This window comes from Burkholderia sp. RF2-non_BP3 (genome assembly GCF_001522185.1).
In the GTDB taxonomy this organism is placed as follows: Bacteria; Pseudomonadota; Gammaproteobacteria; order Burkholderiales; family Burkholderiaceae; genus Burkholderia; species Burkholderia diffusa.
In genome coordinates this window covers 113,881-171,551 of the sequence record NZ_LOSU01000024.1, presented here as the reverse complement: position 1 = coordinate 171,551, position 57,671 = coordinate 113,881, and the positions used below count along the sequence as shown (strand labels likewise).

Annotated in this window: 46 protein-coding genes, 1 tRNA gene and 2 riboswitches (2 of these 49 only partly in view); of the genes, 23 read left to right on the top strand and 24 right to left on the bottom strand. The window is 68.9% G+C overall.

Translation table 11 applies throughout. The features are described from left to right. Nucleotides 1–636 carry the 3' portion of a glycosyltransferase family 4 protein gene (locus WS45_RS10085; RefSeq protein ID WP_059533497.1) on the top strand. It extends 429 nt beyond the left edge of the window, so only the last 636 of its 1,065 coding nucleotides appear in the window; its start codon lies off the left edge, out of view; the stop codon is at nt 634–636. A 110-nt stretch (nt 637–746) separates the two neighbouring features. On the opposite strand, the gene WS45_RS10080 is transcribed toward WS45_RS10085, so the two are convergent. Beyond that, entirely contained in the window at nt 747–1,043 is a 297-nt protein-coding gene (locus WS45_RS10080) for an H-NS histone family protein (RefSeq protein ID WP_059533499.1), read from the bottom strand. Nucleotides 1,044–1,340: 297 nt separating this feature from the next. On the opposite strand from WS45_RS10080, the gene aqpZ reads away from it, so the two are divergent. Further along, nucleotides 1,341–2,081 carry an aquaporin Z gene (gene aqpZ, locus WS45_RS10075; RefSeq protein WP_059699646.1) on the top strand — a complete coding sequence of 247 codons (741 nt, stop codon included), beginning with the start codon at nt 1,341–1,343 and terminating at the stop codon, nt 2,079–2,081. A gap of 105 nt (nt 2,082–2,186) precedes the next feature. Here the strand turns inward: aqpZ and WS45_RS10070 are convergent, their stop codons facing one another. Next, a complete protein-coding gene (locus tag WS45_RS10070; protein WP_059699644.1) occupies nt 2,187–3,020 on the bottom strand; it encodes a Cof-type HAD-IIB family hydrolase in 834 nt (277 codons plus the stop codon). A gap of 153 nt (nt 3,021–3,173) precedes the next feature. Then, nucleotides 3,174–4,055, bottom strand: coding sequence for a BadF/BadG/BcrA/BcrD ATPase family protein (locus WS45_RS10065; protein ID WP_059699642.1), 882 nt, complete (start codon nt 4,053–4,055; stop codon nt 3,174–3,176). Nucleotides 4,056–4,196: 141 nt separating this feature from the next. Here WS45_RS10065 and WS45_RS10060 point away from each other — a divergent pair, with 141 nt between their 5' ends. Further along, the gene (locus tag WS45_RS10060) at nt 4,197–4,802 is read left to right on the top strand and encodes a DNA-3-methyladenine glycosylase I (RefSeq protein WP_059533507.1); all 606 of its coding nucleotides are present in this window, start codon (nt 4,197–4,199) and stop codon (nt 4,800–4,802) included. 330 nt (nt 4,803–5,132) lie between these two features. Here the strand turns inward: WS45_RS10060 and rpsU are convergent, their stop codons facing one another. Further along, a complete protein-coding gene (gene rpsU, locus WS45_RS10055; RefSeq protein WP_006401410.1) occupies nt 5,133–5,345 on the bottom strand; it encodes a 30S ribosomal protein S21 in 213 nt (70 codons plus the stop codon). A gap of 547 nt (nt 5,346–5,892) precedes the next feature. On the opposite strand from rpsU, the gene WS45_RS10050 reads away from it, so the two are divergent. The 3 genes from WS45_RS10050 (at nt 5,893) to WS45_RS10040 (ending at nt 8,669) form a co-directional block, all read left to right on the top strand. Further along, entirely contained in the window at nt 5,893–6,711 is an 819-nt protein-coding gene (locus WS45_RS10050) for a flagellin domain-containing protein (protein ID WP_059508662.1), read from the top strand. Nucleotides 6,712–6,895: 184 nt separating this feature from the next. After that, complete coding sequence (fliD, locus tag WS45_RS10045; protein ID WP_059699640.1) at nt 6,896–8,329, top strand: flagellar filament capping protein FliD; 1,434 nt, start codon at nt 6,896–6,898, stop codon at nt 8,327–8,329. Nucleotides 8,330–8,369: 40 nt separating this feature from the next. Further along, entirely contained in the window at nt 8,370–8,669 is a 300-nt protein-coding gene (locus WS45_RS10040; protein ID WP_059533511.1) for a flagellar protein FliT, read from the top strand. 170 nt (nt 8,670–8,839) lie between these two features. Here the strand turns inward: WS45_RS10040 and WS45_RS10035 are convergent, their stop codons facing one another. The 5 genes from WS45_RS10035 to WS45_RS10015 all read right to left on the bottom strand — a co-directional run bounded on the left by WS45_RS10035 (nt 8,840) and on the right by WS45_RS10015 (nt 18,061). After that, entirely contained in the window at nt 8,840–11,329 is a 2,490-nt protein-coding gene (locus WS45_RS10035; protein WP_059699638.1) for a tetratricopeptide repeat protein, read from the bottom strand. A gap of 40 nt (nt 11,330–11,369) precedes the next feature. After that, the gene (locus tag WS45_RS10030; RefSeq protein ID WP_059699636.1) at nt 11,370–13,880 is read right to left on the bottom strand and encodes a tetratricopeptide repeat protein; all 2,511 of its coding nucleotides are present in this window, start codon (nt 13,878–13,880) and stop codon (nt 11,370–11,372) included. A gap of 39 nt (nt 13,881–13,919) precedes the next feature. Continuing rightward, nucleotides 13,920–15,740 carry an O-linked N-acetylglucosamine transferase, SPINDLY family protein gene (locus tag WS45_RS10025; protein WP_059699634.1) on the bottom strand — a complete coding sequence of 607 codons (1,821 nt, stop codon included), beginning with the start codon at nt 15,738–15,740 and terminating at the stop codon, nt 13,920–13,922. A 461-nt stretch (nt 15,741–16,201) separates the two neighbouring features. Then, nucleotides 16,202–17,317 (bottom strand): acyltransferase family protein, encoded by a 1,116-nt coding sequence (locus WS45_RS33315; protein WP_257140328.1) that lies wholly within the window; start codon nt 17,315–17,317, stop codon nt 16,202–16,204. A gap of 668 nt (nt 17,318–17,985) precedes the next feature. Continuing rightward, a tRNA-Arg gene (locus tag WS45_RS10015) sits at nt 17,986–18,061 on the bottom strand. Between the two features lie 252 nt (nt 18,062–18,313). Here WS45_RS10015 and WS45_RS10010 point away from each other — a divergent pair. After that, the gene (locus tag WS45_RS10010) at nt 18,314–19,222 is read left to right on the top strand and encodes a c-type cytochrome (protein ID WP_059699631.1); all 909 of its coding nucleotides are present in this window, start codon (nt 18,314–18,316) and stop codon (nt 19,220–19,222) included. A gap of 90 nt (nt 19,223–19,312) precedes the next feature. Here WS45_RS10010 and WS45_RS10005 read toward each other — a convergent pair whose 3' ends face one another. Beyond that, on the bottom strand, nt 19,313–21,400 hold the full coding sequence (locus tag WS45_RS10005; RefSeq protein ID WP_059531101.1) for a UvrD-helicase domain-containing protein: 2,088 nt from the start codon (nt 21,398–21,400) through the stop codon (nt 19,313–19,315). Between the two features lie 393 nt (nt 21,401–21,793). Between WS45_RS10005 and WS45_RS10000 the strand changes: the two genes are divergently transcribed. Beyond that, nucleotides 21,794–23,233, top strand: coding sequence for a glycosyltransferase family 2 protein (locus WS45_RS10000; protein WP_059691523.1), 1,440 nt, complete (start codon nt 21,794–21,796; stop codon nt 23,231–23,233). 93 nt (nt 23,234–23,326) lie between these two features. Next, a complete protein-coding gene (locus tag WS45_RS09995) occupies nt 23,327–24,121 on the top strand; it encodes an FkbM family methyltransferase (RefSeq protein ID WP_059531107.1) in 795 nt (264 codons plus the stop codon). Between the two features lie 21 nt (nt 24,122–24,142). Here the strand turns inward: WS45_RS09995 and WS45_RS09990 are convergent, their stop codons facing one another. Then, a complete protein-coding gene (locus tag WS45_RS09990) occupies nt 24,143–24,850 on the bottom strand; it encodes an SGNH/GDSL hydrolase family protein (RefSeq protein WP_059699629.1) in 708 nt (235 codons plus the stop codon). A gap of 244 nt (nt 24,851–25,094) precedes the next feature. Here WS45_RS09990 and WS45_RS09985 point away from each other — a divergent pair, with 244 nt between their 5' ends. The 9 genes from WS45_RS09985 to WS45_RS09945 all read left to right on the top strand — a co-directional run bounded on the left by WS45_RS09985 (nt 25,095) and on the right by WS45_RS09945 (nt 37,459). Then, entirely contained in the window at nt 25,095–26,147 is a 1,053-nt protein-coding gene (locus WS45_RS09985) for an oxidoreductase (RefSeq protein WP_059699627.1), read from the top strand. A gap of 210 nt (nt 26,148–26,357) precedes the next feature. Then, nucleotides 26,358–26,726, top strand: a complete 369-nt coding sequence (locus WS45_RS09980) for a hypothetical protein (RefSeq protein ID WP_059531112.1) — start codon at nt 26,358–26,360, stop codon at nt 26,724–26,726. A 123-nt stretch (nt 26,727–26,849) separates the two neighbouring features. Continuing rightward, nucleotides 26,850–26,954: riboswitch (glycine riboswitch) on the top strand. A 31-nt stretch (nt 26,955–26,985) separates the two neighbouring features. Further along, nucleotides 26,986–27,119: riboswitch (glycine riboswitch) on the top strand. An 84-nt stretch (nt 27,120–27,203) separates the two neighbouring features. Next, nucleotides 27,204–28,322 carry a glycine cleavage system aminomethyltransferase GcvT gene (gene gcvT / locus WS45_RS09975; RefSeq protein WP_059531115.1) on the top strand — a complete coding sequence of 373 codons (1,119 nt, stop codon included), beginning with the start codon at nt 27,204–27,206 and terminating at the stop codon, nt 28,320–28,322. Between the two features lie 127 nt (nt 28,323–28,449). After that, a complete protein-coding gene (gene gcvH, locus WS45_RS09970; protein ID WP_059452603.1) occupies nt 28,450–28,830 on the top strand; it encodes a glycine cleavage system protein GcvH in 381 nt (126 codons plus the stop codon). 61 nt (nt 28,831–28,891) lie between these two features. After that, complete coding sequence (gene gcvP / locus WS45_RS09965; RefSeq protein WP_059699625.1) at nt 28,892–31,819, top strand: aminomethyl-transferring glycine dehydrogenase; 2,928 nt, start codon at nt 28,892–28,894, stop codon at nt 31,817–31,819. A 151-nt stretch (nt 31,820–31,970) separates the two neighbouring features. Further along, the gene (locus tag WS45_RS09960; RefSeq protein WP_059531120.1) at nt 31,971–33,107 is read left to right on the top strand and encodes an alginate lyase family protein; all 1,137 of its coding nucleotides are present in this window, start codon (nt 31,971–31,973) and stop codon (nt 33,105–33,107) included. Between the two features lie 30 nt (nt 33,108–33,137). Beyond that, on the top strand, nt 33,138–34,526 hold the full coding sequence (locus tag WS45_RS09955) for an L-serine ammonia-lyase (protein WP_059531123.1): 1,389 nt from the start codon (nt 33,138–33,140) through the stop codon (nt 34,524–34,526). Between the two features lie 138 nt (nt 34,527–34,664). Continuing rightward, nucleotides 34,665–36,368: a thiamine pyrophosphate-binding protein gene (locus WS45_RS09950; protein WP_059699623.1), complete on the top strand. Its 1,704-nt coding sequence runs from the start codon at nt 34,665–34,667 to the stop codon at nt 36,366–36,368. Then, a complete protein-coding gene (locus tag WS45_RS09945) occupies nt 36,365–37,459 on the top strand; it encodes a glycosyltransferase family 9 protein (RefSeq protein WP_059699620.1) in 1,095 nt (364 codons plus the stop codon). The genes WS45_RS09950 and WS45_RS09945 overlap by 4 nt, the downstream gene beginning before the upstream one ends. A gap of 60 nt (nt 37,460–37,519) precedes the next feature. On the opposite strand, the gene WS45_RS09940 is transcribed toward WS45_RS09945, so the two are convergent. From WS45_RS09940 to exaC, 3 genes are all read right to left on the bottom strand, one after another. Next, nucleotides 37,520–38,554 carry a helix-turn-helix domain-containing protein gene (locus tag WS45_RS09940; RefSeq protein WP_059531131.1) on the bottom strand — a complete coding sequence of 345 codons (1,035 nt, stop codon included), beginning with the start codon at nt 38,552–38,554 and terminating at the stop codon, nt 37,520–37,522. A gap of 185 nt (nt 38,555–38,739) precedes the next feature. Further along, on the bottom strand, nt 38,740–39,282 hold the full coding sequence (locus WS45_RS09935; RefSeq protein ID WP_059699619.1) for a hypothetical protein: 543 nt from the start codon (nt 39,280–39,282) through the stop codon (nt 38,740–38,742). A gap of 251 nt (nt 39,283–39,533) precedes the next feature. Further along, nucleotides 39,534–41,060: an acetaldehyde dehydrogenase ExaC gene (gene exaC, locus WS45_RS09930; protein ID WP_059531136.1), complete on the bottom strand. Its 1,527-nt coding sequence runs from the start codon at nt 41,058–41,060 to the stop codon at nt 39,534–39,536. 317 nt (nt 41,061–41,377) lie between these two features. On the opposite strand from exaC, the gene WS45_RS09925 reads away from it, so the two are divergent. Next, a complete protein-coding gene (locus tag WS45_RS09925) occupies nt 41,378–41,806 on the top strand; it encodes a pyridoxamine 5'-phosphate oxidase family protein (protein ID WP_059691516.1) in 429 nt (142 codons plus the stop codon). A 50-nt stretch (nt 41,807–41,856) separates the two neighbouring features. Here WS45_RS09925 and WS45_RS09920 read toward each other — a convergent pair whose 3' ends face one another. Continuing rightward, complete coding sequence (locus tag WS45_RS09920; RefSeq protein ID WP_059699616.1) at nt 41,857–43,461, bottom strand: MFS transporter; 1,605 nt, start codon at nt 43,459–43,461, stop codon at nt 41,857–41,859. A 150-nt stretch (nt 43,462–43,611) separates the two neighbouring features. On the opposite strand from WS45_RS09920, the gene WS45_RS09915 reads away from it, so the two are divergent. Next, complete coding sequence (locus WS45_RS09915; protein WP_059699614.1) at nt 43,612–44,496, top strand: LysR family transcriptional regulator; 885 nt, start codon at nt 43,612–43,614, stop codon at nt 44,494–44,496. A 13-nt stretch (nt 44,497–44,509) separates the two neighbouring features. Here WS45_RS09915 and eutC read toward each other — a convergent pair whose 3' ends face one another. The 4 genes from eutC to WS45_RS09895 form a co-directional block, all read right to left on the bottom strand. Continuing rightward, nucleotides 44,510–45,301 carry an ethanolamine ammonia-lyase subunit EutC gene (eutC, locus tag WS45_RS09910; RefSeq protein WP_059699612.1) on the bottom strand — a complete coding sequence of 264 codons (792 nt, stop codon included), beginning with the start codon at nt 45,299–45,301 and terminating at the stop codon, nt 44,510–44,512. Continuing rightward, nucleotides 45,298–46,695 carry an ethanolamine ammonia-lyase subunit EutB gene (locus WS45_RS09905; protein ID WP_059699609.1) on the bottom strand — a complete coding sequence of 466 codons (1,398 nt, stop codon included), beginning with the start codon at nt 46,693–46,695 and terminating at the stop codon, nt 45,298–45,300. Before WS45_RS09905 ends, eutC begins: the two co-directional genes overlap by 4 nt. Before the next feature lie 106 nt (nt 46,696–46,801). Beyond that, the gene (eat, locus tag WS45_RS09900) at nt 46,802–48,214 is read right to left on the bottom strand and encodes an ethanolamine permease (protein ID WP_059531155.1); all 1,413 of its coding nucleotides are present in this window, start codon (nt 48,212–48,214) and stop codon (nt 46,802–46,804) included. 193 nt (nt 48,215–48,407) lie between these two features. Then, nucleotides 48,408–49,880, bottom strand: coding sequence for a mechanosensitive ion channel (locus WS45_RS09895; RefSeq protein WP_059531158.1), 1,473 nt, complete (start codon nt 49,878–49,880; stop codon nt 48,408–48,410). A 274-nt stretch (nt 49,881–50,154) separates the two neighbouring features. On the opposite strand from WS45_RS09895, the gene WS45_RS09890 reads away from it, so the two are divergent. Then, nucleotides 50,155–51,033 (top strand): AraC family transcriptional regulator, encoded by an 879-nt coding sequence (locus tag WS45_RS09890; protein WP_059699607.1) that lies wholly within the window; start codon nt 50,155–50,157, stop codon nt 51,031–51,033. Between the two features lie 92 nt (nt 51,034–51,125). Here the strand turns inward: WS45_RS09890 and WS45_RS09885 are convergent, their stop codons facing one another. Next, nucleotides 51,126–51,470 carry a zinc ribbon domain-containing protein gene (locus tag WS45_RS09885; RefSeq protein WP_059699605.1) on the bottom strand — a complete coding sequence of 115 codons (345 nt, stop codon included), beginning with the start codon at nt 51,468–51,470 and terminating at the stop codon, nt 51,126–51,128. A gap of 10 nt (nt 51,471–51,480) precedes the next feature. After that, the gene (locus tag WS45_RS09880) at nt 51,481–53,976 is read right to left on the bottom strand and encodes a heavy metal translocating P-type ATPase (RefSeq protein ID WP_059699603.1); all 2,496 of its coding nucleotides are present in this window, start codon (nt 53,974–53,976) and stop codon (nt 51,481–51,483) included. Nucleotides 53,977–54,057: 81 nt separating this feature from the next. Here WS45_RS09880 and cadR point away from each other — a divergent pair, with 81 nt between their 5' ends. Beyond that, nucleotides 54,058–54,489 (top strand): Cd(II)/Pb(II)-responsive transcriptional regulator, encoded by a 432-nt coding sequence (gene cadR / locus WS45_RS09875; protein ID WP_059531173.1) that lies wholly within the window; start codon nt 54,058–54,060, stop codon nt 54,487–54,489. A 68-nt stretch (nt 54,490–54,557) separates the two neighbouring features. Beyond that, complete coding sequence (locus WS45_RS09870; RefSeq protein WP_059531176.1) at nt 54,558–55,130, top strand: PadR family transcriptional regulator; 573 nt, start codon at nt 54,558–54,560, stop codon at nt 55,128–55,130. Nucleotides 55,131–55,158: 28 nt separating this feature from the next. Here the strand turns inward: WS45_RS09870 and WS45_RS09865 are convergent, their stop codons facing one another. The 3 genes from WS45_RS09865 to WS45_RS09855 form a co-directional block, all read right to left on the bottom strand. After that, nucleotides 55,159–56,589 (bottom strand): FAD-binding oxidoreductase, encoded by a 1,431-nt coding sequence (locus WS45_RS09865; RefSeq protein WP_059699601.1) that lies wholly within the window; start codon nt 56,587–56,589, stop codon nt 55,159–55,161. Nucleotides 56,590–56,602: 13 nt separating this feature from the next. Next, a complete protein-coding gene (locus WS45_RS09860; protein ID WP_059699723.1) occupies nt 56,603–57,391 on the bottom strand; it encodes an ABC transporter substrate-binding protein in 789 nt (262 codons plus the stop codon). A 114-nt stretch (nt 57,392–57,505) separates the two neighbouring features. Continuing rightward, on the bottom strand, nt 57,506–57,671 hold the end of the coding sequence (locus WS45_RS09855) for a pyridoxal phosphate-dependent aminotransferase (RefSeq protein WP_059699600.1). It continues 989 nt past the right edge of the window; the window shows 166 of its 1,155 coding nt (coding positions 990–1,155); the start codon falls outside the window, past its right edge; the stop codon is at nt 57,506–57,508.

The following is a 57,671-nucleotide window of genomic DNA, read 5'->3' as shown; positions in this document are numbered from 1 at the left end:
AAGCCGCTGCCGCAGGCCGCGTGGGCCGGCACCGTGTATCACGGGCTGCCCGACACGCTGCTCACGCCGCAACCGCACGTGAAGCCCGAATACCTCGCGTTCCTCGGCCGGATCTGCCCCGAAAAGCGGGTCGACACCGCGATCCGGATCGCCGCGCAAAGCGGGTTGCCGCTGAAGATCGCCGCGAAGGTCGACAAGGCCGACGCCGATTACTTCAAGGAAGTGATCGAGCCGCTGCTCGGCGAGGCGCACGTCGAATTCATCGGCGAGATCAACGAGGCGCAGAAGCCGGCGTTCCTGTCCGGCGCGAAGGCGCTGCTGTTCCCGATCGACTGGCCGGAGCCGTTCGGCCTGGTGATGATCGAGGCGATGGCCTGCGGCACGCCGGTCGTCGCGTTCAACCGCGGCTCGGTGCCGGAAGTGATCGAGGACGGCGTGACCGGCTTCATCGTCGAGGACGTGCAGGGCGCCGTCGGTGCGCTGCACCGGATCGACAGCCTGTCGCGCGACGCGATCCGCGCACGTTTCGATACGCGCTTCAGCTCGAAAGCGATGGCGCGGCGTTATGTCGAAACTTACGAATCGCTTTGCACGGCGGCAAAACGGCCGGTCTTGCGTCAGGTCGCGGGCGCCTGACGCCGAAATTCGTCAGGAAATATCCGGTGAAATTCGCGCCGAAATCGGCGTGAAAATTCCGAAAACGCCAAAGAGCCGCATCGTCGATGCGGCTCTTTCTTTTTGCGCGGTCATTCGATCAGGAAACGATCGCGGTTTTTCCCGACGATCCAATTCGGCGGCTTGCCGCGCCCGCTCCAGGTTGCGCCCGACTTCGGGTCGCGGTATTTCGGGGGCAGCGGCGCCTTTTTCGGCGGACGGCCGCGCCGCGCGCGCTCCGCGAAGCCCAGGTCCTCGGCCGTCAGGCCATATTCGGCAATCATCCGCTGGACGTCGGCGATCACCGTCGCCACTTCCTGGCGACGCACGTCGTCCGCCTGGGCCTGCAGCTCGGCGATCTGCGCCTTGAGTTTCGCGTATTGAGACATTTTTCGACTCCCCTTTTCCATGATGCGGCTCCAGCGAGTCCGGCCGGAACGCCAACATCCGTTACGTCATCGTACTGCCGCCCTGCTCTTCGAATTTAATGCTGTCATCTTTAACCGATTCGTCGATATCGAGAATGCGGACTTATTCTAATAAAAGCCATTCGCCCGCCATTCAAATTTAACAATCGTTGACCCTCGCGAAGCCGATTCATTTCCTATAATCCAGACCAATTCCGGGCGTCGGAATAAAACTCCGGTCGCCCGTTTGTCTTCAACCCACTTGAACGAGGTCCTTACATGAATCTTTCTCAGCGTCTGGCTGCAGAGGTATTCGGCACGTTCTGGCTGGTGCTCGGCGGGTGCGGAAGCGCCGTGCTGGCCGCCGCCTTTCCGGGCCTCGGCATCGGCTTTGCCGGCGTCGCACTCGCCTTCGGCCTGACCGTGCTGACGATGGCATTCGCGATCGGCCATATTTCGGGCTGCCACCTGAATCCGGCGGTGAGCGTCGGCCTGACGGTCGCCGGCCGCTTCCCGGCGCGCGATCTCGCGCCGTACATCGTTGCGCAGGTGGTCGGCGCCACGCTGGGTGCGTTCGTGCTGTACCTGATCGCGACCGGCAAGCCGGGCTTCGACGTCGTCGGCAGCGGCTTTGCGACGAACGGCTTCGGCGAGCGCTCGCCCGGCCATTACTCGCTCGGCGCGGCGTTCATCTGCGAAGTCGTGATGACGGCCTTCTTCCTGTTCGTGATTCTCGGCGCCACCGACAAGCGCGCGCCGGCCGGCTTCGCGCCGATCGCGATCGGCCTGTGCCTGACGTTGATTCACCTGATCTCCATCCCGGTCACCAACACGTCGGTGAACCCGGCCCGCTCGACCGGCCCGGCGCTGTTCGTGGGCGGCGAGGCGATCGGCCAGCTGTGGCTGTTCTGGATCGCGCCGATCATCGGTGCGGCAATCGCGGGGATCGTCTATCCGCTCATCGCGGGGCGCGACGATGCCGTCGGCCTCCTGCCCGCATCCGCTCGCACCAACGAATAAAACGCTACGGGGTCACGCGAGCAGAGCAGCGAGCCTCACGCTGTCGAACAACATAGAGGCAGGTAATTTGGACGGGCGCCGCTGGCGCCCGTTTTTCATGGCCGCTCAGGAAGCGGCGACGCCGTCGAGGGTGTCCTCGAGCGCGAACAGCGTGCGCAGGTGGCGGGCGACGCCCGCGTCGAAGTTGTTGCCGATCCGCGGGATGTGCGGCAGGTGCGCGATCAGGTCGGGGTTCGCGTTGTTCATCATGAACGCGTGACCGGCCGTTTCGAGCAGGTCGATGTCGTTCATGTTGTCGCCGAACGCGATGCAGTGGCCGGCGTCGACGCCGAGCCGCGCGAGCACCGCACGCAGCGCGCGGCCCTTCGACACGTTGGCGGTCATCACTTCGAGACAGTCGGGCAGCGAATACGTGACGTACAGCGCATCGCCGAACCGCACGCGCATCTGCTCGGCGACCACCGCCAGATCGGCCGGCTCGCCGATGTACAGCACCTTCGCGATATCGGCGCCGTCGTGCGCGGACATGTCGATCACGTCGTACCGGAATCCCGAATCCTGGTGGAATTCGAGCAGGTGCGGCGCGTCGCGGTCGATCAGCCAGCCGCGGTCGGTGAACAGGTTGACGATCACGCGCCCGTGCGCGCCGGTCACGCCCGGCTGCACGAGGCCGCGGACGATCGCGGGATCGATGTCCTGCGCGTGGATCGCCGTGTCGTCCGGCGCATGCACGCGCGCGCCGTTCGACGTGATCAGGTACGGCCGGATGCCCAGCACGTCGCGGATGCCGGCGACGTCCGCATAGTGGCGCCCCGTCGCGATCACGAATTGCAGGCCGTCGCGGTCGAGCCGGCGGACGGTCTCGATCGTGTACGGATCGAGCTGGTGGTCGCTGTTCAGCAGGGTGCCGTCGAGATCGGTGGCGATGACTTTGTACATGGGGACGGGTGAATGGCGCGCAGGACGCTGCGGAACCGCCATTTTAACGTCGTGCCCGCGGGGCCGCCGGGCGGTTGGGGAACGAGCCGGTTTCGGGCCATTCGGCCTGCCCGGCCGGCTCACCACTCACCGCACGCTGCCCATTTGAACCGCTCACCCCGCTTCGGCTGCCCTCAATGCCTGCAACGCAAGCCACAACGCGCCGTGCGCGGAATCGTCGAGCGGCGCGCGCAGCCGGGCCGCGTGGCGCGCCGGCACGGCCGGCGCCAGCGCGTCGGCCAGCCCGCCGCACAGCGCGACCGGCAACGCCTGCCGCGGATCGAGCGCGTCGATCATCTTGCCGATCTCTTCGCCGGCCTGCGCGATCAGCGCCGCCGCACAAGGATGGTCGCGGTGCGCGAACACGATCGGCGCGAGGCGCGCGTAGATCGTCTGGTTCGCATCGCACGACCACTGGACGAGCGCGTCGCGATCGTGCACACCCGTTTCCGCGAGCAGCGCGCCGGCGAACGCGTCGCGCGGCACGCGGCCGTCGAGCGCCTGCTGCGCGTATGCAAGCGCGCGCATGCCGAGCCACGCGCCGCTCGCCTCGTCGCCGGACGGAAAACCGAAGCCGCCCGCGATGCGGCAGTCGCCCGCCGCGTCGAGCGCCGCCGCGATGCTGCCCGTGCCGAGTGCGACGATGAGCCCCGGCGCGCCGCCGTGCGCGCCGACGACGGTCGTATACGCGTCGCTCTCGATCGCGAGCGCGTCGAGCGGCGCCTGCGCACGGAACGCGGCGAGCCACGCGGCGTTGTTGACGCCCGCGAGCCCGCAACCGAGCGCGCATTGCGACCAGTCGAACGCGAGCCCGGCCCGCGTGAAGGCGTCGGCGCAGGCCGCGCCGATCGATGCCCACGCGCGCTCGATGCCGAGGCCGAGCCCCGACGGGCCGCCGCGCCCCTGTGCGAGCTCGCGCCCGTGCCGGTCGGCCAGTACCGCACGGGTGCCGGTGCCGCCGCCGTCGATGCCGATCGCAAAAAGTAGTGCCGTCATGCGTTGATCCTGCTGATTCGAACAGGCGCCAAGCTTAACCGGATCGGCGCCGCGCGCCCATCTGCCGTTCGGCCAGCTATGCCGCGAATGGACCTTCCGCTATGCTGGCACGATCGAATCGACTCTGGAACGAGGCTGACGATGTCGCAGCGGTGCAACTGGGTAAGGACGGAAGCGGATGCTCACTATCACGATACCGAGTGGGGCGTGCCGTCGCATGACGATCGCCATCTGTTCGAAATGCTGATTCTGGAAGGCGCGCAGGCGGGGCTGTCGTGGTCGACGATCCTGAACAAGCGCGCCGGCTATCGCGAGGCGTTCGCCGAGTTCGATGTCGACGCGGTCGCGCGCTTCACGCCGAAGCGCATCGAGAAGCTGCTCGAAAATCCGGGCATCGTGCGCAATCGCGCGAAGGTGGAATCCGCGGTGACCAATGCGCGGGCCGTGCAGCGCATTCGCGACGACCACGGGTCGCTCGCGCAATTCCTGTGGTCGTTCGTCGACCATACGCCGGTGCAGAACGCGTGGCAGTCGTATCGCGACGCGCCCGCGTCGACCGCCGAGTCCGATGCGCTCAGCAAGGCGCTGAAGGAATACGGCTGCAAGTTCGTCGGCTCGACGATCTGCTACGCGCTGATGCAGGCAACCGGGATGGTCAACGACCATGAGACCGGCTGCCCGTGTCACGCCAAATGCGCGGCGCTCGGCGGCAAGCAGCAGCCGGCGCGGCGCCGCAAGGCAGGCTGACGGCGACGCAGCGCCGCCCGGCGGGCCGGGTCGGTGCATCGATACGTCATCGCGTCGTGCGCGGCTCGCACGCACGCGCTGCGTTTCTTCAAACAGATGCCGATCGCGTCACGCCGACGCCGAGCGTCGCGACGACGACTTCGGAACGAACCCCGCGCCGGCCCGCAACGGCCCGGCAATCCGTCGAACCCCCGCGTCGCCGCCAGGCGGCCACCCCGCCAAGGCTTGATTCCCGAGATCGAAGCCGTTTTTTCCGGCCCGAAAAGCAAAACGGCGGAGCGGCTTCTTTCGAAGCACGCTCCGCCGTTTCGCGGCGAACCGTAGATGCTCTTAGTGGAGCTTCTTCGGCAGCATCTGGCTGCGCAGGCGCTTGTGCAGGCGCTTGACGGCTGCTGCCTTCTTGCGCTTGCGGACTGCGGTCGGCTTTTCGTAGGACTGGCGTTCGCGCAGTTCAGCGATCAGGCCATTTTTTTCGATAGCACGGCGAAAGCGGCGAATCGCCACTTCGAACGGCTCGTTTTCTTTCAGAAGAATCGTCGTCATGTCGTTCCTAAATTGCTTAAACGGTCAAAAACGTAGCGGCCAAGCGCCACGCACCGGCCATCCGGGCGTCCCCACAACAGGCGAAACGAGCGGAAATACGGCCTCGGAGGCCGGAAAAGAGAGGCACAAAGCACCGCGAGTACGCTTCACAAGCCGCGTGCAGCGCCGCGTTTGACTGCCAGCAAGAGTGCCGGGACGGCACAGGCTTGACAGAAAATCTCAATTCAGCCCGCCATCATATCAGGAAATCACAGACAAAACTATCCTTTTGTCGATCCCGGTTCGCCGCCCCGCGCGGCGCGGCCGCATAAACCGTCCAACGAGACCGTCGCGCAACCCCGCCGAAATCGCTGCCAGCCATACCAGGCGCGGACTTCGCGGCAGCGGCATGCTTCCGTCCCGATTTTCCTCACACATCCCTCTAAAGTTTTCGCCGGGTGCCGCCGTCAACCAGGAAAGGCGGGCAGCGCCACTCGCGATAAAGCGCAACGCCGAAAACGAACCTGATCCTGTCTGTACTCAGGCATTTTCCAAAACGAGGAAGCAAATGCTGAACATCAACACCAACATCCTTTCGCTGTCGACGCAGACGAACCTGTCGGGCTCGCAAAACGCGCTGTCGCAAGCGATCAACCGCCTGTCGTCGGGCAAGCGCGTGAACAGCGCAGCGGACGACGCAGCGGGCCTCGCAATCGCGACGACCCAGACGGCCGCGATCAACGCGCTGAACCAAGGCGTGTCGAACGCGAACAACGGCATCTCGATGGTCCAGACGACCGCCGGCGCGCTCCAGTCGATCGTCGACAACCTGCAACGTATCCGCCAGCTGGCAGTTGAAGCAGGCGACGGCTCGCTCGACTCCAACGCACGTGCAAACCTGCAGTCGGAAGTCTCGACCCGTCTGACGGAAATCTCGCGCGTCGCAACGCAAACGACGTTCAACGGTCAATCCGTCCTGCAAGGCCTGGGCACGGTCAGCTTCCAGATCGGCGCAATCAACGGCCAGACGATCGCAGCGAACTTCGGCTCGCAGAGCTGGGACTCGGCAAACCTCGGCCTCTCCGCGCTGACGGTTTCGAGCGTCACGGATTCGCAAGCCGCGATGGGCTCGATCGACGCAGTGCTGACGAAGGTCAACACGTTCCAGGCAACGCTCGGCGCAACGCAGAACACGTTCCAGTCGGCCATCACGAACACGCAGACGCAATCGACCAACATGTCGGCAGCCCGTTCGCAGATCACCGACGCGGACTTCGCGACGGAAACGGCGAACCTGAGCAAGGCGCAAGTGCTGCAACAAGCAGGTATCTCGGTGCTGGCACAAGCGAACTCGCTGCCGCAGCAAGTCCTGAAGCTCCTGGGTTAATACCCCACGACCGGCGGCGCGCGTCTCGCGACGCGCCGTCCGCCGGCACGGGCGCCGCGACCTGGGTCCGGCGCCCGCGCCTTTTCATCGCGCACCCGGGAGGCTCACCTCCCGTTGCGCGCTTGTTCGACACCGACGCGCGATTCGCCCGAACCTGTCCGGCGATGCGGACCGGAGCACCCGAATGACCTCGACGACCACCACCACCACGTCCTCCAGCGACCTGAACACCGCGCTCCAGCAGGCTGCGCAGTCCCTCATCAGCGGCTCGACGAAGTCGTCGCTCGACGTCAATTCGCTCGTCTCCGCGCTCGTCACCGCGAAGACCGCCGCGCAAACGACCGCACTCGCGAACAAGCAAACGTCCGACAACACCGAACTGTCCGCGATCGGGCAGATCAAGTCGCAGCTCGCGGCGCTGCAAACGGCGCTGAAGGGCCTCACCGACGGCACGGCGCTGTCGGCGCTGACCGCGACGGCCAGCGGCTCCGGCCTCACCGCCACCACCGCGAGCGGCGCGGCGGCCGGCACGTACGCGGTGAAAGTCAACGCGGTCGCGACCGCCAACTCGATTTCTTCGCCGGCGCTCACGTCGTCCGACACGATCGGCAGCGGCACGCTGACCGTCGGCGTCGGCACCGGCTCGATGCAGCTGTCGGTCTCGTCGACCGATACGCTCGCGACGATCGCCGCGAACATCAACAAGGCCTCGAACAACCCGGGCGTGACGGCCACCGTGATCAACGCGTCCGACGGCCAGCACCTGGTGCTCTCGTCGAACAACACGGGGGCGGCGAACACGGTGTCGATCACCGCGGGCGCCGGCCTGAACAGCAAGCTCGACTCGACGCAGTCGACCTACAACACGGTGACGCCTGCCGCGGACGCCAACATCACGATCGCCGGCAGCACCGTGACGAGCGCGACGAACCAGCTCTCCAACGCGCTGACCGGCGTCACGCTGAACCTGACGGCCGCCGCGGTCAACACGACGCAGACGCTCACGATCGCGCAGGACACGACCGGCATCACGACGGCGATCAACAATTTCGCGAAGGCGTACTCGACCTTCGTCACGACGGCATCGAGCCTGTCGTCGTACACGACCACGTCGTCGGGCTCGACGGCCGGCCCGCTGCTCGGCGACGCGATGCTGAACTCGATCACGAACGGCCTCGCGACCGCGCTCAGCGGCGGCGTCACGTCGGGCGGCAAGACCTACAGCCTGTCGTCGATCGGCATCAACCTGAACACCGACGGCACGCTGACGGTCGACAGCACGAAGCTGCAGACCGCACTCACGACCAACGGCTCGGCCGTCTCGGCGATCTTCAACTCGACGAACGGCGTCGGGGTCGCGCTGAACAACTTCGCGAATTCGTACTCGCAGACGGGCGGCCTGATCGACCAGCGCACGGCCTCGCTGAACAAGGACCTATCGAATCTGCAGGACCAGGCGACGCAGCTGAAGAACTACCAGGCCTCGCTCACGGCGCAGTACAACGCGCAGTTCACCGCGCTCAACACGCTGATGACGAAGATGCAGAACAACCAGCAGTACCTGACGCAGCTGTTCGGCGGTGCGAGCAGCGCCGGCACGCTCGCCACCAACAAGTGACGGACCGGCACCCGGCCGCCGCCCACGAGGACTACTCGCCATGGAACACACTTCGCTGACACGCGCGCTGGCGCTCACGCACGCGCTCGCGGACGCCGTCTCGCACGACGCATGGGAGCGCGCCGCCGCGCTCGTGGACGAACGCGCGACGCTGCTGATGTCGCTCGACGCGGACCAGACGCCGGATGCGCTCGCGATCGTCCGCGAGATCCAGCGGCTCGACGCGATCATCACCGAACAGGCGAAGGCCGGCCGCGAACGGCTGATGACGAACCATCGGCTGGCGCTGCAGCGCATCGACGCGGCATCGCGTTATCAGTCGACCGGGATGCTCGGCTGAACCGCACCGACGTGTAACGAACGAGAACAACAACGACGCCCGCGAGGGCGCACTCCTCGAAGAGCCGCAGCGATGCGGCTTCTTTTTTTTGGGGGGACGTCCGCATGCGTCGCACCGCGCCGAAGCGCGCCGCGATGCCCGGCGGCGCGGCGCCTGACCGGCCGCGGCCGTTACCGCGCCGGCGCGTCGTCCGGGGTGCCGGCGAGCCACGCGTCCCACATGCCGTGGAACGCGTCCTCGAGGTGGCGGGCGAACCGCTTCGCGTCGCCGAGCGGCGAACGCTGCATCTGCTGACGCAACCCGGCACGCATCGCCGCGAGCTCGCCGCGATCGCGGGAGAACGCGACGGCCTTCGCGATGTAGTCCGCTTCGTCGCTCGCGATCCAGTCGCCGAGTCCGGCCGCATGCAGCAGGCTCTCGCAGATGTGCGTGACGAACCGCTCGCCCTTCATCCCGAGCACCGGCACGCCCATCCACAGCGACTCGGCCGTCGTCGTGCCGCCCGGGTACGGGAACGGGCTCAACATCACGTCCGCGCGGTTGTACGCAGCGAAGTACGCGTCGCGCGACGAGCCCTGCTCGAGGATCAGGCGGTCGGCGTCGATGCCGTGCGCCGCGAAGCGCGCGCGCGTCGCATCGCAGATGTCCTCGACCGCGAGTTCATACGCCTTGAGCAGCAGCTTCGCGCCCGGCACGGTGTGCAGCAGGCGCGACCAGACGCGCACCACGTCGTCGGTCACCTTCACGAGCTTGCCGAAGCAACCGAACGTGATGTGCCCGTTGCGCAGCATCGGCAGCGGGCCGACCTGCACGTCGTACGGCGGCGGCGTGAAGCACAGGTAGCTGTCCGGCAGCCGCCACGGCCGCTCGACGAAGTGCGCTTCCTCGGCGGCCGGCAGCACGTGCGCATCGCCGAGGAAATAGTCCATCTCCGCGATGCCGGTCGACGCGAAAAAGCCGAGCCAGCTCACCTGGATCGGCGCCGGCTTCCACGCAAAGGCAGGCAGCCGGTTGTGCGCCGTATGCCCGGCCAGATCGACGAGCACGTCGATCCGCTCTTCGTGGATGCGTCGGGCCGTCTGCTCCGTCCCGAGATCCGTGATGCGATGCCAGCCGTCGAAATGCGGCTTCAGCCGCGCGGTGTAGTCGTCCTCGGTGTCGAACGTCGTGAACGCGACCAGTTCGAGCCGCGACCGATCGAGATGCGCGACGACGCTTTCGAGAAAGATGCCGACCGGGTGCCGCCGGAAATCGCCCGACACGAAGCCGACACGCAACCTGCGCCCGTTCAGCGGCGCCGGCCGGTGCCGCCACGGCTGCGCGTGCATCGACATGCGCGCGCCGAACACGCGCGCATCCGCCAGATACGCTTCGGGGTCGAAGCTGGTCTGGCCCGCGAGGCAGAACAGCAGCGACGTGTAGGTGCCCGGATTGTCGGGATCGCACTCCAGCGCGCGGCGATAACACCGGATCGCCGCGTCGACGTCGCCGGTCTTGCGCAGCACGTCCGCGAGATGCGCATGCCGGCGCGCGGTGCCGGGTTCGAGTGCGACGGCGGCCTGCGCGCTTTCCAGCGCTTCATGGACGCGCCGCGCCTGGCACAGCGCGATCGACAGGTTCTGGTGAATGTCCGCCGAATCCGGATCGAATTCGAGCGCATGGCGGTACTGCACGATCGCGTCGTCGACGCGGTCCAGCCAGTAATACGCGTGGGCCAGGTTCACATAGCCTTCCGCGCGGCGCGGATCCAGCTCGATGGCCCGCTTGCCGGCCTCGACGGACTCCTCGATCCGGTTCTGGCTCTTCAGCGCCCGGCTCAGGTTGAGGTGTGCGTCGACGTCGCCGCCGGACAGTTCGACAACCCGTTCGAAATGCTCGATCGCTTCGTCGTTCCGGCCCGCTTCACGCAGCGCGCTGCCGAGACAGTTGTGGACCTGCGGATCCAGCGGATCGAGTTCGACCGCCCGACGCAGCGTCGCGATGGATTCGTCGAGGTCGCCGCGTGCGAGCAGCGCGGTGCCGAGATTGCCGTGCACGATCGCCCGGCCCGGGTTCAGCGCGACGGCCGCGCGATAGCTGTCCACCGCCGCGTCGAACTTGCGCTGCGTCGTCAGCACGTTGCCGAGATTGTTGTACGCGTCGGCGTAGCGCGGGTCATGCTCGATCGCCTTGCCGTATGCCAGCACCGCCGCATCCGCCTGACCGAGATCCTTCAGCGCGTTGCCCAGGTTGTTGTATGCCTGCGCATAGTCCGGCCGCAGCGCAATCGCCTGCGCGCAGTGCTGCATCGACGCATCCGGCTGCCGCGCCTCCCGCAGCGCATCGCCCAGGTTGTTGTGCGCTTCCGCGTAGTCCGGCTGCCGCCGCACCGCTTCGCGGTACTGAGCGATCGCATCGTCGAGCCGGCCTCGCTCGCGCAGCGCGTTGCCGAGGTTGTTGTGATAGATCGCGCTCGGATACGCGTCGATCGAGCGACGCATCAGCGCGATCCCTTCTTCCGGCTGCCCTGCCTGACAGGTCAGCAGCCCGAGGAAATGCAGCGCGTCCGGATGCGCGGGCTCGTGCGCGAGCAGCTGCTCGTAGCCCGCCTTCGCGTCGCCCAGCCGGCCCGCCTGGTGATGCGCCAGTGCGGCGCCGAGAATGTCCGTGGTCTGTTGCATGTCGTCGTTTCGTCGTTCGCGCGCCGCCCTGCCGGGCGGCTCAATTCCGTTCGTCGCCCGCTGCGGCCCGCTCGTCGGCGCCGGCGTTCGTCCTGTCCATCCACATCCCGTGAAACGCCTCCTCGAGATGTTTCGCGAAGCGCGGCGCGTCGCACAGCGGCGACGCGAGCAGCCGCGCGCGCAATGCCTGCCGCAGCGCCCCGAGCCGCTGCGGATCGGCCGCGGCGGCCACGGCCTTCGCGACGTAGTCGTCTTCGTCCTGTGCGATCCAGTCGCCGAGGCCGACCGTCTGCAGCACGCTCTCGCAGATGTGCGTGACGAACCGCTCGCCCTTCATCCCGAGTACCGGCACGCCCATCCACAGCGACTCGGCCGTCGTCGTGCCGCCCGGGTACGGAAACGGGCTCAGCATCATGTCGACGCGGTGATAGGCCGTCAGGTAATCGGCGCGCGGCGAGCGGCCTTCCATCACCAGCCGGCTCGCGTCTATCCCGTTGCGGGCGAACCGCTCGACCGTCCGACGCACCGCATGCGCGCCGTCGAGCTCGCCCGCCTTCAGGAACAGCCGCGCGCCCGGCACCGCGGCAAGCACCCGCGACCACACGCGCACGACCGCATCGTTCATCTTCCCGAGCTTGCCGAAATAGCCGAACGTCGTCACCCCGTTCTCGCGTTGCGGCAACGGACCGACGTCGACCGCCGGATGCGGCGGCGTGAAGCACAGATAGCTGTCGGGCAGCCGCCACGGCCGCTCGACGAAATGCGCTTCCTCGTCGGCCGGCAGCACGTGCCGGTCGCCCAGCACGTAGTCGATCGCGCGCAGCCCCGTCGACGCGAAGAAGCCGATCCACGTGACCTGCACCGGCGCGGGCTTCCATGCGAACACGCCGAGCCGGTTTTGCGCCGTGTGGCCCGACAGGTCGACGAGGACGTCGATGTCATCCGCACGAATCCGCTGCGCCGCCTGTTCGTCCGACAGGTCGAGAAGCGGATGCCACGCGTCGAAATACGGTTTCAGGCGCGCGGTCGTGTCGTCTTCCGCCGCCGACGTCGGATAGGCGATCAATTCGAGCCGGTGTCGATCGAGATGCGCCAGCACGCCTTCGAGGAAAATGCCGACCGGATGCGTCACCAGGTCGCCCGACACCCAGCCGATGCGCAGTCGTCCGCCCGACGGGCGCGAGCCGGTGTCGGCATGCGCGAGCGGCCGTGCATCGGCTTCGACGCGTTCGCCGAAATGCCGCGCGGCCCGGCGCGTCTCTTCCTGGTCGATCGACGGATGCGTGGCGAGCGCGAAGATCAGCCGGTCGTGCAGGACCGGATTCGTCACGTCGAGCTCGACCGCGCGGCGGTAATGCGCGAGTTCGCCATCCACATCGCCGAGCATGCCGAGCACGTCGCCGAGCGTCATGTGCGTGGGCGCCGCGCGGTCGTTCAATGCGAGCGCCGCGCGCGCGTGATGCAGCGCGTCGTCGGCACGGTTCTGCTTCAGCAGCACCATCGCGCAGCGATGATGCGCGTCGACGTCGTTCGCATCGAGTTCGGTCGCGGCCCGGTAGCACATGACGGACGCGTCGTACTTGCCCAGATCGTGATACATGTCGCCGAGCATGCGGTAGGCGGGACCGTGATCGGGCGCCAACTCGAGCGCACGCGTCATGCACTCGGCCGCACGCGCCGTCTGCCGCCGGCGGTACAGCACCTCCGCGAGGCCCGCGTGCGCGTCGGCGCGCAACGGCGACAGTTCCGCGGCGCGCTCGAAATGCTCGATCGCCGCGTCGGCCTGCCCTGCGTTGCGCAACGCGGTACCGAGATCGACACGCGCCTGCGCGTCGGCGGGCGCCAGTTCGACGAGATGGCGCAAGGTCGCGATCGCCTCGTCGCGGTCGCCGCGCGCAAGCAGCGCCGCGCCGAGATTGCGGTGCGCGATCGGGCTGGCCGGGGCCAGCGCGACGGCCGCGCGATAGCTGTCCACCGCCGCGTCGAATTTGCGCTGCGTCGTCAGCACGTTGCCGAGATTGTTGTACGCATCGGCGTAGCGCGGGTCATGCTCGATCGCCTTGCCGTATGCGAGCACCGCCGCATCCGCCTGCCCCAGATCCTTCAGCGCGTTGCCCAGGTTGTTGTACGCCTGCGCATAGTCCGGCCGCAGCGCGATCGCCTGCGCGCAGTGCTGCATCGACGCATCCGGCTGCCGCGCCTCGCGCAACGCGTCGCCCAGGTTGTTGTGCGCTTCCGCGTAGTCCGGCTGTCGCTGCACCGCTTCGCGGTACTGAGCGATCGCATCGTCGAGCCGGCCTCGCTCGCGCAGCGCGTTGCCCAGGTTGTTGTGATAGATCGCGCTCGGATACGCGTCGATCGAGCGGCGCATCAGCGCGATCCCTTCCTCGGGCTGCCCTGCCTGACAGGTCAGCAGCCCGAGGAAATGCAGCGCGTCCGGATGCGCGGGCTCGCGCGCGAGCAGCTGCTCGTAGCCCGCCTTCGCGTCGCCCAGCCGGCCCGCCTGGTGATGCGCCAGTGCGGCGCCGAGAATGTCCGTGGTCTGTTGCATGTCGTCGTTGCGTCGTTCGCGCGCGGTCCGGTCGATGAGTCAGTCGATCGGGCGGGCGATGTCGCCGGCCCGGTCCGCGCGACGGGCCCACATTCCGTGGAACGCGTCCTCGAGATGCCGCGCGAAGCGCGGCGCATTGCACAGCGGCGACGCGATCAACTGCATGCGCAGGCCGGTCCGCAGCAGCCGCAGTTGCGCCGGATCGGTCGCGAAGGCCGCGGCCTTCGCGACGTAGTCGTCTTCGTCGCGCGCGACCCAATCGGCCAGACCGACCGTCTGCAACAGGCTTTCGCAGATGTGCGTGACGAACCGGTCGCCCCGGATGCCGAGCACGGGCACACCCATCCACAACGCATCGGCGGTCGTCGTGCCGCCCGAATACGGGAACGGGCTCAGCATCACGTCGACGCGACGGTACGACGCCAGGTATTCGCCGCGCGGCGCATTCGGCTCGAGCAGCAGCCGCGCCGGATCGATGCCGTGCTGCGCGAACCGCTCGCGCGTGCGGCGCACCGCGTACGCGCCGGCCAGCTCGCTCGCCTTGAGCAGCAGCCGCGACCGCGGCACCGCCGCGAGCACCCGCGACCAGACGCGCACGACCGCGTCGCTCATCTTCCCGAGCTTGCCGAAATAGCCGAACGTCACCGCGCCGCCGGCCAGTTGCGGCAGCGGGCCCGGCACGATCGCATCGCGCGGCGGCGTGTAGCACAGGTAGCTGTCGGGCAGGCGCCACGGCCGCTCGACGAAATGCGCTTCCTCGTCGGCCGGCAGCACGTGGCGATCGCCCAGCACGTAATCGATCGCGTCGAGCCCGGTGGTCGCGACATAGCCGATCCACGACACCTGCACCGGCGCCGGCTTCCACGCGAACAGCGCGAGCCGGTTGAAGATCGTGTGGCCCGCCGCGTCGATCAGGATGTCGATCGCATCGTCGCGAATCCGCCGGGCCGCGGCCTCGTCGCTCAGCGCGGCGAGGCTCGTCCAGCCCGCGAACAGCGGGCGCAGCCGCTGTGTCAGGTCGTCCTCGACATCGCGGGTGGGATACGCGACGAACACCACGCGCGTGCGATCGGTCGCGCGCAGCACGCTTTCGAGGAAATAGCCGACCGGGTGATGCTTCAGGTCGCCCGATACGATGCCGACCCGCAGCGGTCTCGCGCCGTCGGCCGTCGGCCACGAGCGGTACGGCACCGCTCGCGCGGCGGCCTGCGCGCCGTAATGCCGCGCGGCATCGAAATGAACGTGCGGCGCGGCGGCCGCGCTGTAATTCAACGCGAACAGCAGGTTGTCGTGCGGCTCGAGCAGATCCGGCCGCAACGCGATCGCGGCGCGGTAGCCTTCAAGCGCGGCCTCCAGTTCGCCCGCATCGAGCATCGCGTTCGCGAGATTGTTGTAGGCCTGCGCGTGGTCGGGCCGCAGCCGGATCGCCGTGCCCAGCGCCTCCACCGCGCCTTCGCAATCCTTCAGCGTGCGCAACGCGTTGCCGAGGTTGTTGTACGCGTCCGCATCGTCCGGCTGCAGCGCGAGCGCCTGCCGGAAGCACTCGGCCGCCGCCGCGGGCCGGTTGTGCGCGGCCATCACGGTGCCCAGGTTGTAGTAATAGCGTGCCTGCGGATCGCGCCGGATCGCGTCCGCGATCGCCGCGACCGCGCCGTCGAAATCGCCTCGGCGAAACGCGACCAGCCCGTGCACGTGCAGCGCCTCGGCCCGCTCGGGCTCGCGCTGCCGCACCTGCCGGCACAGACGCTCGGCGGCGTCGAGCCGGCCCGCGTCGTAATGGTCCAGCGCGGACGCGAGCAGTGCCTCGACCGGCGTGTCCGCGCCGGACGGGTATCCGCGTTCGAGGAGGTTTTCGTTCATAGGCGGGGCTTCCGCTGGGTCCGCTGGGTCTGCGATAGGCATGGATGACGAACCGGCCGCCCGGGCGACTGCCCCGGACGATGCCCGGACGGCGCTTCCGGCGTGCGACAACCGGCGCCCCCGCCGCCATCAGGCCGGAGGGTGCAAGGTCGCATGAAAGGCAGGCGCGGACACGCCGGCGCGTCGGCGCCGACGGCAGGACACTCGCGGATATTGTCGCGACGTTCGCCGTGTTTCGAAGGGACGATCAGTCGAGCAAAACACCCGTAATTCGTCGCATCGCGAGGCGGGTGGCGTCCCGGGGGTGGTCTGGCGACGCGACTCGGCGCTCGGCGGCCGGCACGTGCGCGGACCGTGCGGTACCGGCACGATGCGTGCGAGCGCGTGGCAGGCGTGTTGCCGGCCGAGCGTTGCCGGTGTACAGACAATCCTGTTCGAGTCCCCTAGGCTGAAGCGTGCTCCTATGGGCGGGACATGCGGCCGAAGGCCCCGCCGCGCCCCTCTTCGTGTCGCCGCCAGCGCGCCGGTATGCATCGTTCCATTGCGCCGAGGATACGCAAGATGCCTCGCTTCATCGGCCTCGCAGAGGGCTTCTCCACCAGAACGTGCACCAGCAGCGCAGCCCCTATCGCTGCAGCAACAACACCCCAAAACATCACGACCCAGTCGACAGCCGAACCGACGTCATTGAACAGCATGTAGCCGACGTTCTGGTGGATCAAATACAGCGGATAGCTGACCGCACCGAACCAAACCCATCGCGAGCCGGTGAGCATCGGCGTGCGGCGCAACGCCAGCACAAGCATCACAACGAAGAACGAGGTCATCACGGCCGCGACGACCGCCGGATTCAGAGGCTTCCCGAAGTTCTCGCTGAAGTGCGGCAGGAGCTGGAATTCGTGATAAAGCGACAGAGCCCACGCGGCGCAGACGAGCGCGATGCGCGATCGCGACGAGCCGTATGCACGGATTAGAAAGCACGCGGCGCCGGCGATGAAGAAGCCTGCATAGTCCGTCACCAAGAAGCCCTTGAGCTTGATGAACGGGAACAGCTCGACGAGCACCGTACCAATCAGCCACACATACAGCCAACGCTCGGCCCGATGGATCTGGCCGATGATGAGCAAAATGCCGACCAGGCGGTAGAACCGCAATTCCGCGCCTAGCGACCAGTACGCGCCGTCGATCGGATCGGCGCCGAAGCCACCGCCGAGCGTCACCAGGTTCACCAGGTATTGCGGCCACGTCGCGGTGAATCGATCGCCGCCTATCGCGAGCGTCACGAAAAAGGTGATCGTGCAGCAGACCCAGAACGCAGGTAGCAGGCGGGATGCGCGTGACGCGATGAAGCGCTTGATGCTTCCGTCGCCCGCCGTCATCAGGATCACAAAGCCGCTGATCATAAAAAACAGGTGCACGCCCAGAAATCCATACTGCGCGACCGGCTCGAGCGCCGGATAGTGCATGGTCGTCAAGTCGTCGCCGGCGTAGCCTCGAAAGGCATAGTGAAAGAACACAACAGCGATGGCGGCAAGGAAGCGGAGCAGGTCAAGCTCGGGAATTCGGGAAAACTTCACGGTCGAATCTTGTTGGAATTGAGAACGCGTCGGCCCGACGCTCACGCAAACACCGGCCATCCCCACACACCGCTTGCGCGGTCGGCTGGCACCTGGAGGGCAGGCTCTTACGGCATGAAGCCGGTGCTGCGTGAGCGGCGATTATGGCCGAACCGCCGAAAGCAGGCGACGAGGTGTAGAGACCGCATAACCAGGGCGCATAAAAATGCACCCAAGATTCGGCTCGCCGATCGCCGCGCGGCCCGCGCTGGCCGGCCCTGTGCTGCCAGTGCATGCATAAAGACCATTCGTTCTGGTGGGCAGGTGGGGCGGGGGCACAACTGCGCGCGCCGCGTCGGAATCGTCTTCCTCCGGTGCCGATCGGGTCCCAAGAATGCGCCCCACGCGCGTGTGCTGCGCCATATAGTCCGCGTAGGGGATCACCACAAAGGCCGGCGCTCCGTCCGCCCGTTGATGATTTGGATGTTAGTACGTGCGTTCATCGCGTTTCTTTCGCGGATGATCACCTGAGTCTGACGATCCGGCGCCTCCGAGTACGAACACCACGGCTGGTAACGTTGAACGAGTGCATCACAGTCGCACGCAGGCCGCCGAGCTGCACGTCGCCGCCGGCTGACTGTAATTTCACTGAAGTGGGAGAAACCGCTGAAAAGCCTGATCAGGCTTTTTGGCGCGCCCGGCTGGGATCGAACCAGCAACCCCTGCCTTCGGAGGGCAGTACTCTATCCATTGAGCTACGGGCGCGTGTGACAGTGAAACGACCCCAATAAACCGGCCGCCCACCATTGGCAAGACGGCAAGGATACCCGGTTTCCCATGAAGCGTCCACCTTGCCCGCAGAATCCTCGTCAGGCCCCCATTCGTGCGGGTAAACACGCGCCTTCGCGCCGCTCGCCGTGATGTAAACGTTCCGTCTATAATCGTCCGTGCTTCATTGGACTGCCATTTTGCCGTTGCACCGCGCTCACAATTCCTATTCACGGAGACGAGGCAAGCATGAGCGAAGCACCCCACGAATCTCCCGTCAAAACCCCCGGGCAGCTGATTGCCGTCGTCATCGCATCATTCGCGATTCCGATCGCCCTGATCGTCCTGTTTGCCACCTATGCCAACCACGCGTTCCGCTCGGGCGCAGGCACGGACGCGCTATCGGACGAACAGGTCGCCGCGCGGATCGCGCCGCTCGCGAAGGTCGACGTGAAGGACGCCAACGCGCCCCGCACGTACAAGACCGGCGAGGAAGTCTACAAGGCCGTATGCGTGACGTGTCACGGCACGGGCGCCGCCGGCGCGCCGAAGTTCGGCAACAAGGACGACTGGGCCCCGCGCATCTCGCAAGGCTTCGACACGCTGCTCAAGACGGCGCTGTCGGGCAAGGGCGCGATGCCGCCGCGTGGCGGCACGAATCCCGACGACGTCAGCGACTATGAAATCGCGCGCGCGATCGTCTACATGGCGAACAACGACGGCGCGAACTTCCCCGAGCCGGCTGCCCCGGCCGCCAATGCGGCGCCGGCGGCGAGCGGCGCGGCGGGCGCGGCGGGTGCGGCAGGCGCGTCGGGCGCCGACGCGTCGAACGCGCAAGCCGCCGCTGCAATGGCCGCGATCGCCGCGATTCCGAAGGCCGGCGAAAAGCCCGCGGCCGCGCCGGCCAGCGCCGACGCCGCATCGGCCGGCAAGGCGCTGTATACGCAGGTCTGCCAGGCGTGTCACGCGGCCGGCGTGCTCGGCGCGCCGAAGTTCGGCAGCAAGGAGGACTGGGCGCCGCGCCTGAAGGACTCGATGGATACCGTCTACAACTACGCGCTGCACGGCAAGGGCGCGATGCCGCCGAAGGGCGGGTCGAGCGCGTCCGACGCCGACGTGAAGGCGGCCGTCGACTATATGGTCAACGCGTCGAAGTAACGCCTGCCGGCCAGCAAAAACCCCCGCGGCGCACGCGCATCGCGGGGGTTTTCTTTTGCCGGGGCGGCCGGGCCGGCCGCCTCTCGCACGTCACTTCTGCAACAGCGCCTTCAGGCTCGCGAGCCGGTCCTTCGGCGTCATCGGCGCTTCCTCCGGCGTCGGCGGCGGCGCTTCGTCGAGGCCCATCTCGGGGATGAAGCGCGACGGTTCGCACACGACCGTCTCGCGCGCCCGCTTGCGCTTCTTGCACCAGTTCAGGTGCAGGCTGCGCTGCGCGCGCGTGATCGCGACGTACATCAGCCGGCGCTCCTCCTCGATCCGCTCGTTGTCGATCGGGCCGTCGTCCTCGCTGCCGCCGCGGTGCGGCATGATGCCTTCCTCGACGCCGACCAGGAACACGTGCGGATACTCGAGCCCCTTCGACGCATGGACGGTCGACAGCCGCACCGCGTCCGGATCCTCGTCCTTGCCTTCGAGCATCGACATCAGCGCGACGGTCTGGATCAGGCCGAGCAGGTTCTTGCCGGTATCGGCGAGCCCGTCGGCGTTGTGGAAGCCGTCGGCCTCGCCGTCGACGGCCTCCGTCTCGGGCTTGGTGCCCTTGCGCTTCAGCCATTCGAGGAATTCGAGCACGTTCTGCCACTTCGACTGCGCCTGCCGCTCGTCGAACGCGTCGTACAGATAGGCCTCGTAGTGAATGGCCTCCATCATGTCGTCGAGCACGACGGTCGCGGGTTCCTTGTCCGCGCGGTCGGTCAGGCGCTGGATGAAGTCGCAGAACATCCGCAGCGGCTCGACCTGGCGCGCGGACAGCCGCGCCTCGATCCCGCCCATGTACACGGCCTCGAACAGCGACACCTTCGCCTGCCCCGCGAACGAGCCCAAGGCTTCCAGCGTCGTGTTGCCGATTCCGCGGCGCGGCGTCGTGACCGCGCGGATGAACGCGGGATCGTCGTCGGCGTTCGCGATCAGGCGCAGGTACGCGCACAGGTCCTTGATCTCGGCCTTGTCGAAGAACGACTGGCCGCCCGACAGCACGTACGGAATCCGCTCGCGCCGCAGCACCTGCTCGAAGATCCGCGCCTGGAAGTTGCCGCGATACAGGATCGCGTAGTCGCGGAACTGCGTGCGCCGCTCGAACTTGTGCGCGGACAGCCGGAACACGACCGATTCGGCTTCGTGTTCCTCGTCGTTGCACGGCGTGACGGTGATCGAGTCGCCCATCCCGTGCTCGGACCACAGCTTCTTCTCGAACAGCTTCGGGTTGTTCGCGATCACGTTGTTCGCGGCGGTCAGGATCCGCACCGTCGACCGGTAGTTCTGCTCGAGCTTGATCACGTGCAGCTTCGGGAAATCCTTGCCGAGCTGCGCGAGGTTCTCGAGCGTCGCGCCACGCCAGCCGTAGATCGCCTGGTCGTCGTCGCCCACCGCCGTAAACGCGGCGCGCGGGCCGGCGAGCAGCTTCAGCAGCTCGTACTGGCACGCGTTGGTGTCCTGGTATTCGTCGATCAGCAGGTAGCGCAGCTTGTTCTGCCAGCGGTCGCGCACCTGCTCGTTCTTCGCGAACAGCTCGGCCGGCAGGCGGATCAGGTCGTCGAAGTCGACCGCCTGGTATGCGTGCAGCGTCGCGACGTAGTTGCGGTAGACCAGCGCGGCCTGGTGCTCGTCCTCGTTGGCCGCGATCGTCATCGCCTCGTCGGGCATGATCAGGCCGTTCTTCCACAGCGAGATCGTGCTCTGGATCTTGCGGATCAGGCCCTTGTCGGTGGTGCCGATCTGCTCCTGGATCATCCCGAAGCAGTCGTCCGAATCCATGATCGAGAACTGCGGCTTCAGGCCGACGTGCTCGGCCTCCTGACGCAGGATCTGCACGCCGAGCGAGTGGAACGTGCACACGGTGAGCTGGTTGACGGGCACCTTGCGGCCTTCCTTGCCGGGCGTGGTGAGCGTCTTGCCCTCCAACAGCTTCGACACGCGCTCGCGCATCTCGGCCGCGGCCTTGTTCGTGAACGTGACGGCCGCGATGTGGCGCGGCTCGAAACCTTTCGCTTCGATCAGGTGCGCGATCTTCTGCGTGATCACGCGGGTCTTGCCGCTGCCCGCGCCGGCGAGCACGAGGCAGGGACCGTCGAGGTAGCGCACCGCTTCGTTCTGAGCGGGGTTGAGGCCTGCGGACATGATGACGGATGATGTTGCGGTTGACGGCGGAACGCCGGGAGGATGCCGCGCGCGGCAGGCCTGGATTGCAGGCGGACACGCGGGGCAGGACGCGCATGTTAACACGTCGGCGGCGGCCGGCGACTGACGATGCCGCCGGGCGGCGACGCGCAACACCGGCGGGCTTCGCGCCCCTTTTTCCGCGTCCTTTTCCCGCGTCCTTTTCCCGCATCCTTTCCCCACGCGCTTTCCGTGCGCTGCCCGCGCCGGCGGACGCACGCCGAACATCCGAACAGGCAGCAAATCTCCCCTCTGTTTGATCCATCGTCGCGCGGCCCCCGGCGGCAACATACGCGAAACGTCGGCGAGTACGCGCCGCCGCCCCTTCATTCGCCGTCATCGACTTCCGCCGCCATGAATGACACCGTCATTGCCGCTCCCGTCTCCGAGGCCGAGCTGGCCCGCGCCGCCGCGCTTCACGCCGCCGGCTCGCTTCAGGACGCGGAGCAGGCCTACCGCCAGATCCTGCAAGCGCATCCCGAACACGCCGATTCGCACCTCCGCCTCGCGACGGTGCTCGAACAGCTCGACCGGCGCGACGCCGCGCTGCGGCACTTCCGGGCCGCGGTGGCGACCGAGCCGTCGCAGCGGCGCTACTGGATCGCGTGCATCGACGCGCTGACGCGCGACAACCAGATGGATGCGGCGCGCGCGCTGGTCGCGCAGGCCCGCACGCACGGCATCGACGCGCTGTCGCTCGAACTCGCGGCGGCCGATGCGCCGTCGGCCTCCGCCGACGAGCTGGCGGCCGTGCTCTCCGAATTCATGAACACGCTCGCCGCGCTGCTCGACAAGCGGCAATTCGCGCAGGCCGAAGGCATCGCGACCCAACTGACCGAGTGGATGCCCGACGTCGGGCTCGGCTGGCGGGCGCTGGCCGTCACGCTGGTTCAGCAGGAGCGTCACGCGGAGGCGCTCGCGCCGATGCGCAAGGCCGCCGCGCTGATGCCCGACGACGCCGACACCCGGCAGGACCTCGCCGACCTCGAGGCGCACGTGATGCAATCCGCGCCGGCGCCGCAGCCCGTCGCGCTGCCGCTGGTGCCGAACGCGACGCTCTGCACGACGCTGCCGGGCAGCCGTCAGTTCCGGCATTTCGCGGGCGGCCTGGTCGCCACGGTGCCGGTGCTGATCCCGACCTTCAACAATCCGACCTATACGCGCCGGATGGTGGCCCAGCTGAAGGCGCGCGGCCTGCGCAACATCGTGATCGTCGACAACGCGTCGAGCGCGCCGGACATGCTCGCGTTCCTGGAAAGCGTGCAGGACGACGTGACCGTCGTGCGCCTGGATCGCAACGCGGGCCCGCGCGACCTGTTCCTGTCGGACGCGAACTACGCGCGCCTGCCGGACCTCTTCTGCGTCACCGATCCGGACCTCGAACTGAACGACGCGCTGCCGCCCGAATTCCTGTTCGAACTGATCGACGCGACCGAAGCGTTCCAGACCGGCAAGGCCGGCTTCGCGCTCGACATCTCGCAACCCGAGCTGATGAAGGAAACGACGCTCTTCTGCGGCGACCGCCAATACACGACGCTCGAATGGGAGGCGAACTTCTGGCGCCACCAGATCGGCAGCACGGCGGGCGGCGACCCGATCTACAACGCGCCGATCGATACGACGTTCGCCGTCTACAACAAGCGCTACTTCCGCCGCGACTCGCATCTGTGCGGCGTCCGGTTCGCGGGCCGCTACACCTGCAAGCACGTGCCCTGGTACAAGGAGACCGGCCTGACGGACGCGGAGGAGCAGTACTACCGCGAACACCAGAAGTGGTCGAACTACCTGGCCTGACACACGGCGGCGGCGAGCATCGGCGCATCGGCGCATCGCCGCGCCATGCACGCACGCCGCCCTCTTCGCCCGACAACCCTGACACCTCGCGCCATGCTACCCAGAGTCAACCTCGTCAAGACCGACAACGCCGATTACCTGCTGTTCGCGACCCGGGACGCGATTTCGGCGAACCTCTATTACAACGGCTCCTGGGACGCATCGCTGCTGACCATCAGCCAGATGTTCTACGCGAACGAGGAGGCGCCGCTGGTCCTCGACATCGGCGCGAACCTCGGCGCCTACGCGGTGCCGATCGCCAAGAGCATCGCCGCGCAGGGCGGCATGGTCTACGCGTTCGAGCCGCAGCGCATCGTCTATTACCAGCTGTGCGGCAACGTGTTCCTGAACCGGCTCGAGAACGTGCACGCGTTCAACGTCGCGATCGGCAACCAGGACGGCATCATCCCGCTGCCCGCGATCGACTATTCGCGCTCGATCAACATCGGCGGCTTCTCCCTCGACGAGCAGTTCAACCTGCGCCGCAACTCGGTCGAGACCGTCGCGAGCCAGCAGCCGAGCGACGTGCCGATCGCCCGGCTCGACACCCTGAACTTCCCGAAGTCGCCGTCGCTGATCAAGATCGACGTCGAAGGCCTCGAACTCGACGTGCTGAAAGGCGGCACGGCCTTCCTCGAACGGCACGGCTTTCCGCCGCTGCTGCTCGAGGCCTGGAACCTCGAATGGTTCTCCGAAAAGCGCGCCGCGCTGCTCGACTACCTGAAGACGCTCGGCTACACGTGGTTCGCGATGGGCGACGAGCTCGTCGCGCAGCATCCGTCGTTCGCGCGGCAGGTCAGCTTCGAGACGGGCGCCGACGGCGTGATCCGGATGAACCGCACGCGCTGACGGTTCAAACCCGGCGCACCGTCACGCGCGCAGGCGCTGCCTGAGCGCGTCGGCGGCCTGCGCGGCCCACGCGGCGCACGCAGCCGCGCCGGGATGAAAGCCGTCCGCCGCCATCAGGTGCGGCTCGAGCGGCAGCGCGACACGCAGGAACGTACAGCGCGATTGCGTCGCGGCCCACTCGGCGAGCGTCGCGTTGAGCCGCTTCGCGCGCAGGCCGAGATACCACGCGAGGGGCTGCGGCAGCGCCGGAAAGCGCTCGATCGGCGGCACCGCCGACAGGATCACGTGCGCGACCCCGAATCGCGCGGCGAGCAGCTCGACGAGCGCCGCCTGCGCGGCGCGCCAGCGCGCCGGCGACACGCCGCCCGTCACGTCGTTCACGCCGAGCGACGTCACCGCCACATCGAACGGCTGCGCCGGCTCGGCGGCAAGCCAGTCGACGAGCTCCTCGGCGGTCAGCCCCGTGCGCGCCAGCAATTTCCAGCTTACGCGGTGCGATGCCGCAAGCGCGCGGGCAAGCTGCCCCGACAGCGCGTCGCGCTGCGACGCGACACCGACGCCCGCGGCGGCCGAATCGCCCAGCACCAGCACGCGCAGCGGCGGCCCGTCGCCGGCCGTGCCGTCGCGCGGACCGGCCGCCTCGGCGAGCCGCGGCGTGACGCGGCGCACGCGCCGCCCCTGCATCAGCAGCAACGGGCCCAGGGCGGCGGTGGCAAGCGGATATCCCATGGTTTCGATCCGGTAACGGGGCAAGCAGGCGACGCGGGACGCGCCGGAACGGCCCCATTGTGTCGGATTCGCGCGCCGGCGGGCGCGATCCCGCCATTCGGCCGAGGTCATTCGTGCGCATGCGCACCGGCTCCCTGTCCGTTCGGCCAACGCCCGCTCGCGCGCGTGCCGCCGTGCCACAATAGCCGTCCGCGCGGCCGGTGGCCGCAGCGCTTTGCCCCCTCGTACGCAGCCAAGGATTGCCATGTCGTCATTGCTCAGGATTGGTTTGATGGGTTTCGGTTTCGCCGGCGCGACGTTCCACGCGCCCGTGATCTCCACGAGCGGCCGCACTGAGATCGCCGCGATCGCGACGGGCCAGCCCGACCGCGCGCGCACCGCATACCCGGGCGCACGCATCGTCCCCGATCTCGACACGCTGCTCGGCCTCGACGACATCGACTGCGTGGTGATCGCCACGCCGAACGACACGCACTTCACGCTCGCCCGCCAGGTGCTCGAAGCCGGCCGCCACGTCGTCGTCGACAAGCCCGTCACGCTCACGGCCGACGAAGCGCTCGCGCTCGCGCGGCTCGCGAACGCGCGCAGCCGCCTGTTCGCGCCGTTCCACAACCGCCGCTGGGACGGCGACTTCCTCACCGTGCGGCGCATCGTCGAATCCCGCGAACTCGGGCGGCTCACGTATTTCGCGTCGCACTTCGACCGCTTCCGGCCGACCCCGCGCACGCGCTGGCGCGAGGAGCCCGCACGCGGCGGCGGCCTGCTGCTCGACCTCGGCCCGCACCTGATCGACCAGGCGCTCGCGCTGTTCGGGCTGCCGGAAACGGTCAGCGCCACGGTCAAGACGCGCCGCGACAACGGCACGGCGCCCGATTTCGTGCACCTGCTGCTCGGCTATCCGGACAAGGACGTCGCACTGCACGCGAGCGCGCTGTCGGCGATCGAGCCCGCGCGCTTCACGCTGCACGGCACGCGCGGCAGCTACCAGAAGTTCGGGCTCGACACGCAGGAAGACCAGTTGAAGGCCGGCCTGACGCCGGACCACGTCGAGTTCGGCGGCGGCAACCCGCCCGGCGTGCTGCGCGTGCTCGATGGCGAAGTCGAGGTCGAGCGGCCGGTGCCGACGCTCGACGGCCAGTACGCGGAGTTCTACCGCGCGCTCGCCGCGTCGGTCCACGACGGCGCGCCGTTCCCGGTCACGCCGCAGGACGCCGTCGACGTGATGACGATCATCGAGCTCGCCGCGCAAAGCGAGCATGAAGGCCGCCGGGTACCGTTCGTGCGCCGCACCGTCTGACGGCAGCCGGCCGGGTCGGTGCCGTCCCGGCCTCGGCCATCGCGTCGCGCCGCGCCGCCCCCGGCAGCGGCAGCGGCCACGCGTCAGCCGCAGCGACAACACGGTCCCGAACATTCCGTTACAAATGGTGCGGGAACGAAAGTCAGCGGTCGCCCGGTCTGATGCGTTTCTCAAAAAGTCGATCCGACACCAAACCGTCAGGAGAATGTGATGCAACGGTTGATTCGCGCAGCGGCATGCTGCGTCCTGGTTTCCTCGCTCGCGGCCTGTGTCGTGCAGCCGCAGCGGCCGGCCCGACAGGCGCCCCCGCCCCCGCCGCGGCCGAATCCGCAGGTCGTCGCGAACGATCGCCTGCTGGAGGTCCAGGGCCGGATCGACAACCTGCACCGCCGGATCGACGCGCGCGTCAACGGCGGCTACTACCCGCCGCCGTACGGCGCGCAGTTGCACCACCGGCTCGACGTGATCCGCCAGGAAGCGAGCGACATGTCGACCCAGCACAACGGCGGCCTGTCCGGCGACGAGCAGCGCGTGCTGAACCAGGAACTCGACACGGCCGCGCGCGCGATCGGCGAGTAAAACCGGCCATGCCGGCGTCCGCCGGTGCCGGCAAAAGCGGCGGCGTCCCTCACGCCGCCGCTTGTCGCGAAGCGACATTATTTTGCCCAAATTGACAATGCCGACCCGCTCGCGTACAGTCGCCCGCACGCGTCGGGAGAGCGTGTGACCGCGTAGCTTCGCAACGCCGGTCGCGCCGCCGAAGGGGCACACCCGCAAACTCTCAGGCAAAAGGACCGACCGCGTCGGGGATCCCGTCCGCGCTTCGCGCGGGCCGCACTCCCCGCACTCTGGAGAGCGGCAGTAGCCCGCTGCGCGATTGCAGCGCGGGCAGGCTGCCCACCGAAGGGGCGCGCGTTCGCCGGCTCGTGGCCGCGGCGCAATCTCTCAGGTATCGAGGACAGAGGGGCATGTATCGCATCGCTCGCAGGCACACGGCCGCGACGGTCGGCACATGGCCGTTCTGACCCGCGCGCAAGCGCCTTGCCTGAGGCCTCGATGACTGCACTGAATCAAACCCCGCTCAACGCCGCGCACCGCGCGCTCAATGCCCGCATGGTCGACTTCGGCGGCTGGGACATGCCCGTCAACTACGGCTCGCAGATCGAAGAACACGAAGCCGTGCGCACCGACGCCGGCATGTTCGACGTGTCGCACATGTGCGTCGTCGATTTCACCGGCAGCCGCGTGCGCGCGTTCTTCGAACACGCGATCGCCAACAACGTCGGCAAGCTCAAGACCCCCGGCAAGGCGCTCTACTCGTGCCTGCTCAATCCGCAGGGCGGCGTCGTCGACGACCTGATCGTCTATTACTTCACCGAAGACTTCTTCCGCGTCGTCGTCAACGCCGGCACGGCCGAGAAGGACATCGCGTGGTTCAACCAGCTCAACGAACAAGGCGGCTACGGCCTGACCATCGCGCCGCGCCGCGATTTCGCGATCGTCGCCGTTCAGGGCCCGAACGCCCGTGAAAAGGTCTGGACGACGGTGCCCGCCGCGCGTGCCGCGACCAGCGAACTGAAGCCGTTCAACGCCGCGCAGGTCGCCGGCACGCCGTTCGGCGATCTCACCATCGCGCGCACCGGCTACACCGGCGAAGACGGCTTCGAAGTGATCGTCCCGGCCGTGCACGTCGAAGCGCTGTGGGCCGCGCTGCAGCAAAACGGCGTGCGCCCCTGCGGGCTCGGCGCGCGCGACACGCTGCGCCTCGAGGCCGGCATGAACCTCTACGGCCAGGACATGGACGACACCGTGTCCCCGCTCGACGCAGGCCTCGCGTGGACGGTCGACCTGTCGGCGCCGCGCGAGTTCGTCGGCCGCGCCGCGCTCGAGCGCGACGGCTCGCGCGCCGCGTTCGTCGGCCTGATCCTGCAGAAGGAAAACGGCAAGGCGGGCGGCGTGCTGCGCGCGCACCAGAAGGTCGTCACGCCGCACGGCGAAGGCGAGATCACGAGCGGTACGTTCTCGCCGTCGATGCAGGAATCGATCGCGTTCGCGCGCGTGCCGGCGGCCGTCCAGGTCGGCGACATCATCCATGTGCAGATTCGAGACAAGCAACTTCCCGCGCGCGTGGTAAAACTGCCGTTCGTGCGCAACGGCAAGGTCCTCGCTGCGTAACGACCGAGAGGCGACCGGGAGGCCGCCTCCCGGGAAGCCGGGAAATGGCGCCCGGCGCAACCACACCCCGGCGCGTCCCGGCGGCGCGCCAGCATAACGAACACACCCTTTTATCCAGGAGCATCCGATGAGCAACGTCCCGGCCGATCTGAAGTACACCGACGAACACGAGTGGATCCGCACCGAAGCCGACGGCACGCTGACGGTCGGCATCACCGATCACGCGCAAAGCACGCTCGGCGACATCGTCTTCCTCGAACTGCCGCAAGTCGGCAAGTCGGTGAACGCGGGCGACGCCGTCGGCGTCGTCGAATCGGTGAAGGCGGCATCCGACATCTACTCGCCGGTGTCCGGCGAAGTCGTCGCCATCAACGAAGAAGCCGCCGACTCGCCGGAAGAAGTGAACGGCGACGCATACGGCACGTGGCTCTTCAAGATCAAGCTCGCGGCCGGCGCCTCGACCGACAAGCTGATCGACGCCGACGCCTACAGCAAGCTGATCGACTAATTTTCCCTACCCGAACCGCGCGCGGCCGGCCAGCCGGCCCGCGCGGGACCAGAGTCACGCCATGAAGCTCGAACACCCGGACCGCCTGATGAACCGCACGCCCCTCTCGCTCGCCGCGCTCGAAACGCACGACGCGTTCGCAGAACGCCACATCGGCCCCGATGCCGCCAGCCAGCAGGCCATGCTCGACACGCTCGGCTTCGCGTCGCGCGCCGCCCTGATCGACGCCGTGATCCCGGCCTCGATCCGCCGCGCCGAAACGCTGCCGCTCGGCCCGTTCGCGCAACCGAAGAGCGAGGCCGAAGCCCTCGCCGCGCTGCGCGCCCTCGCGGACAAGAACCAGGTGTTCCGCTCGTATATCGGTCAGGGTTACCACGACACGCACACGCCGGCCGTAATCCTGCGCAACGTGCTCGAAAACCCGGCGTGGTACACGGCCTACACGCCGTACCAGCCCGAAATTTCCCAGGGTCGCCTCGAGGCGCTCCTGAACTTCCAGCAGATGGTCGCCGACCTCACGGGCCTCGCGATCTCGAACGCGTCGCTGCTCGATGAAGCAACGGCCGCGGCCGAAGCGATGACGCTGCTGCAGCGCACCGGCAAGCCGGCGTCGAACGTGTTCTACGTCGCCGACGACGTGCTGCCGCAAACCCTCGAAGTAATCCGCACGCGCGCGCTGCCGATCGGCATCGAGGTCAAGACGGGCCCGGCGGCCGACGCCGCGCAGGCCAACGCGTTCGGCGTGCTGCTCCAGTATCCGGGCGTGAACGGCGACGTGCGCGACTATCGCGCGCTCACCGACGCGATCCATGCGGCGGGCGGCCATGTCGTCGTCGCGGCCGACCTCCTCGCGCTGACCGTGCTGACGCCGCCCGGCGAATGGGGCGCGGACGTCGCGGTCGGCAACACGCAGCGCTTCGGCGTGCCGATGGGCTTCGGCGGCCCGCACGCCGCCTACATGGCCGTGCGTGACGAATTCAAGCGCCAGATGCCGGGCCGCCTCGTCGGCGTGACCGTCGACGCGCAGGGCAAGCCCGCGCTGCGTCTCGCGCTGCAGACCCGCGAACAGCACATCCGCCGCGAGAAGGCGACGTCGAACGTGTGTACCGCGCAGGCGCTGCTCGCGATCATGGCGAGCATGTACGCGGTCTACCACGGCCCGCACGGCCTGAAGACGATCGCGCTGCGCGTGAACCGCATCGCGGCGCTGTTCGCCGCCGGCGTGAAGCAGCTCGGCTTCGCGACCGTCAACGACACGTTCTTCGACACGCTGACGATCGACACCGGCGCGCGCACCGCGCAGGTCCATGAATTCGCGAAGGCCAAGCGCATCAACCTGCGCCGCGTGAGCGACACGCAAGTCGGCGTGTCGGTCGACGAAACGACGACCCGCGACGACCTCGCCGATCTCCTCGCCGTGTTCGCGCAGGCCGCGGGCGGCACCGCGCCGGGCGTCGACGCGCTGGACGCGGGCCTCGCCGGCGTCGCCGCGCTGCCGGCCGGCCTCGAACGCACGAGCGCCTACCTGACGCACCACGTGTTCAACCGCCACCATTCCGAAACCGAAATGCTGCGCTACCTGCGCAGCCTGTCGGACAAGGATCTCGCGCTCGACCGCTCGATGATTCCGCTCGGCTCGTGCACGATGAAGCTGAACGCGACGTCGGAAATGCTGCCGGTCACGTGGCCCGAATTCGGCCGGATCCACCCGTTCGCGCCGGCCGAGCAGACCGTCGGCTACCGCGAGATGATCGACCAGCTCGAGCAGATGCTCGTCGCGGCCACCGGCTACGCGGCCGTGTCGCTGCAGCCGAACGCCGGCTCGCAGGGCGAATACGCGGGCCTGCTGATCATCCACGCGTATCACGCGTCGCGCGGCGAAGCGCATCGCGACGTGTGCCTGATCCCGGCATCCGCGCACGGCACGAACCCGGCGTCCGCGCACATGGCCGGCATGAAGGTCGTGGTCGTCGCCTGCGACGCGCAGGGCAACGTCGACATCGCCGACCTGAAGGCGAAGGCCGAGCAGCACGCGAACGACCTCGCGGCGATCATGATCACGTATCCGTCGACGCACGGCGTGTTCGAGCAGAACGTCCGCGAAATCTGCGAGATCGTGCACGCGCACGGCGGCCAGGTGTATGTCGACGGCGCGAACATGAACGCGATGGTCGGCCTGACCGCGCCGGGCCAGTTCGGCGGCGACGTGTCGCACCTGAACCTGCACAAGACCTTCTGCATCCCGCACGGCGGCGGCGGCCCGGGCGTCGGCCCGGTCGCGGTCGGCGCGCACCTCGCGAAGTTCCTGCCGAACCAGCGTTCGACCGGCTACGCGCGCGCGGAAGACGGCATCGGCGCGGTGTCGGCCGCACCGTACGGCTCGGCGTCGATCCTGCCGATCTCGTGGATGTACATCGCGATGATGGGCGCGAAGAACCTGACCGCCGCCACCGAAACCGCGATCCTCAACGCGAACTACATCGCGAAGCGCCTCGCGCCGCACTACCCGGTGCTGTATTCGGGCCCGGGCGGGCTGGTCGCGCACGAGTGCATTCTCGACCTGCGTCCGCTCAAGGAAACCAGCGGCATCAGCGTCGACGACGTCGCGAAGCGCCTGATGGACTACGGCTTCCACGCGCCGACGATGAGCTTCCCGGTGCCGGGCACGCTGATGGTCGAGCCGACCGAATCGGAATCGCAGGAAGAACTCGACCGCTTCATCGCCGCGATGATCGCGATCCGCGATGAGATCCGTGCGGTCGAGGAAGGCCGCGCCGATCGCGAGGACAACCCGCTGCGTCACGCGCCGCACACGGCAGCCGTCGTCACCGCGAACGAATGGCCGCACGCGTACTCGCGCGAGCAGGCCGCGTACCCGGTCGCATCGCTCGGCACGAACAAGTATTGGCCGCCCGTCGGCCGTGCGGACAACGCCTACGGCGACCGCAACCTGTTCTGCTCGTGCGTGCCGATGTCGGAATACGCATAACGCCCGCGCGCACCGGAGTCCGGCCGTGACGACACCGCACGCAACCGCCGGTTGCGTGCGGTTTTTGCGTTCTCCGTCGGCCCGATCGATTCACGCTCGCCCCCCAATCCGGCTAACATCACACGCGATCCAGCCAATCAAGGAGTTCCGCATGGTGCGTCCGATGTTTCCGGGCCATGGTGCAACGCAGGAGCGGCCGCGCACGCGCCGCTTCGTGCCGCTGCTCGTCGCGTCGCTGTCGTTTGCCGCCGCCGGCCTCGGCACGGCGGGCAGCGCGCGCGCGGCGATGAATTTCTGCGCGGCGCCCGCGTTGCAGGCGAGCGAGACGACGCAGGCCGAGCCGGGCGTGCAGGCGCTGATCCGCAGCGTCGACGCGCGTATCGGCGAGCAGCCGAAGGCGTTGCCGCGCGTGCACACCGAAGGCACGCTGCCGCACGAAGGCATCTACGACCAGAGCGCCGACGCGCTCAAGGACATGGAGCTGATGCGCGACGCCGCGCTCGCGTGGCGCGTGACCAATGCGCCGCGTTACCTGCAGCTCGTCGACCGCTTCCTGTCCGCGTGGGTGTCGACCTACCAGCCGAGCTTCAACCCGATCGACGAGACGCGCTTCGACAGCCTGATCGTCGCGTACGACATGACGGCGAGCGCGCTGCCGGTCAAGACGCGCAACGCGACGGCGGCGTTCATCGCGAAGCTGGGCGCCGGTTATGTCGCGCAGATCGACGCGCAGAAGCGCCCGCTCGCCGGCACCTGGCGCAACAACTGGCAAAGCCACCGGATCAAGCTGATTGCGCTGTCCGCGTTCACGCTCGGCGACCGCAAGATGATGAACGCCGCGCAGCGACTGTTCGTCGAGCATCTCGCCGACAACATCGGCCCGGACGGCAAGACCTGGGATTTCGAGGAACGCGACGCGCTGCACTACGCGGTGTACGACCTCCAGCCGCTGGTGACGGCCGCGCTGGCCGCGCGCCGCTTCAACCGCAACTGGCTGCGCGAGCGCGGCGCGAACGGCGCGACGCTCGCGGCCGCGCTCGACTGGCTCGTGCCGTACGCGCTCGGCGAAAAGACGCACGAGGAATTCGTGAATTCGCCGGTGCCGTTCGACGCGAAGCGCCGCGAAGCCGGCTTGCCGGGCTACACGGGGCAGTGGGACCCGAAAAACGCCACTGAACTCTTTCATCTGGCCGCGCGGCTCGACGGACGTTATGCCCGCGTCGCGCGGCAGCTTTCCCCCAATCCGCCCGCATGGCTCGCCGCGTGCCTGCCGTTGCAGGCGCGTTAGCACTATTCTCAAAGCAAGGCAGGAATCCAAATGGCAGTCAGCGTGTTTGACCTCTTCAAGATCGGCATCGGCCCGTCCAGTTCGCATACGGTCGGACCGATGCGCGCGGCGCTGATGTTCGTCCAGGGCCTCGAGCGCGACGGGCTGCTCGACGCGACGGCCAACGTGAAGGTCGAGCTGTACGGCTCGCTCGGCGCCACCGGCAAGGGCCACGGCACCGATCGCGGCGTGATGCTCGGCCTGCTCGGCGACGCGCCCGACACCGTCGATCCCGACACGATCGACGCGCGTCTGGAGGACGTCCGCAAGTCGAAGAAGCTCGCGCTGCTCGGCACGCACCCGGTGCCGTTCGTGCTGAAGGAGAACATCGCGTTCTACCGCCAGGCGCTGCCCGAGCACCCGAACGGCATGAAGCTGCGCGCGTCCGACGCGAACGGCGCGGTGCTGGTCGAACGCACTTACCTGTCGGTCGGCGGCGGCTTCGTCGTGACGGCCGGCGCGCCGAACACGAAGGTGCTGAGCGCGGCCGAGCAGATGACGCATCCGTTCCGCACCGGCGCCGAGCTGCTCGCGCTGGCCGAGTCGACCGGCAAGTCGATCGCGCAGCTGATGTGGGAAAACGAGCGCGCGTGGCACACCGAGGAAGAGACGCGCGACGGGCTGCTGAAGATCTGGGCCGTGATGCAGTCGTGCGTGTCGCGCGGCTGCGGGATCGGCAACCCGGAAGCCGACGGCAACCTGCCCGGCCCGTTCCAGGTCAAGCGCCGCGCGCCGCAGCTGTACCGCACGCTGACGGGCAGCCCGGAGCGTGCGCTGCAGGATCCGCTGTCGATGATCGACTGGATCAACCTGTACGCGATCGCGGTCAACGAGGAAAACGCCGCCGGCGGCCGCGTCGTCACCGCGCCGACCAACGGCGCGGCCGGCATCATCCCCGCCGTGCTGCATTACTACACGCGCTTCACGCCGGGCGCGAACGAGCAGGGCGTGATCGACTTCCTGCTGACGGCCGCCGCGATCGGCATTCTGTACAAGCTCAACGCGTCGATCTCCGGTGCGGAAGTCGGCTGCCAGGGCGAAGTGGGCGTCGCGTGCTCGATGGCGGCCGGCGCGCTCGCGGCCGTGCTCGGCGGCACGCCGCAGCAGGTCGAGAACGCGGCCGAGATCGGGATGGAGCACAACCTCGGCCTCACCTGCGACCCCGTCGGCGGGATGGTGCAGATCCCGTGCATCGAGCGCAACGCGATGGCATCGGTGAAGGCCGTCAACGCGGCGCGCATGGCGCTGCGCGGCGACGGCTCGCATTACGTGTCGCTCGACTCGGTGATCAAGACGATGCGCGAAACGGGCGCCGACATGAAGACGAAGTACAAGGAAACGTCGCGCGGCGGGCTGGCGGTGAATATCGTCGAATGCTGATGCGGTGACGGCGGGCGGGCGCACGCGCCGGGGCGCGCCACCGCCCCGCTCGTTCCGACACTTTTCGCCGGCCGGCGTACCGGCGCCCCGCCGACAGGCGTAAGCTGTAGCTCCCGCTACCCAGGGAGACGGCAGCCCATGTCGCATTCCAAGGATCTCGAGCCGCGCGCCACCTCCGGCGCGCGACTGCTCGTCGATGCGTTGCTCGCCAATCACGTCGAACGCGTGTTCTGCGTGCCGGGCGAGAGCTTCCTCGCCGTACTCGATGCGCTGGCGGACGACACCGCGCGCATCCAGACGGTCGTCTGCCGCCACGAGGCGGCCGCCGCGAACATGGCGGAGGCGGTCGGCAAGCTGACCGGCCGTCCCGGCATCGCGTTCGTCACGCGCGGGCCCGGCGCGACCCACGCGTCGATCGGCGTGCACACCGCGTTCCAGGACTCGACGCCGATGATCCTGTTCGTCGGCCAGTGCGCGCGCGAGCACCTCGACCGCGAAGCCTTCCAGGAAATCGACTACCGCCGCATGTTCGGCCAGATGGCGAAATGGGTCGCGCAGATCGACGACCCACGCCGCATTCCCGAATACCTGAGCCACGCATTTCACGTCGCGACGTCCGGCCGGCCCGGTCCGGTCGTGCTCGCGCTGCCCGAGGACGTGCTGTCCGAAGCCTGCGCGCCGCAGCCCGTCGTGCCGGCCGCGAAGCGGGTCGCGGCGTCGCCGTCGGCCGCGCAGGTCGACGAGCTGCGCGAACGGCTCGCGCGCGCCGAGCGGCCGTTCGCGATCGTCGGCGGCAGCGGCTGGACACCCGACGCATGCGCGAACCTGCGCACCTTCGTCGAGCGCTGGCAACTGCCGGTCGCATGCGCGTTCCGCTTCCAGGACACCTTCGACAACGCGCACCCGAACTACGCGGGCGACGTCGGTCTCGGGATCAATCCCGCGCTCGGCAAGCGGATCCGCGACGCCGACCTGCTGCTGGTGCTCGGCCCGCGCCTGGGCGAAGCGACGACCGGCGGCTACACGCTGCTCGACATCCCGAAGACGCGCCAGACGCTGATCCACGTGCACCAGGGCGCGGACGAGCTCGGCCGCGTGTATGCGGCCGATCTGCCGATCGTGTCGGGGATGCCGGAGATCGCGGCGCCGCTCGCCGCGCTCGAACCGCCGGCGCACCCCGCGTGGGCCGGCACGGCCGCCGACGCGCACCGTGCATACCGCGAATGGCATGCGCCGCTGCCGATGCCCGGCGACGTCCAGCTCGGCGACGTGATGGTGCAGCTGCGCGAGCGCCTGCCGCACGACGCGATCCTGACCAACGGCGCCGGCAACTACGCGATCTGGCTGCATCGCCACTTCGCGTACCGGCACTTCCGCTCGCAGCTCGCGCCGACCAGCGGCGCGATGGGCTACGGACTGCCCGCCGCGCTCGCCGCGAAGTCGCTGTATCCGTCGCGCGCCGTCGTCGCGCTCGCCGGCGACGGCTGCTTCATGATGGCCGGCAACGAACTCGCGACCGCGATGCAGTACGGGCTGAACATCGTCGCAATCGTCGTCAACAACGGGCATTTCGGCACGATCCGCATGCATCAGGAGCGCAACTATCCGGGCCGCGTGCACGGCACCGGGCTCACGAATCCCGATTTCGCCGCGTATGCGCGCGCGTTCGGCGCGCATGGCGAGACGGTCGAGCGCACCGCCGACTTCGCGCCCGCGCTGGAGCGCGCACTGACCTGCGGGCTGCCGGCGCTGATCGAGATCCGCATCCCGCAGGACGCCAGCACGCCGGCCGCCACGCTCGAGCAGATCCGCGAACAGGGCCGCCGCGCGCGCGGCGCATGACCGTGGAACGGCGCACCGCCGCGGCCGGCCTCGCGCTGTCGCGCGACGACGCGCTCGCCCACCCCGGCACGCTGCTCGCGCCCGACGGCACGCTCGTCGCGCCGTACGACCTCGAGCACGGCGGCGGCCCCGCGGAGAATCACGTGCCGGCCGCGCCGGCGCTCGGCCTGCTGCACGCCGCGCGCCAGCCGTTCCGGCTCGACTACGACCGCATGACGGACGTGCACGTGATCAACGGAATGGGCGTCACGCTCGGCGACTCGGTGATCGGGCTGACCGCGCTCGCCGCGCTGCGCGCGATGCATCCCGGCCTGCGCTTCACGCTGTTCCGGCCGGCCCGCGCGCCGCGCTACGTCGACGCGCTGTATGCGCTCGCGGCCGACGTCGTCGCGCCGTCGCGTGCGCTGCCGTGCGCCGCCGATGCACTGCCCGCGCATGCGCCGTGCGTCGATCTCGGCAATCACCTGTATTGGCCCGCGTTCGCACGGCAGCCGATGATCGACTTCTTCCTGGACGCGCTCGGCGCCGATCCGGCCACGGTGCCGCCCGCCGCGAAGCGCAACCGCTGGCTCGCGCGGCTGCGGCTGCCCACGCTGCCGGCCGAATGGCGGCGGCCATACGTGCTGTTCTGCCCGACCGCGAGCACCGCGGTGCGCAGCGTGCCGCCGGCGCTGCACGCGACGTTCGTCGAGCGACTCGCGCAGCGTTACGGGCTGCCGGTGGTCGGCTTCGGCCCGGTCGCGCATCCCGCCTACGTCGACGTGAGCCGCGACGCGGCCGACACCGCGCGCTTCATTGCCTGGGTCAAGGGGGCGAGCGTGCTGTTCGCGCCCGATACGTCCGCGCTGCATCTCGCCGACGGCTTCGACGTGCCGACGCTCGGCTGTTTCACGACGATCGGGCCGGCGCTGCGCGTGCGCGACTATCCGCGCTGCGTGCCGGTCGCGCTCGACGTGCCGGCCGAGTTGCACGGGCTGCATCGCAGCGAGCGACCGGACGATCTCGCGGCGGTCGAAGCCGCATACCGGGCGATCGACTGGGATGCCGTGCCGTGGCCTGCGCCGCGCGACGCGGCGGCTACGTCCGGATAGAAAAACGAAAATCGCCCGAAGGATCGGGCGTGCAGCGGCAGCCATGCGCCGCCGCCCGACTCATCCCGCCGCCACCGTCACCGCGCGCTCGCGCAGCGTCTCCGACGGCCGCTTGCCGAACAGCCGCCGATAATCGGTCGCGAACTGGCTCAGGTGCCAGAAGCCCCACGCCTCCGCGACGTCCTGCACCGAGCCGGCCGCCCGCCCGCACAGGTCGCGCCGCGCGCCGTTCAGCCGCAGCGTGCGCAGGTAGGTCGCGGGCGCCATGCCGAGCACGTCCTGGAAGCAGTACTGCAGCGTGCGCCGGCTCACGTGCAGTTGCTCGCACAGCTCGGGCACGCCGACCGGGCGCGTGCGGTGCGCGAGCACGTACTCGCGCGCCTGCTCGACGATCCAGCGCCGTGTCGACGGCGCGCCGCCGACGCCATCGTCCGCGGGCTGCGCGCACGCATCGAACAGCGCGGCCAGCACCTCGGCCTGCAGGTCGTCGCGCTGCGCGTCGGGCAGCGGCCCGCCCACGGCCGCCGCGCCGTCGAGCCGGCGGCCGAGCAGCGCGCACAGGCGCGCGAGCCGCGTATCGCCGACCTGGATCACGCGCTGCGTGAACAGCCGCTCGTCGAGCGCGCGGTGTTCGACTTCCTCCGCGTAGCGGCGCAGCACGTCGCCGCGCACGACCACGCCGTAGATCGAGAACTGCGCGGGCGTCAGCAATTCGAATTCGACGTTGCCGGGCCGGAACGCGAGCGCACCGGGCCCGATGCGGCACGCATCGACGCGCGCGGTGCCGTCGCTGACCAGCGGGATGCCGAACCAGTACGCGTCGCCGCGCACCTCGCATGCCTGGCGCAGCAGGTGGCTGGTCGATTCGCGAAACAGCTTCATCGTGTCGAGCGGCAGCTCGGTCAGCGTGCCGACGAAGCGGCCGGCCGCGAGCTGGTCGTAAGTCTGCCGCCAGCCGATCAGGTTGCGCGCCTGCTCGTCGGCGTCGTGCGCGACGCTGACCACGGCCTGGCCGGCGAGCGCGTCGTCGCCCTGCGCGCTGCACCGCGTGTCCTCGGCCGTCGGCTCGGCCATGCACTCCACTCGTTGACCCATCGTGTTCTCCTCACCTGCCCGGAACTGCGTCCAACACGCAAGTCCCGTGCCGAACCGCGCGGTCCGGCGACAAGCCCGTCATTGCACGCCGTGCGGCCGCCGCGCGCCATGAGGGCGCACCCGGAGGCGGCACGCCACGCACCGCGCGGGTGCGGCATGCGCGCCGCACGCAGCCCGGCGACGCGCTACGCGCCCGGCCGCAACCGCACGACCCGCGTGCCGCAATTGCCGTACGCCTGCGCGACCGCCAGCTCGACGATCGGGCTGCCGGCCGGCCAGGGCGCGGCATCCGCCGCCGGCAGATCGGCGCGCAACGTCGCGCGGCCGTTGATCCGATAGCGGATGCCGCGCACGAAATCGACGAACAACAGCCCGACGCCGCTGCCGTCGCACGCGCGCGCATCGATCCGGTCGCCGTCGCCGTGCGTCGGCAGCGCGAAGCGCAGCGTCTTCGTGTCGATCACGCGCACGACCGGCCACAGGTCGCCGTTCGCGTCGCGCATGCCCTGCACGATGTCGCAGGTCACGCGCGCCGGGCCGCCGCACGTCGTGCCGACGAACATGAACGGCTGCGATTCGACGAACTGGCGCACGCCGATGCTCAGCCGCGTCGTGACGACGTCGCTCATCCGCTCGGCTTCGTCGGCGACGCCGAACCGGTGCTGCGCGTCGAGCTCGCCCGCGTGGAACACCGGGTGACGCGGATAGGATCGGGGCGGTTCTGCCATGCTGGTTTCCGTCGGGCCCATCGATGGATGCGCGATGCGGGCGCGAACGCGCGACGGCCGGTGCCGCGCAGCCGACGCGCGTATCGAATGACGAAAGGCGAAAAACGGCGAAGTGCCGGACGATCGCCCGGACCGTCGAACGTTGCACGGCGATCCGGCGTCGGACGACACGCCGCCGTCCGGCACCGGCCACCGCACCGGGCAGCATTGCGCCGCCGCCCGGCCCGCACTTCGCCTCCCCGCGCCGGCGATCAGAAGAACCCGAGCGCCTCGGCCTGGTAGCTGACCAGCAGGCACTTCGTCTGCTGATAGTTCGACAGCGCCATCTTGTGCGTCTCGCGGCCGATACCCGACTGCTTGTAGCCGCCGAACGCCGCATGCGCGGGGTACAGGTGGTAGCAGTTGGTCCACACGCGGCCGGCCTCGATCTCGCGGCCCATGCGGTATGCGCGCGTGCCGTTGCGCGTCCACACGCCCGCGCCGAGCCCGTAGAACGTGTCGTTCGCGAGTTCGATCGCTTCCTGCTCGTCCTTGAACGTCATCACCGACGCGACCGGCCCGAAGATCTCTTCCTGGAACACGCGCATCTTGTTGTTGCCGAGCAGCATCGTCGGCTTCACGTAGTAGCCCGTGCCGAGGTCGGCGGCCGGTGCCGTGCGCTCGCCGCCCGTCAGGCATTGCGCGCCTTCGTCGCGGCCGATGTCGATGTACGACAGGATCTTGTCGAGCTGCTGCTGCGACGCCTGCGCGCCGATCATCGTCTGCAGGTCGAGCGGGTGGCCGGCCTTGATGCGCTCGACGCGCGCGACGGCCTTCTCGATGAAGCGTTCGTAGATCGATTCCTGGATCAGGATCCGCGACGGGCACGTGCACACCTCGCCCTGGTTCAGCGCGAACATCGCGAGCCCTTCGAGCGCCTTGTCGAGGAACGCGTCGTCCTGGTCGAGCACGTCGGCGAAGAAGATGTTCGGGCTCTTGCCGCCCAGTTCGACCGTCGACGGGATCAGGCTCTCGGCCGCGGTGCGCAGGATGTGCTTGCCGACCGGCGTCGAGCCGGTGAACGCGATCTTCGCGATGCGCTTGCTGGTCGCGAGCGCCTCGCCCGCTTCCTTGCCGAAGCCGTTGACGATGTTGATCGTGCCGGCCGGGAACAGGTCGCCGATCAGCTCCATCAGCACCAGCACCGACGCGGGCGTCTGCTCGGCCGGCTTCATCACGACGCAGCAGCCGGCCGCGAGCGCCGGCGCGAGCTTCCATGCGGCCATCAGCAGCGGAAAGTTCCACGGGATGATCTGGCCGACGACGCCGAGCGGCTCGTGGAAGTGATACGCGACGGTGTTGTCGTCGATCTCGGAAATGCCGCCTTCCTGCGCACGGATGCAGCCCGCGAAATAGCGGAAGTGGTCGATCGCGAGCGGCAGGTCGGCCGCCATCGTCTCGCGCAGCGGCTTGCCGTTGTCGATCGTCTCGGCCACCGCGAGCAGCTTCAGGTTCTTTTCCATCCGGTCGGCGGCGGCGAGCAGCAGGTTCGCGCGCTCGGCGACCGACGTCTTGCCCCACTTGCGGCGCGCGGCGTGCGCGGCATCGAGCGCGACCTCGATGTCGTCGGCGCCGGAGCGCGGCACGCGACAGAACGGCTTGCCGTTGATCGGCGACACGTTCTCGAAATACTCGCCCTTCACCGGCGCAACCCACTTGCCGCCGATGTAGTTGTCGTACTGCTGACGATACGGATATTCGACGTCGAGGCCCAGTTGTTTCAGGTCAAACGGGTTCATACATGTCTCCTGTTCATCGTGCTTGTGTGAATGCAGCGCCGGTTGGATCGCGCTGCACGGTTTACGCAACATGCGTGCCAAACCGGCCGAAAACGGAACAGGAGCGGTGCGTCCGGCCGCCCGCCGCGGGCGGTGCCGGCGCACGGAAAACGAGTGTGCCGAATCTGAACACCGCGACGGCACAGGCGGCGCGGCGGGTGTTCTGATTTTCCACAGCGCGCACGCGCACGCATCGCCGCGCGCCTCGCGCACAGCGTGGCATGTCGCTTGCGTGCGGAACGCGGATCCGCACGCACCGGCCACGCGCCGCCCGAACCATGAACGACCCGCGCCCCCTCGGCGACGATGCCGTCGCGTTCATCCACGAACAGGCTTTCCTGATCGTCGCGACCGCGAACGCGGCGGGCGACGGCGACTGCTCGTATCGCGGCCGGCAGCCGCGCGCGGACGGCTCGTTCGCCCCGCTCGTCGACCTGCCCGATCGCCGTACGCTCGTGCTGCCCGATTTCGCGGGCAACAACCTGTTCAACACGATCGGCAACCTGCTCGTGAATCCGGCGATCGCGCTGCTGTTCGTCGATTTCGTCCGGCAGACGACGTGGCTCGTGCAAGGGCGCGCGGCGATCGATGAAGACGCCGGCAGTCGCGCGCACCTGTGGCCCGATGCGCTGCGCTATGTGGTCGTCGAGGTGGAAAGCGCGCAGGCGCGGGCCGATGCGGGATTGCCGCCGCTCGTGCTGGCGTGAGGCGCGGCGCCATGTCGTCGTCGACCCGCGCGCCCCCGGCGACGCCCCGCTCACCGCCCGCTTGCCTCCGCGCAAGCCGGTCCGGTTCGGCCGCGCGCCGGCGCGTCGGGATGCGCATGTTCACCGTCGTCGCCGCGCGCTTCGGTCGCCCCGGGCCGTGCACCCAGAAACGCGAACACCACCACCGCACACAGCACCGTGACGACCGCGAGCCCGATCAGCAGCCGATCGAACGCGTGCGTATAGCTCGCGAGCAGCGCCGTACGCCCGACGCCCGGCAACACGGCCGCCGCGCCGGCGAGATCGCCGGTGGCGAGCCGCGCGGCCGCGCGCAACGCCGCGTCGGACGCGCCCGACGCCTGCCGCAAATCGGCGTGCGCGAGCGTCGCCAGCACCGCGCCGGCGATCGCGAGCGCGATCCCCTCGCCCGCCACGCGCGTCGTGCTGAAAATTCCGGTCGCCATCCCCGCGCGCTCCTTCGGCACGACGCTGACCGACAGCCCGTCCATCAGCCCCCACGGCATGCCGGCCCCGACGCCGATCGCGAGCATCGGCGCGATCGCCGCCGGCCCCGCGCCGCCGCGCAGCGCGACGTCCAGCCACACGAGGCCCGCCGCCGCGAGCAGGAGCCCGAGCCCCGAGATCACGCCGGCCGACAGCCAGCGCGTGAGCGTCGCCGCGACGAGCGGCACGACGAGCATCGGCGCGGAGATCGCGAGCATCAGCCAGCCCGCACCGATTTCGCTGAAGCCGTCGACGCCGATGAAGCGCAGCGGCAACACGACGAGCAACACGATGTAGCAGCAGCAGGTCGACACCGGCAGCACCTGCACGCCGACGAAGCGCGGAATCCGGAACAGCGACAGGTCGAGCATCGGCCGCGCGACGCGCGTCTCGATCGCGACGAACGCGCACGCGCCCAGCGCCGCGGCCGCCAGCAGCGCGACGACGAGCGGATGCGTCCAGCCGCGCGCGGGCGCCTCGATCACGCCGAACGTGAACAGCGTGAGCGCGGCGGTGAACGCGGCCGTGCCGGGCCAGTCGAGCCCGGTCGCGTGCGGATCGCGCGACTCGTGCATGCGCGGCAGCCCGAACGCGAGCGACAACGCGCCTGCCGCCGCGCCCGTGACGAAGATCGCGCGCCAGCCGAAATGCGCGATCAGGCCGCCGGCGAGCACGGGCCCGAACGCGAGCCCGATCCCGAACGTCGTGCCGAGCAGGCTGAACGCGCGCGTGCGCGCCGCGCCGTCGAACTCCTGCGCGAACGCGGCCGTGCCGCCCGCGAGCGCCGCGGCCGCCGCGAGCCCCTGCGCGGCGCGCAGCAGGTCGACGGCGAGCATCGACGGCGCGAACGCGAGCGCCACCGACATCAGCGTGAAGCCGCCGACGCCGATCGCGAACACGCGCTTGCGGCCGAACTGGTCGGCCAGCGCGCCCGCCGCCATCAGGAAACTGCCGAACGCGAGCATGAACGCGTTGGTGATCCAGTTCATCGCGACCGGGCCGCCGTGCAGGTCGCGGCCGATCGCGGGTGTCGCGACCGCGCCGCCCGAAAACGACAGCGGCAGCGCGACGGCCGCCATGCAGACGGCGGCCAGCACCCACGCGCGCCGGCGCGCCGACGTGGCTGTAGCGGCTGAAAACGGGTGATCCATCATCGCTCCTCGAAAAGCCGGCGCGGATGCGCCTCAAGCGCGATCAAGGATAATTTCGATTCAATCGTCGAAAAACGATGTGAAGCTCCGCATATAGCGGACTAAAATTCTTCAATTCACCGCTTCGCGCCCGCGCGCCCGCCTACGTCGATGGAAAACCTGAACGGCATCGCCGCCTTCGTCCGCACCGCCGAAGCGCTCAGCTTCGTCGCGGCCGGCCGCGCGCTCGGCATCTCGGCCTCCGCCGTCGGCAAGACGATCGCGCGGCTCGAGCAGTCGCTCGGCGTGCGCCTGTTCAACCGCACGACGCGGCGCGTCACGCTGACCGACGAAGGGCGCCATTTCTACGAACGCTGCCAGCGGATCCTCGAGGATTTTCGTGATGCGGAGGCGACCGTGACGGCCTCCGCGCAGCGCCCGCGCGGCAAGCTGCGCGTGAGCCTGCCGGTGATCGGCTACCGGTTCCTGCTGCCGGTGCTGCCCGAATTCAGGCAGCGCTATCCGGACGTCGAGCTCGACCTGGATTTCAACGACCGGATGGTAGACGTCGTCGAAGGCGGCTTCGACGCGGTGATCCGCAGCGGTCCGCTGTCGGATTCGAGCCTGATGTCGCGGCGGCTCGGCCCATTCGCGTTCGTGCTGTGCGCGACGCCCGCGTATCTCGCGCGGGCCGGCCTGCCGCGGGCGCCGCACGATCTCGAAACGCACGATTGCGTGCGCTACTGTTTCCCGACCACCGGCAAGCTGCAGGACTGGGCGCTCGCCGCCGACGACGGCACGCCGCTGAAGCTGCGCACCGCGATGACCTGCAACAACATGGAGGCGCTGCGCGGCGCGGTGATGGCGGGGCTCGGCATCGGCTACATGCCCGACTTCCTCGCGCGCGACGCGCTGGACACCGGCGCGCTCGTCACCGTGCTCGACGACTACCGGATCGCGCCGGGGCAGTTCTCGATCGTGTGGCCGTCGAGCCGGCAGTTGTCGCCGAAGCTGCGCGTGTTCGTCGATTTCCTGTGCGAGCGGTTGTTCAAGTAGACGGGGCGCCCCGTCACACCGCGCCGATCCGCTCCGCTTCCCCCTGCGGCAACAACGCATCGCTGTCGTCCTTCAGGCCGACGCCCGTCAGCTTGAGCCTGCGCGCATGCGTCATCAGGTAATGCAGCTTGTGCGCGGCGGCGGCATGCGGCAGCCCTTCGGGGCGCACGTTCGAGATGCAGTTGCGCAGCGCGTCGTGGCAGCCGACCTTCGGCGCCCAGGTCAGGTACACGCCGAGGCTGTCCGGCGAACTGAGCCCCGGCCGTTCGCCGATCAGCATCGCGACGACCTGCGCGCGCAGCAGCTCGCCGATCTCGTCGCCGAGCGCGACGCGCGCCTGCGTCGCGACCACCACCGGGCCGACCCGCCAGCCGTCGGCGTCGAGGCGCGGCCGCATCGCCTGCAGCAACGGCAGCGCCTGCTTCGCGGCCGCGAAGGCCGACAGCCCGTCGCCCACCACGAACACGACGTCCGGCGCATCGTCGAGCGCCGCGCCGTAGCCGGCCAGCAGCGCGCGTCCGTCGTCGGACAGCTTGCGGCCGAGATCGGGCCGGCGCAGGTAATGCTGGCGATCGGGCGCCGCGCTCTGCACGCCGAGCGTCGCGAAGCCGGCCGCGTCGATCTCGCGGCGCAGCGCGTCCGCGTCGAGCGGCTGGTGCACGGCGTCGCGCGCCTGCGCGTGCGACAGGTTGAACGCGAGCAGCGGCGCGGTCGGCAGGCTGCTGCCCGCACGGCCGAGCGCGATCCGCGCGTTCGTGAACGACTTCAGCTGCGCCCACGGATTCTTTTCGACGGCGTCGCTCATGCCGAACTCCCCATCCAGTCGTTCGCGCCCGCGAGCAGCGGCACGCGCGCGTTCGCGGCGCGCAGCGCGCCGTGCGCGTCGGCGATCTCCATCGTCTCCAGCCATTCCTCGAACTCGGGCGCGCGGCGCAGGCCGAGCACCTCGCGCACGTAGAGCTGGTCGTGAAACGACGTGCTCTGGTAGTTCAGCATCACGTCGTCCGCGCCCGGAATCCCCATGATGAAGTTGATGCCGGCGGCGCCCAGCAGCGTCAGCAGCGTGTCCATGTCGTCCTGGTCGGCTTCCGCGTGATTCGTGTAGCAGATGTCGCAGCCCATCGGCACGCCGAGCAGCTTGCCGCAGAAGTGATCCTCGAGCCCCGCGCGAATGATCTGCTTGCCGTCGTACAGATATTCCGGCCCGATGAAGCCGACCACCGTGTTCACGAGGAACGGATCGAACTTGCGCGCGACCGCATACGCGCGCACCTCGCAGGTCTGCTGGTCGACGCCGAAATGCGCGTTCGCCGACAGCGCGCTGCCCTGGCCCGTCTCGAAATACATCAGGTTGTTGCCGACGGTGCCGCGCCGGAGCGACAACGCGGCCTCGTGCGCCTCGCCGAGCAGCGCGAGCGAGATCCCGAAGCTCGCGTTCGCCTTCTCGGTGCCCGCGATCGACTGGAACACCAGGTCGACCGGCGCGCCCTTCTCGATCGCCGCGATCGTGTTGGTCACGTGGGTGAGCACGCACGATTGCGTCGGCACGCCGTAGCGCTCGCGGAATCCGTCGATCATCGCGAGCAGCTTCACGATCGCCGCGAGGCTGTCGGTCGCCGGGTTGATGCCGATCATCGCGTCGCCGCAGCCGTACATCAGCCCGTCGAGCATCGACGCGGCGATGCCCTTCACGTCGTCGGTCGGATGGTTCGGCTGCAGCCGCACCGACATCCGGCCCGGCAGCCCGACCGTGTTGCGAAAGCGCGTGACGACGCGGCGCTTGCGCGCGGCCGCGATCAGGTCCTGGTTGCGCATCAGCTTCGACACGGCCGCGACCATTTCGGGCGTGAGGCCCGGCGCGATCCGTTCGAGCGCGGCGCCGTCGGCCGTGGGCGACAGCAGCCAGTTGCGGAAGTCGCCGACGGTAAGGTGCGAGATTTCCGCGAACGCGGCCGCGTCGTGATCGTCGAGGATCAGGCGCGTGACCTCGTCGTGTTCGTACGGAATCACCGCCTCGTTCAGGAACGCCTTCAGCGGCACGCCCGCGAGCGCGATCTTCGCGGCGACGCGCTCCTCCTCGCTCGCCGCCGCGACGCCGGCGAGCTGGTCGCCGGAGCGCAGCGGGCTCGCCTTCGCGAGCAGCGTCTTCAGGTCCGCGAAGCGGTACGTACGCGGGCCGATCGTCTCCGTGTAGGACATCGTTCGAATCTCCTTGCCAGTCCTTGCCTTGCGAAACGCCGACGGCGCGCCCGTTCGACGGGGCGCGCCGGATGCCGTCACCAGCGGCCGTTCGGGTTCGTCATCGTCATTCCTCCAGCAGCACGTCGGCCGGCGCGCTCGCGCGCTGCGAACGGGTCGCGAGGAAGTACGCGTAGCCGAGCGCGAGGAACGCGACGAACACCATCGCCACCAGCCCGTTGAAGTACACCATCGTCGCGAGGCAAATCAGGGCCGCAACGATCGCGAATGCCGGGAAGAACGGGTACAGCGGCGCGCGGAACGGCCGCGCCATGTTCGGCTGCGAACGGCGCAGCTTGAACAGCGCCGCCATGCTTACGATATACATCACGATCGCGCCGAACACCGACATCGTCACGATGTTGGCGGTGAGCGTCTGGCCGCCGAACTGGATCAGCTCGTCGCTGTAGATCGCCGCGATGCCGACCACGCCGCCCGCGAGGATCGCGCGATGCGGGGTCTTGAAGCGCGGATGCACCTTGCCGAGCCATTCCGGCAGGTAGCCTTCGCGGGCCAGCGCGAAGATCTGGCGCGAATAGCCGAGGATGATCCCGTGGAACGACGCGACGAGCCCGAACAGCCCGAGCCACACGAGCATGTGCATCCAGCCGCTGTTCGCGCCGACGATGTACTTCATCGCCTGCGGCAGCGGGTCGTTGATGTTCGCGAGCTTGGTCCAGTCGCCCGCGCCGCCGGCGAACACCATCACGCCGATGGCCAGCGCGACGAGCGTCAGGATGCCAGCCACGTAGGCGATCGGGATCGAGCGCTTCGGGTTCTTCGCCTCCTCGGCGGCCATCGCGACGCCTTCGATCGCGAGGAAGAACCAGATCGCGAACGGGATCGCCGCGAACATGCCGTGGAATGCGCCGACGCTGAAATGATCGGCGCCCGACCAGCCGCCCTTCATGAAGTTGCTCCACGCGAAGCCCGGCGACACCACGCCCATGAACACCAGCAGCTCGAAGATCGCGAACAGCGTGACGACCAGCTCGAACGTCGCGGCGATCTGCACGCCCACGATGTTCAGCGCCATGAACACGAGATACGCGCCCATCGCCGCGTGTTTCGGTTCGAGCCCCGGAAACTGCACGTGCAGGTACGCGCCGATCGCGAGCGCGATCGCGGGGGGCGCGAACACGAATTCGACGAGCGTTGCCGCGCCGGCGAGATAGCCGCCCGCCGGGCCGAACGCGCGGCGCGCATACGCGAACGGGCCGCCCGCGTGCGGGATCGACGTCGTCAGCTCGGTGAAGCTGAAGATGAAGGTGGTGTACATCGCCGCGACGAACAGCGCGGTGACGACGAAACCCAGCGTGCCCGCACTCGCCCAGCCGTAGCTCCAGCCGAAGTATTCGCCTGAAATCACGAGGCCGACCGCGATGCCCCACAGTTGCCAGGTCCCGAGCGTCTGCTGCAGCGCGGGCTGGCCGGACGACTTGGCGCCGGCGACGGGCCGGCCATTCGACTCTGCTTTCATCGGATTCTCCTGAAAGGCGCCGGCCTGCCAGGCCCGCGCGACTGAGAATCGATGCTAGAGAGTCATTAAACGACGTGTTATCGAAATTCGGCAAAGATGACGGCTGACGTTTCGCTGACGGCAACGCCGGCCGCGCGTCGCGGTCGTCCCGCGCGCGCCGTCCGGCCGCACGAGGCGGCCGGGCGGCCGACGCTTACTGGCCCGACGGGCCGCCGCCGCGCTGGTTGAACCAGCGGTCGAGCAGCTTGCCGGCGGCTTCGCGGCCGCCGAGGCCGAACGACAGCGCGACCGCCACCGCGATCGCGCCGAGCACGAGGCCGAACGCGAGCTGCACGATCTCGTTGGCGATGCCCATCGCGCGCAGCCCCATCGCGAATACCAGGCCGAGGATCGCGAATTGCGCGATCCGCGCGAACAGCACGCTGTGCTCGCGGTCGGCCTGCTCGATCACGCGGCGCGCGAGGCCCGCGAGCCACACGCCGATCACGAGGATCACGCCGCCCATCAGCACGTGGCCGCCGAATTCGATGAACAGCGTGACGACGTCGCGCACCTGCGTGAAACCGAGCCGGTTCGCGGCCTCGACCGACGCGAACAGCATCGCGAAGAACACGATCAGCCGCGCGACCAGCACCGACGGCTGCAGGATCCCCGAAAACACGCGCTCGACGCCGAGCACGGCCGGCAGCCCGTCGACGCCGGCGGCCTCCAGCAGCTTCTGCGCGAGCGACGCGACGAAGCGCGCGAAGTAGAACGTGACGAGCACGATCACGATCGCCGCGACGATGTCCGGCACCGCGCCGAGGAACTGGTTCAGCATGTTGGTGGCCGGGATCGAGATCGCGTCGATCTTCAGCGCGTCGAGCGCGGAGATCAGCGTCGGCACGAACACGAACACGTAGACGATGGTGCCGATCAGGCTCGACACGCGCACCGGCGTCGGGCTGTCGAGGCCTTGCGTGAGGCGGTCGGCGCCGGCGGCGACGAGCAGGTTCGTCACGAGACCGCGCAGCACGCGCGCGACGATCCAGCCGACGAAGCCGATCACCGCGGCCGCGAACAGGTTCGGCACGATCGCGAGCAGCTTGTCGACCATCCCCTGCACCGGCGACAGCAGGCCGGACAGCGCGAACGACGCGAGAATCGCCGGCAGGAACATCAGGATCACGAGCCAGAACAGCACGTCGCCGAGATAGCCGCTCATCGGCTGCATGCCCGCGCTTTCGGACAGCTTGTCGTCGACCTTGCTCGCCTTCAGCGCGCGGTTCGCGAGGCTGCGCAGCAGCGATGCGATCAGCCACGCGATCAGCGTCAGCGCCGCGCCGCCGATCAGGTTCGGCAGGTAGTTGACGATGTGCGTGACGAGCAGCGAGAACGGATTGGAGACCGCGTAGAGGTTGAGCACGTTGAAGATGCCCACCGCGGTGACGAGCAGCACGAGCCAGAACAGCCCGCCGGCGATGATCCGCTCGACGCACGCGCCCTGGCCGGTGCTTTCGTTGATCCGCTGATCGACCTTCAGCGCGTTGAGCAGCCGGAGCGCGCCGGCCCGCACCGCCACGGCGATCAGCCAGCCGATCACCAGGATGCCGATCGCGCCGGCGATCTTGGGCAGGTATCCGCCTAGCGTGGTCTGCAGCGACGTGATGAAGCTGGAAGCATCCATTTCTTCTTCTCCCGAAAACGTGGCGTTGCGATTGAACATCGACGAACTACCTGCGTACTCCGAAAACCGTGCGTTGCCGTCCGAGCAACTTACCCGAGAAAAATGACGCGATCACCCGATTTCACCGTCTTTAACTTTAGACATAGATCGACGGGAACGAGACCCAATTTCGCCAAAATAAAAAGGGCCGGAATTCTTTGCCCTACGCATTTCCGCAAGATTTATCAATCGGCGGCGTGCTACCGTGACGTCGACTCTTGCCCGGGATGCACGCATGACCGTCGACACGAAAGCCGAAACGCCCGCCTGGACCCGCTATGCGGCACGCATCGCGCGCGTTCACGACTACATCCTCGCGCACCTCGACGACACGCTCGACCTGAACCGGCTCGCCGAAATCGCGTGCCTGTCGCCGTATCACTGGCAGCGCGTATATCGCGCGCTGTACGGCGAGTCGATCGTGCTGACGGTGCGGCGGATGCGGATCGTGCGCGCGTCCGAGGATCTCGTGTGCACCGCGCTGCCGCTCGACGCGATCGCGCGGCGCGCCGGCTACGGCTCGACGCACGCGTTCGCCCGCGCATTTCGCGATGCTTACGGCGTGCCGCCCGCGCAGCACCGGCTCGCCGGGGTCCACCGGCCGATCTATCCGTTACAGCGAGGAGAGGAAGACATGTTCAAGCAGGAAGTCGAGATCCGGCGGCTGCCGGAACTGCGCGGTTATGCGGTGCCGCATACGGGCGCGTACCTGAAGGTCGGCGACGCGTTCGGGCAGATCGGCGCGTGGGCCGGGCGGCACGGGCTGATCGGCCCCGGCGCGCGGATGATCGGGATCTTCTACGACGATCCGGATACGACGCCCGAGGCGCAGTTGCGCGCGAAGGCGTGCTTCGTGCCGGCCGACGGCGCGCCGGACGTCGAGCCGACGCCGCCCGTGGAGCGCATCGCGGTTGCCGGCGGCGAGTACGCGGTGTTGCTGCACACGGGGCCGTATGCGGACCTGAAGACGGCCTACCAGTGGCTGTACGGCGACTGGCTGCGGCACTCGGGCCGCGAAGCCGCCGATGCGCCGCCGTTCGAGCTGTATCTGAATACGCCGATGGATGCGGCGCCGGCCGACCTGCGCACCGAGATTCATTTGCCGCTGCGTTGAGCGGTGTTGCGTGGCGCGGGGGTTCCGAGCCCGCACGCCGTGCCGTCTTGGGGATCGGCCGTCACGCCGGCAGCACGGCCGGCGATCGCGCCTTACCCGGCCTGCGTCCCGCAGCCAGGGCAGAAGCGCGCGTCGGCGGCCAGCGCCGCGTGGCACCGGCTGCACGCCTTGCCGCGCTGCGATACGCCGCACTGCGCGCAGAATCGCGCATCCGCGGCGTTGATCGCGCCGCAGCCTGCGCACGCGAGCTGGCGCAGCGGCACGTTGCCGCCCGGACCGCCCTGCGCGTCGGCCGACGGCTGCCAGCCCCATCCGTTCCGGTCGCGGCCGCGTGCGTCGTGGCCGCTGGGACCGCCGCGTTGCTGCCCGCCGTGATGCCCGCCGCTGCCGTGGCCACCTCCGCCGTGGCCGCCCAGGATCCGCTTCAGAAAGCTCATCGCCCGCTCCTCATCGCTTCGCCGTCGCGCCGTCGAACACACCTGTCTTCGACAGCAGCCGCAGCCCGTTGCCGACGACGATCAGGCTCGCGCCCGCATCGGCGAACACGGCCATCCACATCGTGCCGAGCCCCGCGACCGTGAGGCCGAGGAACACGATCTTCACGCCGAGCGCGAAGCCGATGTTCTGCACCAGCACGCGGTGCGTCGCGCGCGACAGCCGCACGAACGCGGGGATCTTGCGCAGGTCGTCGTCCATCAGCGCGACGTCGGCCGTCTCGATCGCCGTGTCGGTGCCCATCGCGCCCATCGCGAAGCCGATGTCGGCGCGCGCGAGCGCCGGTGCGTCGTTGATGCCGTCGCCGACCATCCCGACCGCGCCCGCACCGCCCGCCGACAGTTCCTCGACCGCCGCAAGCTTGTCCTCGGGCAACTGGTTGCCGCGCGCATCGTCGATACCGGCCTGCCGCGCAATCGCCTGCGCGGTGTGCGGGTTGTCGCCGGTCAGCATCGCGGTGCGGATGCCGAGCGCGTGCAGGTCGGCGATCGCCGCGCGGCTGGTGTCCTTGATCGTGTCGGCCACCGCGAAGATGCCGAGCACGCGCGTGTCGTCGACCAGCATCACGACGCTCTTGCCCTGCCGCTCGAGCGCGTCGAGCTTCGCCTCCAGCGCCGGCGAGCAGCGTTCGAGCTCCTCGACGAGGCGGTGGTTGCCGAGCCAGTAGCGCGTGCCGTCGATCGTGCCGCGCACGCCGCGCCCGACGAGTGCTTCGAAGTCCTCTACATCGGCGAACGCTGCCGTCTGTGCGTCGCGGGCCGCGGCGGCGATCGCCTGCGACACGGGGTGATCGGAGCGCGCCGCGAGGCTCGCGCCGAGGTGACGCACGCGCGCCGCGTCGACGTCCGTCGCATGCGGGTCGAAATCGGTCTGCACCGGCTTGCCGTGCGTGATCGTGCCGGTCTTGTCGAGCGCGAGCCACGCGAGCTTGCGGCCTTCTTCGAGATATACGCCGCCCTTCACGAGAATCCCGCGCCGTGCCGCGGCCGCGAGCCCCGACACGATCGTCACCGGTGTCGAGATCACCAGCGCGCACGGGCACGCGATCACGAGCAGCACCAGCGCACGGTAGATCCAGTCGTGCCACGCGCCGCCCATGACGAGCGGCGGCGCCACCGCGACCAGCAGCGCGACCGCGAACACGATCGGCGTATAGACGCGCGCGAACTGGTCGACGAAGCGCTGCGTCGGCGCCTTCGCGCCCTGCGCTTCCTCGACCGCGTGGATGATCCGCGCGAGCGTCGAGTTGGCGGCCACCGCCGTCACGCGATAGTCGAACGAACCCGCTTCGTTGATCGTGCCCGCGTACACCGCGTCGCCGGACGTCTTGTCGACCGGCAAGCTCTCGCCGGTGATCGGCGCCTGGTTCACCGTCGAGCGGCCCGCGACCACTTCGCCGTCCAGCCCGATCCGCTCGCCCGGCTTCACGCGCACGATCGCGCCGAGCGCGACCTGCGCGGCCTCGATCGTGCGCCACGTGCCGTCGGCGTCCTGCACGGTCGCGGTGTCGGGCGCGAGCTGCATCAGACCCTGGATCGCGTTGCGCGCGCGATCGAGCGACTTCGCCTCGATCAGCTCGGCGATCGTGAACAGCACCATCACCATCGCGGCTTCCGGCCACTGGCCGATCGCCATCGCGCCCGTCACCGCGATGCTCATCAGCGCGTTGATGTTCAGGTTGCCGTTGCGGATCGCGATCCAGCCTTTCTTGTAAGTGGTCAGCCCGCACGCGAGCACCGCCGCGAGCGCCAGCACCGCCGACAGCCACACCGGCAGGCCGGCCCAACTCACGGCCTCGGACGCGATCGCGGCGACGCCGGCCAGCGCGAGCGGCCACCACGGCTTCGCGGGCGGCGGCGCGACGGGGGCTGCCGGTGCGTCGGCCGACGCGGCTTCCGGCGTCATCCCGAGCGTGCGGATCGCGCTTTCGATCGCCGGCTGCGCACCGGGCACGTGTTCGACGGTCAGCATCCGCTGCATCAGGTTGAATTCGAGCGCCGAGACCTGCTGCATTCCGCCGAGCTTCTTGCGAATCAGCGTTTCCTCGGTCGGGCAGTCCATCTGCATGATCCGGAACGCGGAGCGGACGTGACCCGACGCGGTCGCCCGCGCGACCGGCAGCGGCGCGAGCGTCAGCGCGGCCGGCGCGCAGCAGGCGCCGGCCGCGTGGTCGTGGTCGTGGTCGTGGTCGTGGTCGTGACCGGCATGGTCATGCGCCGCGTGGGCGTGCGCCGTCCCGCGCGCGGATGCGTGATCGTGCTCATGATCGTGGCCGCATGCATGCGGCTGCGCGCGGTGCGCCGCCGCGTCGCCATGCGCGTGCTCGCCGGCCGCCGGCGCCGCGTCGGCAACGGTCGCCGCCTGCGTGTCGCGCGCGTCGGCGCAGCACGCATCGGCGCCGCCGGCATGGCGGTGTCGTGGGTCGGGGGTACGCTGGGCGTCGGTCATGACAACCTCCTCTATGGCTTGACGGTGTAGAGTTAACACCCTGAAGCCACTACAAGGTCAACCCTTACAACGGAGAAAGCCATGAAGATCGGCGAACTGGCCAAGGCGGCCCGCTGCACGCCCGAAACGATCCGCTTCTACGAGAAGGAGGGGTTGATGCCGGACGCCGAGCGCACCGATTCGAACTACCGCAACTACACCGACGTGCACGTCGAGCGGCTGCGCTTCATCCGCAACTGCCGCGCGCTCGACATGGCGCACGACGAAATCCGCGCGCTGCTGCAGCTCACCGACACGCCGGCCGACCCGTGCGATTCGGTCAACGCGCTGCTCGACGAGCACATCGGCCACGTCGACGCGCGCCTCGCCGAACTGACGCATCTGCGCGATCAGCTCACCGAATTGCGCCGCCAGTGCGTCGGCGAACATTCGGTCGAGGACTGCGGCATCGTTCACGGTCTCACGACGATGGAAACCGTCGCGCCGGCCGCGAAGCGCTCACACCTCGGCTGAAACCCTTGTGGAATATGATAGTCTAGTCGATACTAGTTATATTCTCACTAGAAGTAACCGAACTATTCATGGCAACAAGCCGCCCGTCTCCGCTCGCGCTCGCGGTCCTCGCGACGCTCACCGAAACGCCGATGCATCCCTACGGAATGCTCCAGCAGTTGAAGGCGCGCGGCTATGACGAAGTCGTCAACGTGCGGCAGCGCACGAGCCTCTACCAGACGATCGACCGGCTGCTGCGCGACGGGCTGATCGCCGTGCACGACACCGAGCGCGACGGCGCGTTTCCCGAACGCACGCTGTACACGCTGACCGAAGCCGGGCATACGGCCGGGCAGGCGTGGCTGCATGCGCTGCTCGCGGAGCCCGCGCGCGAGTTTCCGGCATTCGGCGCCGGCCTCGCATTCCTGCCGCTGCTCGACGCCGACGATGCGCGCCAGCAACTCGAGCGCCGCATCGCCGCGCTCGACACCGAACGCGAACGTCTCGAGTCGCTGCGCAACGCCGCGCAGAACGACCAGGTGCCGCGCCTGTTCCTGTTGCAGAACGAACATGCGCTCGTGCTGCTCAACGCGGAGCTCGACTGGGCGCGCAGCGTCGTCGAACACCTGAAGATCGGCGCGCTGCGCTGGGTCGACGGCTGACGCGCCCGCCTCGGCTCGCGCCGATCGATCAAAGCACCTTGCCGGGATTGAGCACGCCGGCGGGATCGAGCGCGGCCTTCAGGCGCCGCATCAAGCCGATTTCCGCTTCGCTGCGCGTGTGCGCGAGATAGGCGCGCTTGAGCATGCCGATGCCGTGCTCCGCCGACACCGAGCCGTCCATATCCCGAACGACCGCGTAGACGCAGCGATCGATCGCATCGGCGTCCGCGTCGCGCATGCCGGCGAGCGATACGCCGATATGCACGTTGCCGTCGCCGACGTGGCCGAAGAACAGGCACACGATGTCGGGCCACACCGCACGCAACGCCGCCTCGCAGCGTTCTGCGAACCGGCCGAGCTCGCCCGTCGGCAGGCTCACGTCGAAGTTCACCAGATGCGGCAGCGCATCGATCGCAAGGCCCTCGCGCAACGTCCACAGGTCGCGCACCTGCCGCTCGGACGTCGCAAGCGCCGCATCGTCGACCAGCCCCGCCTCGATCGCATCCGCCAGGCCGGTTTCCAGCGCCTGGCGCGCATCGCCGCCCGGTGCGCTCGTCGCGCACTCGATCAGCACCGCGAAGCCGCCGTCGCCCGCGAACGGCGCGACGACGCCGGGCGTGCGGCCCGCGACGTAGTCGTAGAAGGCCGGCCACATCGCTTCGAAACTGACGATCTCGGGCAGTGCGCGCAGGCGGTTCCACAACCCGACGACGGCGTCGTAGCCATGCACGCGGCAGAGCGCGGTGGCCGGCGCGGCGAGCTTCGGATGCAGCCGCAACACGGCGCGCGTGACGACGCCGAGCGTGCCTTCGCTGCCGATGAACAGCTGCTTCAGGTCGTAGCCCGCGTTGTTCTTCAGCATCCGGTTCATCGACGACACGACGGTGCCGTCGGCGAGCACGGCCTCGAGTCCGAGCACCTGCTCGCGCATCATGCCGTAGCGGATCGCGCGCGTGCCGCCCGCGTTGGTCGCGAGCATGCCGCCGATCTGGCACGAACCGCGTGCGCCGAGATCGACGCCGAACGTGAAGCCCGCCGCGTCCGCGGCCTCCTGCACCGTCTGCAACGGCGTCCCGGCGCGCACCGTCATCGTGCCCGCCGCCGCGTCGATTGCCTCGACGCCCGCGAAACGCTCCATCGACAGCACGATCTCGCCGCCCAGCGCGACCGCGCCGCGCGCGAGCCCGGTGAGGCCGCCCTGCGGCACGACCGGCTGCCCGAGCCGCGTGCACAGCGCGAGCGTGCGCGACACGTCGTCGACGCTGCGCGGCCGCACCAGCGCGCGCGGCCGCACACCGGCCGGCTCGTTGTACGCGGTGAAGTAGCGCGGATCGATCTCGGCCGCCCGCGTGACCAGCGTGTCGCCCAGTGCGGCGACGAGCGCCGCCTCGAGTGCGACGTCCGCCGGCATCGCCGCACCGTCGCCGCCGGGCTCTCCGCCCGTATCCAGGCTCTGCATCGTGCGCGTCCGCTTACTTGGTGGAGATGTCGATATCGCCGAAGTACTTCTGGCCGAGCGACTTCACCGTGCCGTCCGCCTTCAGCTTGTCGATCGCGGAATCGAGTTTCGCCTTCAGCGCGTCGTCGCCCTTGCGCAGGCCGAACGCGATCCCGCTGCCGAGAATCCGGTCGTCGCGCACCGGCTGGCCGACGAACGCGAAACCCTTGCCGTCCGGGCGCGACAGGAAGCCGCGCTGGCCGGCCGGCGCGAGCACCAGCGTTGCGTCGAGACGGCCCGCCACGAGATCCGCATACACCTGGTTCTGATCCTGGTACGCGACAACCGACACGCCGGCCGGCTCCCAGTGCGCCTTCGCGTAGGTTTCCTGGATCGATGCCTGCAGCACGCCGACGCGCTTGCCCTTCAGCGATTCCGGCGTCGGCAGCAGGCCGCTGCCGGTGCGCGCGATCAACTGCGTCGGCACGCGGTAGATGATCGTCGTGAAGTCGATCGCCTGGCGCCGCTGTTCGGTCGCGTTCATCGCCGAGTTGATCGCGTCGAACTTGCGGCCCTTCAGCGCGGGAATCAGCCCGTCGAACGACGTCTCGACCCACTTGCACGACAGCTTCGCGGTCTGGCAGACGGCGTTGCCGACGTCGATGTCGAAGCCCTGCAGATCGCCGTTCGGCGCCTTCGACTCGAACGGCGGGTATTGCGCCTCGAGGCCGAAACGCAGCGTCTGCCCGTCGGCGAGCGCCGCGCCGGAACCGAGCGCGCACGCGAGGGCGAACGCGAGCTTGAGGGTATTTGCATGCTTCATCGTGATCTCCTGGCTTGTCGGCCGGCGCCGTGCGGTCGCACGTGCGCCGGTTCCGGCGGTGACTTTCCGTGCGACGTACACGTCGCCTGTTTGGGGTGCGGGCCGCGCCCGCGATTACAGCGAACGCAACCGCCGCGCGCCTTCGATCAGCGTCGCGTCGTCCTTCGAGAAACTGAGCCGGATCACGCCCGCGTCGGTGCCGTCGGTGTAGAACGCCGACAGCGGAATCGTCGCGACGCGCGCATCGCGGATCAGGCGCAACACGAAGTCGCTGTCGCGT

Coding starts and splice junctions, on each gene's coding strand:
- WS45_RS09865 (WP_059699601.1), bottom strand. CDS start 56,589: ATGCAGAGCCTGGATACGGGCGGAGAGCCCGGCGGCGACGGTGCGGCG.
- WS45_RS10050 (WP_059508662.1), top strand. CDS start 5,893: ATGCTGAACATCAACACCAACATCCTTTCGCTGTCGACGCAGACGAAC.
- WS45_RS09985 (WP_059699627.1), top strand. CDS start 25,095: ATGTCGTCATTGCTCAGGATTGGTTTGATGGGTTTCGGTTTCGCCGGC.
- WS45_RS10065 (WP_059699642.1), bottom strand. CDS start 4,055: ATGACGGCACTACTTTTTGCGATCGGCATCGACGGCGGCGGCACCGGC.
- WS45_RS09945 (WP_059699620.1), top strand. CDS start 36,365: ATGACCGTGGAACGGCGCACCGCCGCGGCCGGCCTCGCGCTGTCGCGC.
- cadR (WP_059531173.1), top strand. CDS start 54,058: ATGAAGATCGGCGAACTGGCCAAGGCGGCCCGCTGCACGCCCGAAACG.
- WS45_RS09870 (WP_059531176.1), top strand. CDS start 54,558: ATGGCAACAAGCCGCCCGTCTCCGCTCGCGCTCGCGGTCCTCGCGACG.
- WS45_RS09880 (WP_059699603.1), bottom strand. CDS start 53,976: ATGACCGACGCCCAGCGTACCCCCGACCCACGACACCGCCATGCCGGC.
- gcvP (WP_059699625.1), top strand. CDS start 28,892: ATGAAGCTCGAACACCCGGACCGCCTGATGAACCGCACGCCCCTCTCG.
- WS45_RS09860 (WP_059699723.1), bottom strand. CDS start 57,391: ATGAAGCATGCAAATACCCTCAAGCTCGCGTTCGCCCTCGCGTGCGCG.
- WS45_RS10010 (WP_059699631.1), top strand. CDS start 18,314: ATGAGCGAAGCACCCCACGAATCTCCCGTCAAAACCCCCGGGCAGCTG.
- WS45_RS10040 (WP_059533511.1), top strand. CDS start 8,370: ATGGAACACACTTCGCTGACACGCGCGCTGGCGCTCACGCACGCGCTC.
- WS45_RS09890 (WP_059699607.1), top strand. CDS start 50,155: ATGACCGTCGACACGAAAGCCGAAACGCCCGCCTGGACCCGCTATGCG.
- eat (WP_059531155.1), bottom strand. CDS start 48,214: ATGAAAGCAGAGTCGAATGGCCGGCCCGTCGCCGGCGCCAAGTCGTCC.
- gcvH (WP_059452603.1), top strand. CDS start 28,450: ATGAGCAACGTCCCGGCCGATCTGAAGTACACCGACGAACACGAGTGG.
- WS45_RS10005 (WP_059531101.1), bottom strand. CDS start 21,400: ATGTCCGCAGGCCTCAACCCCGCTCAGAACGAAGCGGTGCGCTACCTC.
- WS45_RS10025 (WP_059699634.1), bottom strand. CDS start 15,740: ATGAACGAAAACCTCCTCGAACGCGGATACCCGTCCGGCGCGGACACG.
- WS45_RS09935 (WP_059699619.1), bottom strand. CDS start 39,282: ATGGCAGAACCGCCCCGATCCTATCCGCGTCACCCGGTGTTCCACGCG.
- WS45_RS09950 (WP_059699623.1), top strand. CDS start 34,665: ATGTCGCATTCCAAGGATCTCGAGCCGCGCGCCACCTCCGGCGCGCGA.
- exaC (WP_059531136.1), bottom strand. CDS start 41,060: ATGAACCCGTTTGACCTGAAACAACTGGGCCTCGACGTCGAATATCCG.
- aqpZ (WP_059699646.1), top strand. CDS start 1,341: ATGAATCTTTCTCAGCGTCTGGCTGCAGAGGTATTCGGCACGTTCTGG.
- WS45_RS10000 (WP_059691523.1), top strand. CDS start 21,794: ATGAATGACACCGTCATTGCCGCTCCCGTCTCCGAGGCCGAGCTGGCC.
- WS45_RS10080 (WP_059533499.1), bottom strand. CDS start 1,043: ATGTCTCAATACGCGAAACTCAAGGCGCAGATCGCCGAGCTGCAGGCC.
- WS45_RS10060 (WP_059533507.1), top strand. CDS start 4,197: ATGTCGCAGCGGTGCAACTGGGTAAGGACGGAAGCGGATGCTCACTAT.
- WS45_RS09990 (WP_059699629.1), bottom strand. CDS start 24,850: ATGGGATATCCGCTTGCCACCGCCGCCCTGGGCCCGTTGCTGCTGATG.
- WS45_RS09940 (WP_059531131.1), bottom strand. CDS start 38,554: ATGGGTCAACGAGTGGAGTGCATGGCCGAGCCGACGGCCGAGGACACG.
- WS45_RS10030 (WP_059699636.1), bottom strand. CDS start 13,880: ATGCAACAGACCACGGACATTCTCGGCGCCGCACTGGCGCATCACCAG.
- gcvT (WP_059531115.1), top strand. CDS start 27,204: ATGACTGCACTGAATCAAACCCCGCTCAACGCCGCGCACCGCGCGCTC.
- rpsU (WP_006401410.1), bottom strand. CDS start 5,345: ATGACGACGATTCTTCTGAAAGAAAACGAGCCGTTCGAAGTGGCGATT.
- WS45_RS09980 (WP_059531112.1), top strand. CDS start 26,358: ATGCAACGGTTGATTCGCGCAGCGGCATGCTGCGTCCTGGTTTCCTCG.
- WS45_RS09925 (WP_059691516.1), top strand. CDS start 41,378: ATGAACGACCCGCGCCCCCTCGGCGACGATGCCGTCGCGTTCATCCAC.
- WS45_RS09960 (WP_059531120.1), top strand. CDS start 31,971: ATGGTGCGTCCGATGTTTCCGGGCCATGGTGCAACGCAGGAGCGGCCG.
- fliD (WP_059699640.1), top strand. CDS start 6,896: ATGACCTCGACGACCACCACCACCACGTCCTCCAGCGACCTGAACACC.
- WS45_RS09905 (WP_059699609.1), bottom strand. CDS start 46,695: ATGTCCTACACGGAGACGATCGGCCCGCGTACGTACCGCTTCGCGGAC.
- WS45_RS09915 (WP_059699614.1), top strand. CDS start 43,612: ATGGAAAACCTGAACGGCATCGCCGCCTTCGTCCGCACCGCCGAAGCG.
- WS45_RS10070 (WP_059699644.1), bottom strand. CDS start 3,020: ATGTACAAAGTCATCGCCACCGATCTCGACGGCACCCTGCTGAACAGC.
- WS45_RS09955 (WP_059531123.1), top strand. CDS start 33,138: ATGGCAGTCAGCGTGTTTGACCTCTTCAAGATCGGCATCGGCCCGTCC.
- WS45_RS09995 (WP_059531107.1), top strand. CDS start 23,327: ATGCTACCCAGAGTCAACCTCGTCAAGACCGACAACGCCGATTACCTG.
- eutC (WP_059699612.1), bottom strand. CDS start 45,301: ATGAGCGACGCCGTCGAAAAGAATCCGTGGGCGCAGCTGAAGTCGTTC.
- WS45_RS10035 (WP_059699638.1), bottom strand. CDS start 11,329: ATGCAACAGACCACGGACATTCTCGGCGCCGCACTGGCGCATCACCAG.
- WS45_RS09895 (WP_059531158.1), bottom strand. CDS start 49,880: ATGGATGCTTCCAGCTTCATCACGTCGCTGCAGACCACGCTAGGCGGA.
- WS45_RS09920 (WP_059699616.1), bottom strand. CDS start 43,461: ATGGATCACCCGTTTTCAGCCGCTACAGCCACGTCGGCGCGCCGGCGC.
- WS45_RS09885 (WP_059699605.1), bottom strand. CDS start 51,470: ATGAGCTTTCTGAAGCGGATCCTGGGCGGCCACGGCGGAGGTGGCCAC.